This window comes from Bacteroides sp. L008 (assembly GCF_040812255.1).
Taxonomy (GTDB): Bacteria; Bacteroidota; Bacteroidia; order Bacteroidales; family Bacteroidaceae; genus Bacteroides; species Bacteroides vicugnae.
This window is the reverse complement of record NZ_JBFNXO010000002.1, coordinates 115343-173013: the sequence shown is the minus strand read 5'-3', so window position 1 is coordinate 173013 and position 57671 is coordinate 115343. Positions and strand designations below refer to the sequence as shown.

At 40.7% G+C, this 57671-nt stretch carries 27 protein-coding genes (2 of these 27 running past the window's edge); 11 read left to right on the top strand and 16 right to left on the bottom strand.

The features are described 5' to 3' along the window. Nucleotides 1-1734, top strand: partial view of a hypothetical protein gene (locus AB3G73_RS20040; RefSeq protein ID WP_298045404.1) — the 3' portion only. Its footprint begins 1377 nt before the window's first position; 1734 of the gene's 3111 nt are visible here — the last part of the coding sequence; its start codon lies off the left edge, out of view; it ends in the stop codon at nucleotides 1732-1734. 21 nt (nucleotides 1735-1755) lie between these two features. Here AB3G73_RS20040 and AB3G73_RS20035 read toward each other — a convergent pair whose 3' ends face one another. Beyond that, entirely contained in the window at nucleotides 1756-5826 is a 4071-nt protein-coding gene (locus AB3G73_RS20035) for a hybrid sensor histidine kinase/response regulator transcription factor (protein ID WP_298045402.1), read from the bottom strand. Nucleotides 5827-6168: 342 nt separating this feature from the next. On the opposite strand from AB3G73_RS20035, the gene AB3G73_RS20030 reads away from it, so the two are divergent. The 5 genes from AB3G73_RS20030 (at nucleotide 6169) to AB3G73_RS20010 (ending at nucleotide 16754) form a co-directional block, all read left to right on the top strand. After that, a complete protein-coding gene (locus tag AB3G73_RS20030) occupies nucleotides 6169-9201 on the top strand; it encodes a TonB-dependent receptor (protein ID WP_320980709.1) in 3033 nt (1010 codons plus the stop codon). Between the two features lie 12 nt (nucleotides 9202-9213). Further along, complete coding sequence (locus AB3G73_RS20025; RefSeq protein WP_298045400.1) at nucleotides 9214-10635, top strand: RagB/SusD family nutrient uptake outer membrane protein; 1422 nt, start codon at nucleotides 9214-9216, stop codon at nucleotides 10633-10635. 12 nt (nucleotides 10636-10647) lie between these two features. Next, nucleotides 10648-12345 carry a DUF5017 domain-containing protein gene (locus tag AB3G73_RS20020; protein WP_367745498.1) on the top strand — a complete coding sequence of 566 codons (1698 nt, stop codon included), beginning with the start codon at nucleotides 10648-10650 and terminating at the stop codon, nucleotides 12343-12345. Between the two features lie 103 nt (nucleotides 12346-12448). Beyond that, complete coding sequence (locus tag AB3G73_RS20015; protein ID WP_320980711.1) at nucleotides 12449-14191, top strand: hypothetical protein; 1743 nt, start codon at nucleotides 12449-12451, stop codon at nucleotides 14189-14191. A 10-nt stretch (nucleotides 14192-14201) separates the two neighbouring features. Next, nucleotides 14202-16754 carry a heparinase II/III-family protein gene (locus AB3G73_RS20010; RefSeq protein ID WP_234132504.1) on the top strand — a complete coding sequence of 851 codons (2553 nt, stop codon included), beginning with the start codon at nucleotides 14202-14204 and terminating at the stop codon, nucleotides 16752-16754. Between the two features lie 163 nt (nucleotides 16755-16917). On the opposite strand, the gene AB3G73_RS20005 is transcribed toward AB3G73_RS20010, so the two are convergent. Beyond that, nucleotides 16918-18918 (bottom strand): right-handed parallel beta-helix repeat-containing protein, encoded by a 2001-nt coding sequence (locus AB3G73_RS20005; RefSeq protein WP_367745496.1) that lies wholly within the window; start codon nucleotides 18916-18918, stop codon nucleotides 16918-16920. 25 nt (nucleotides 18919-18943) lie between these two features. Further along, nucleotides 18944-19327, bottom strand: coding sequence for a hypothetical protein (locus tag AB3G73_RS20000; protein WP_234132506.1), 384 nt, complete (start codon nucleotides 19325-19327; stop codon nucleotides 18944-18946). A 297-nt stretch (nucleotides 19328-19624) separates the two neighbouring features. Here AB3G73_RS20000 and AB3G73_RS19995 point away from each other — a divergent pair, with 297 nt between their 5' ends. From AB3G73_RS19995 to AB3G73_RS19980, 4 genes are all read left to right on the top strand, one after another. Continuing rightward, nucleotides 19625-22918, top strand: coding sequence for a SusC/RagA family TonB-linked outer membrane protein (locus AB3G73_RS19995; protein ID WP_367745495.1), 3294 nt, complete (start codon nucleotides 19625-19627; stop codon nucleotides 22916-22918). Between the two features lie 19 nt (nucleotides 22919-22937). Then, a complete protein-coding gene (locus AB3G73_RS19990; protein ID WP_367745494.1) occupies nucleotides 22938-25052 on the top strand; it encodes a RagB/SusD family nutrient uptake outer membrane protein in 2115 nt (704 codons plus the stop codon). A 29-nt stretch (nucleotides 25053-25081) separates the two neighbouring features. After that, nucleotides 25082-26347: a DUF5017 domain-containing protein gene (locus AB3G73_RS19985; RefSeq protein WP_234132512.1), complete on the top strand. Its 1266-nt coding sequence runs from the start codon at nucleotides 25082-25084 to the stop codon at nucleotides 26345-26347. A gap of 181 nt (nucleotides 26348-26528) precedes the next feature. Continuing rightward, the gene (locus AB3G73_RS19980; protein ID WP_298045393.1) at nucleotides 26529-29120 is read left to right on the top strand and encodes a hypothetical protein; all 2592 of its coding nucleotides are present in this window, start codon (nucleotides 26529-26531) and stop codon (nucleotides 29118-29120) included. A 508-nt stretch (nucleotides 29121-29628) separates the two neighbouring features. Here AB3G73_RS19980 and AB3G73_RS19975 read toward each other — a convergent pair. The 13 genes from AB3G73_RS19975 to AB3G73_RS19915 all read right to left on the bottom strand — a co-directional run bounded on the left by AB3G73_RS19975 (nucleotide 29629) and on the right by AB3G73_RS19915 (nucleotide 54621). After that, nucleotides 29629-33999 (bottom strand): LamG-like jellyroll fold domain-containing protein, encoded by a 4371-nt coding sequence (locus tag AB3G73_RS19975; RefSeq protein ID WP_320980714.1) that lies wholly within the window; start codon nucleotides 33997-33999, stop codon nucleotides 29629-29631. Further along, a complete protein-coding gene (locus tag AB3G73_RS19970) occupies nucleotides 33992-35536 on the bottom strand; it encodes an alpha-L-fucosidase (RefSeq protein ID WP_234132518.1) in 1545 nt (514 codons plus the stop codon). The genes AB3G73_RS19975 and AB3G73_RS19970 overlap by 8 nt, the downstream gene beginning before the upstream one ends. Before the next feature lie 53 nt (nucleotides 35537-35589). After that, on the bottom strand, nucleotides 35590-36585 hold the full coding sequence (locus AB3G73_RS19965; RefSeq protein WP_234132520.1) for an alpha/beta hydrolase: 996 nt from the start codon (nucleotides 36583-36585) through the stop codon (nucleotides 35590-35592). Continuing rightward, entirely contained in the window at nucleotides 36582-38300 is a 1719-nt protein-coding gene (locus AB3G73_RS19960) for a discoidin domain-containing protein (protein ID WP_234132521.1), read from the bottom strand. Before AB3G73_RS19960 ends, AB3G73_RS19965 begins: the two co-directional genes overlap by 4 nt. A 20-nt stretch (nucleotides 38301-38320) precedes the next feature. After that, nucleotides 38321-39427, bottom strand: a complete 1107-nt coding sequence (locus tag AB3G73_RS19955) for a PKD domain-containing protein (protein WP_234132523.1) — start codon at nucleotides 39425-39427, stop codon at nucleotides 38321-38323. A 50-nt stretch (nucleotides 39428-39477) separates the two neighbouring features. Further along, nucleotides 39478-41610 (bottom strand): right-handed parallel beta-helix repeat-containing protein, encoded by a 2133-nt coding sequence (locus AB3G73_RS19950; protein ID WP_234132526.1) that lies wholly within the window; start codon nucleotides 41608-41610, stop codon nucleotides 39478-39480. Nucleotides 41611-41624: 14 nt separating this feature from the next. After that, nucleotides 41625-42014, bottom strand: a complete 390-nt coding sequence (locus AB3G73_RS19945; protein WP_234132528.1) for an L-rhamnose mutarotase — start codon at nucleotides 42012-42014, stop codon at nucleotides 41625-41627. A 13-nt stretch (nucleotides 42015-42027) separates the two neighbouring features. After that, nucleotides 42028-44121 (bottom strand): beta-galactosidase, encoded by a 2094-nt coding sequence (locus AB3G73_RS19940; protein ID WP_367745493.1) that lies wholly within the window; start codon nucleotides 44119-44121, stop codon nucleotides 42028-42030. 36 nt (nucleotides 44122-44157) lie between these two features. Continuing rightward, entirely contained in the window at nucleotides 44158-46455 is a 2298-nt protein-coding gene (locus AB3G73_RS19935; RefSeq protein ID WP_367745492.1) for a hypothetical protein, read from the bottom strand. Nucleotides 46456-46465: 10 nt separating this feature from the next. Next, nucleotides 46466-48265 (bottom strand): glycoside hydrolase family 105 protein, encoded by a 1800-nt coding sequence (locus AB3G73_RS19930; RefSeq protein ID WP_234132533.1) that lies wholly within the window; start codon nucleotides 48263-48265, stop codon nucleotides 46466-46468. Between the two features lie 34 nt (nucleotides 48266-48299). Continuing rightward, on the bottom strand, nucleotides 48300-50012 hold the full coding sequence (locus AB3G73_RS19925; RefSeq protein ID WP_234132535.1) for a RagB/SusD family nutrient uptake outer membrane protein: 1713 nt from the start codon (nucleotides 50010-50012) through the stop codon (nucleotides 48300-48302). Nucleotides 50013-50035: 23 nt separating this feature from the next. Beyond that, nucleotides 50036-53215: a TonB-dependent receptor gene (locus AB3G73_RS19920; protein ID WP_234132536.1), complete on the bottom strand. Its 3180-nt coding sequence runs from the start codon at nucleotides 53213-53215 to the stop codon at nucleotides 50036-50038. Nucleotides 53216-53343: 128 nt separating this feature from the next. After that, entirely contained in the window at nucleotides 53344-54621 is a 1278-nt protein-coding gene (locus AB3G73_RS19915) for a DUF4861 domain-containing protein (RefSeq protein ID WP_234132537.1), read from the bottom strand. Between the two features lie 239 nt (nucleotides 54622-54860). On the opposite strand from AB3G73_RS19915, the gene AB3G73_RS19910 reads away from it, so the two are divergent. Further along, nucleotides 54861-57671: the 5' portion of a two-component regulator propeller domain-containing protein gene (locus tag AB3G73_RS19910; protein ID WP_367745490.1), read on the top strand. The gene runs 1287 nt beyond the window's last position; the window shows 2811 of its 4098 coding nt (coding positions 1-2811); its start codon is at nucleotides 54861-54863; the stop codon falls past the right edge of the window.

Sequence of the window (57671 nt, the reverse complement as noted above, 5' to 3'; positions counted from 1 at the left end):
AAAACTACTTATGGAAGAAGAACCGGTGCCGGAGATGGTCCTAAACGTGCATGGCGTGACATAAACCATATGACATGGCATCTGACACATCTGCTGGCCATTACAGCTATCGAAGGTTGCCATGGTTTTGATCCTGAAGCCTATCAATCCGGCAAGGAACTCGTTCGTGATTTTCTCGAATTCGGAATAGACAAAAACGGGCAAATCTTCGAAAGCAACGGAAAGAGCGGCGGCGGTATCCAATTCCAAGTACTCTCCATGATTTCAGAAGCCCGTAGAGGTAATAACCTATGGGGACATCCCCATTGGCGCAAACTTACCACCGGATTGGTATACACCACATCTCCTGACGGTAAAGAAACAGTGAGTAGCGGAACATGGGGTGGTTCCCCATTTTCATTCCAGACAACACTCGAATTAAAAGCCTTCTTCCCCGACGATAAGAATGCAGATTTTCTACTTTCTTCTATCGAGCCTGACTATGACTTGAAGAACTTTGATTTGGAAGCCTATCGTCAAAAATTAGAAAAGAATATTCATGGTGTCCGTTTGCCGGGGCCTACCTACCCTAGTTTGACATGGGCATTCCCATACGCTGGCGACTGGAATCACGTAACCCAACGAGACGCTTCCCTGCCGCTGGATTGGAACACCGACATTCACGGAGTATTCTCGACTTCCAATAAAAATGGCAAGGATGCAACATGGCTATGCCTTCATGTCAGAGATAATCATTATATAGGTTCCGGACATCACCATGCCGATGCAGGTATGTTCTATTTCTCCGGACTTGGAGTGAACTGGATTACAGAATCACCTTTTCCAAAGACATATTCATCACGTTTCCATAACCAGCTGTTAATTGACGGATTCGCACAATCTGAGCAATGTCCGGCCAAAGCCGATTATTTGGGAGCAACACTAGGAGACAAATTCTCTGTTGCATCAGCAAATCTCTCTTATGCTTACAACTGGACTTGGTGTACGCAAGTAAGAGATTGGGGAACCGGCTTTGCGGTCTACAATGCTCCTGTATATACTGACAAAGTATGGGAACTGGAAACTCGCCCTGAAATACTAAAGTTCTTCCGGGGTACGTCCCATTATAAAATGCGTATCTGGTGGGCAACCTCCAACCAAGCAAACTTTATTCCGACTCTTCGAGCTCCCTGGAATCCGGTTAAATATGTATATCGTTCAGCCGGGCTTGTTAAAGGTGATGATGCATTTGGAATCATCTGCGACGATGCATGTAAAGATGACAACAATCACTTATACCAGTGGACAGCAATGCTTGGCAAAAATATCTGGAAAGCTGAAGTCAACGGAGTTCCTGCAAATTGCACAGTAGTAGCACATAGCCCGGCTTTCAATGCCTTGAAAGCCCCAAGCAACGCTCCTGCAATCAAGCCGAAAAAGGGTGACCCGCTATTGATGGTCTGTGCACTTGGAATGGAACCGTCAGACGTAGTAGACCTACCTCTGATTTACACCGAATTAGCACAAAATGGTCCTGACGAAGGCAAAGGAAGCCAGACCTATGCCCGATTGGTTATTAACCAAGTTGATAAGAAAGTAAATTACCGGGTACTACTGATACCATTCCGTTACGGAGAAAAGTTACCAGTTATCCAATACAGCAACAATACAGCAAGCATAACTCGAAATGGAAAAACCGATAAGGTCTCATTCTCCCAACGTAGTGATAACAGAACTGAAATCAAAGTATTGTAAAAAAAGATGTCCTTCGGATTGTCAATCATCTATTTTAACATTCTTCCCATATTGTTGGATATATGCTTTAGGAGCAACACCGTACATGCTCTTAAAGCATTTTCCAAAATGGGAAAGGTCATTAAAACCAACTTTATAACAGACTTCCGATACATTAGTACTTCCATTTCTCAAATACTCTGCTGCTATCTTCAACCGCAAATCATTCAATAATTTCATTGGTGACATATCAGTCATCGCCTTCACCTTTCTATATAACTGCACTCTACTTATATTCATTTTCTTACTCAATTCTTCCACACTCAAATCCGGATTACTGATATTCTCACGCACATAAGCCATCAGATTCTCAATAAATTGGTCATTATCTCCTTTTGTATCCAATTCACCTGTTGAAAGAATAAACTGTTTACTAAACCGCTGACGCAACGTATCCGTGTATGCCAATATATTACGCACACGAGTCAACAGCAATTCCGCATCAAAAGGCTTCAAAATATAGTCATTAGCTCCTATTTCAAACCCTTCTTTTACTTGACAAATGGCAGCCTTCGCCGTAATTAAAATCACAGGAATATGCGATGTCGCCATCGTCTGTTTTATATGCCGACAAAGTTCCAGACCATTTATACCAGGCATCATAATATCACTGAGAATCAAATCCGGAATATCCTCTACCGCCTTTTGAAGCCCATCCGTTCCATTGCTTTCTTCAATCACGTTATAGTTCTGTTTCAACAAAGAACTTATATAATGCCTTAAATCCGTATTATCCTCAATAACCAGTATGGTAGGCTTTTGCTTATCGTTTACAGAAACCGAAGTCTCCGATTCCTGAAATTCTGCTTCATCAACCTTCAACTCTTTCATCCATATATGTTCAGTACCCAAACATTCCGTACCCATATCAGCAGGCGAAAAGTGTGCATTACCACATCGCAACAACACGTAGAAGGTTGAACCCTTGATTCCATCACTTCCTGCCCAAATTACTCCTTTATGTAATTCCACAATACTCTTACACAGATTTAACCCGATTCCGGAACCATAAACTGGTGTTTCATGATTATTAGACTGATAAAACGGATCGAATATATTCTTCAAATCTTCCGGCGCAATGGCCACCCCATTATCATAAACAGTAATCAGAACAAAGTCATCATCCCCTTCTATCTGATACCTTTCGGCAACTGTTAAAGCAGTCAATTGCTCCACATTTACTAATATGGAATCTCCTTTCTGAGTAAATTTCAGTGCATTGGACAATAAATTAAAAAACACTTTCTCCAAAAGAACAGGATCATACCAAATCCTGTCCGCATCTGCATTATATTTAAAAGTCAATCCTATTTCCTTCCGCCTTGAAAGTTCTTGAAAAGCGACTACTATCTCTTGAATAAAAGATTTCAAATCATCGTTGTAAACTTTTAAAGTCATCTTACCCGATTCTATTTTTCTAAAATCCAGCAGTTGATTTACCAGCCATAATAACCGGTCACAATTTCTTTTGATAAGATTGAACGTCGTCACATATTCTTCACTCAAGTCGCTACGCCTCAACATATCTTCCACCGGACTTATAATAAGCGTCAACGGAGTGCGCAATTCATGCGAGAAGTTTGTAAACAAGCGCATACGAAGCTGGTGATTCTCTTCTATACTCTGTTGTTCAATCTGCTTTATCCTTATCGTGTTCTTAAGCCTTTCTTCTATCTTTATATGACGTACGAAAATATACAGCAAGCTAAGAAATATAAGCAGATAAAGAACATAAGCCCACCAAGTTTTCCATAACGGGGGATGTATAATGATTGAAATTTCATCGGGAGTTTCATTCCACACTCCGTCATTATTGGCTCCTTTCACTATAAAAGTATATTTACCCGGCGGTATATTAGTATAAGTTGCACTATTTTGGTGCCCAGGATAGCAAAAGTCTTCATCAAACCCCTTCAACTGATACACATACTCATTCTGATTGGAATAAACATAGTTCAAGGCTGCAAACTTAATTTGAAAAGATGCTTTATTGTAGGGCAGTTCAATTACAGAATTAGAAGTTACAGATATTATATTGGGAAATTTACGTTCTTTCAAAGGCAATATTGATATTTCCTCAATATGGACTTCCGGTTCTAATGGATTAGAAAGCACGGAAGAAGTGGTGAAAGACAAAAAACGATTGCTTCCACCAACAAAAAAAGCGGAGTCGGTGGTTTTGATAAACGCCTGTCTGTTAGCTTCCCCCAACAAATAACCATTTCGATTATTATAGTTGCGAAATTTCTTTGATTGAAGATTTAGAACTGATATTCCTTTCAATGTAGATACCCATATCTGACCGTTCTCATCTTCCGCAATTCCACAGACAACTTCATTTTCAAGTCCGTTCTCTTTATTGTACCTTTCAAAAGAGTCTGATTCAGGAAGATACCGGCATAACCCTCCCCCGAAAGTTCCAAACCAGAAGCGTCCCTGCGTGTCCTTAAAAGATGTGCTAACATTATTATTACTTATGGAAGATACATCCTTTGCAGAGAATTTATACTGGTCCAGCATTCCGGTGATATAATTATAACGGTACAAACCGTCCGAACGAGTGGCAGCCCATATATAATCACCATCAGCCAATACTTGCTGGACATTTATCAATGAAAAAAGATTGGAATCACCCTTCTGCACAAATCTGTCTTCTACTTTCCCAGATGCAGGTTTATATCTCAAAAGCCGCCCATTTGTAAAACTGCCCATCCAGTAGTTTCCCTCTTCATCACGACTAATAGAATGGATATGCACATTGCTCTTCACAGGCATCTTGCCGGTATATCTCCTTAGACGGGTATCAAAAAGATAGATACCTTTCTTATAAGTACTGACCCATATTGTATGCTCATTCTCTGCATATAAATAACGAACCTCCTCTTGCTCAACAGGATACAATGAATATTTGTTTTCCTTTCGATTGTATGCGATCAATCCCACATCCGTTCCAATCCATAAGTTACCGTCAAGTTCCAAAAAAGAATGTACACTCCCTATTTTACCTCTAAGTAATCCGCCGAAATCTTCATGAACCTTAAACTGGTTATGATAAGGACTATATAAATCCACTCCATCTGTCCAATGCCCCACCCAGATATTTTGATCTTTATCTTTAAAAAGAGAGATAACGGTATTGTTTATCAGATTTTGTTGCTTCTGATTCCAATGTGTGATGCACTGTTGCTTTTCCGGATCAAAAACGATCAATCCACCTCTTGAAGCCAATAACAAATTACCAGTCCCCAGCTCTATGATATAACCGATTTGCTCATGATTGAATGAGTCATCATGAACATATCGAAGATCTACACTATCAAAATGACCGGTTTTTCTATTGAATAGTTTAAGCCCTGATGACCACATGCCTGCCCACAATCTCTTATTTGAGTCTTCAAACAGGGTATAAATCTTATCATTCGAATTCAAAGGATAATTGGTTATCAAACCTGATACTATATTATAAGTAAAGAATCCATCTTTATCATTCGCGAAACACAAATTACCGAAACTATCTTCTACAATCCATGTTACTGCGCCATGAGTATAAATACGTGAAAAATCATTTGTATCCGGATTATACATTTCCAGTCCCTTAGTAGTGCCTATCCAAATATTATCATGCGAATCCTTATATAAATGCTTGATGCAGTTATCAGAAATTGTTGTATCATCTAAGGAGCTATAAAAATGTTCACATTTTCCCGTATAAGGATTCATACGGTTCAATCCATTGTATGTACCGATCCATAAATCCCCTGTCGAATCTTCCACAATAGAAGTAATATCACTGTTGCTCAAACTCAAAGAATCTCCGGGTACAGAGCGATATATCATAAACTCTATTCCATTATATTTATTAAGTCCATCTCTGGTGCATAACCATATATATCCTTTGCTATCCTGATAAATACGAATAATAGAATTTTGAGAAAGTCCGTCATTGGTAGAGATATTCAGAAAAACAGGCATATCGAAATCTTGTCCTTTAATCAATGAAAAGCTGCTCAAAAGAAGAATAGTCCAAAAACAGAAAAGACATCGTTTATACATAGCATATTGTTTTAGATTACAAGACAAAGATAAAATAACACTCAATATGAACCAACCAAATATAAGCTAAATTTCATTTCCATGTATCAAAACTACTAACTTTAGAAACAATTCCACTAACCATAACAAATCAAAAGCCTCAAATTATACTTCAATCCACCGTATGTTAAAAACAGGGTCAAACAAGAATATAACACATTGATAATCAACACAATTATCATCACACTTAGTTTTTGAAACAAAAACACTAATACAAACAGAAACAATTCGGCTACATTTGTAGCAGTTCATTGAGCGCATATTAATCATATTGAATAATTCATTTAATAATTTTAGTTATACATGAAAAATACACTTTTCAACAAGTCGTTTCTGTTGTTAGTTTGCTTTCTTGTGCATATCAATATGTATGCCCAAACTAACACACAACAAGCTAGCAGTACTTTTACACTTCAAGGAACTGTGCTTGATGCATTGAATGATCCCCTACCAGGTTGTTCCGTTCAAAAGAAAGGGAATAAAAGTGGTACAATCACCTCTATTGACGGGAAGTTCTCCATTTCGGTAAAGATAGGAGACATACTTGTTTTCTCCTTCGTTGGTCTGAAAACACAAGAAATTAAAGTGAAAGACCAAAAGCCTCTAAAAATCACTCTTGAAGAGAACTCCAAAGTACTTGATGAAGTTCAGATTATTGGTTATGGTACGATTAAAAAAGGTAATCTGACAACTTCTGTCAGTAAAGTAAAAGCGGATGACATTGCCGATTTTGCTATCTCACGCCTTGAGTCTTCACTGGATGGACAGTTGGCAGGCGTACAAGTACAGCAATCTACCGGACAGCCGGGAGAAGCACCTTATATCCGTGTGCGTGGAGTCGGTTCTATCAATGCAGATACCAGCCCGTTATATGTAATTGACGGAATGGCTATTGACGATCCGGACATTATCGGTAATCTCAATATCAATGATGTAGAGTCAATGGAGGTATTAAAAGATGCTTCCGCCGCCGCAATCTATGGTTCACGCGGTTCAAACGGAGTTATTATCATCAGTACTAAAAAGGGAAAAGAAGGTGATGCCAAAATTGACCTAAAAATGTCATGGGGGGTTCAGAAACTAACACGCAGTATCGATATGCTGAGTGGTCCGGAATATCTGGAAGCGCGCATGGAAGCCCGTCCTGCCGAAAAAGACAAGTTAATGGAATTGCTGCCCAATGCTCAAACTTATGATCACATTGACTATATTATGAGAACGGCACTGAGACAAAATTATCAGTTGTCAGTCAGAGGCGGTACAAAAAAAGTAAGATACATGGCATCCATGAACTACATGGACCAGGAAGGTATAGTAAAAAACACAAGCTATAAGTTACTGTCCGGTCGCGCTACACTTCAGGCAGATGCAAAGGAATGGCTGAAAATCGGTGTAAACCTTTCCCCTTCTTATTCTAAAAAAGTAGATAAGCGGGTAGACCGTAAAGAAGGTAATATACATCGGTTATTACTAGCTCCAACCATTCAGCCGACAAATTCCGGAGTAGATGGAAATCCGGAATATCCGTTGGAGAATTTGCAACGTACACGCAGTGCTATCTCTCAAATCAACGACTACGAATACGGTGATTCAAGATACCAGTTATTAGGAGATATTTCGGCAGATATACGCCTAATGAAAGGATTGGACTACCGCTTAAAAGCCGGATTCTCTTATTACAATCGTACACGTGAAGATTTCTGGCCTGTAAGTGTCACATTATCCACTCCTGCACGTGGCGGTTATTGGGGAAATGAATATTTAAAATGGATGGTAGACAACATACTTACATACAATGTCAGCATCAAGAACAGGCACAATCTAAGCGCGACATTCGTATATTCCGCAGAAAAGACTTCAACAAACAGCCAATATATTGACGGTAGAGATTTTCCTTCCGACCAAATACATACCCTTAATGTAGCAGGTGTCATCGGATCCAACAGTAATACAGCTAAAAGCGAAAATTCGCTGCTATCGTATGTGGGACGTTTAAATTACGACTACCAGAATAAATATCTAGCATCAGTTTCATTCCGTAGAGACGGCTCTTCCCGTTTTCCTAATGACCCGTGGGGAAACTTTTTCGCAGCGTCGGCAGGATGGAAAATTAGTGAAGAAGCCTTTTTCAAAAAAATAAAGCCTGTAATGAATAATTTAAAGTTACGTTTCAGCTTTGGTGAAACAGGTAACAACCGCGTAGGAGATTATGCCTCATACAGTTTGCTCACACAAGGCGGTTATATCACCGGAACAAACAAAGATAAAGGTATCGGATTTTATCCTTCCAATATTTCCAATCCGGACTTGAGCTGGGAAAAGAAACGCTCTTTTAATTATGGATTAGACTTCGGCTTCCTGGAGAACCGCATTTCCGGTAGTATAGATTATTACAATCAAGATACTAAAGACCTCCTGTTGCAGGTACCTGTTCTGGCCAATACCGGATTTACCACCAAATATGACAACATAGGAAGTATAAATAACAAAGGTATAGAATTTGAATTGACAACACGCAATTTAGTAGGTCGTTTTAAATGGGAAACGACTTTCAATATTGCCTACAATAAAAATAAAGTCACCAATCTTGGCGCAGACAATTCGCCAATTATCGGAGGAGACTTCTACGCTTATGTGTCTTTAACCAAAGTCGGTTATCCGGTGGGTATGTTCTATATGCACGTAGCCGATGGAGTATTCAGAGACAATCAAGAAGTAATCACCACTCCCCACTGGACAGGTTCCCAAGCCGGCGACCCCAAATTAAAAGATATTAATGGAGACAATAAGGTAGACAATGACGACCGCACATTTGTCGGAAACGGTATACCGACCTACAATTGGGGATTGACTAATAAATTCTCTTACCGTAACTTCCAATTATCGGTATTGATTACGGGATCGGGAGGAAATAAGATCTATAATGCTATTGGACGCCAATTGGACTTAGGTACTGACCCTTCTTATAACTCATACAAACATTGGGTGAACCGTTGGAAAAGTCCGGAAGAACCGGGAGACGGAATTACTCCGCGCATCAACGCGACCGGAGCTATCACAACTCCTTCTACACGTTGGCTATATGATGGCACATTCGTACGGATTTCCAATGCGACATTAAGCTATAACTTCACCAAAAAGCAATTAAGAAAAATCGGTTTGGAAGCACTTCGTATGTACGTCTCAGCAGACAATATATATACATTCGATCATTATCCGGTCGGCTGGAATCCGCAAGTCAGCGAGAAACAGTCCAACCCATTAGCCCCGGGATATGACTATGGTTCTTACCCATTACCCATGACTGTTTCTTTGGGCTTAAACGTAACATTCTAATATTCAAACTGTATGAAAAAGAATACCCTATATTTATCTCTGGTCATCACATTCATAATGTTGTGTACCTCTTGTTCAGACTTTCTGAATCTGGAACCCAAATCTAATTTTACTGGTGAAACATTTTATCGCACAGAGGATGATTTCAAGATGGCATTAAATGGCACATATCATCGTCTTCAAATCATTTATAACCGATATTATTATCAATATTCTGAAATCCGGTCAGACAACTGTTGGCACAGCAGCCATAAATGGTGCGACGAAAATGTAATGTCAGCCAATGACACCAAAGACCTATGGGAACTCTGCTGGGCAGCTGTACATACCGCCAATGAATTAATAGTCCATCTGGAACCCTTCGAAATGGATGCAACTAAAAAACAGGATATACTCACTCAAGCCCGTTTTATCCGGGCACTGACTTATTTCAATCTTGTCCGTTTCTACGGAGGGGTGCCCATCCAAAAGAAACCTGTCAACGAGGTGGAAGCTATGACAATACCGCGACAGACAGCTGAGAAAACTTACGATTTCATTATTTCTGAACTGGAAGAACTAAAAGACCAACTCAGCCCAGAATATATTGACAATTCAAAACCATCGTCCGTGGTTGCAAAAGCACTACTGGCACAAGTATATTTAATGCGTTGCGGTTACCCTTATTACACCGGTGAATGGGACAAAGTTCGTGATTATTGTCAAGAAGTAATAGCAACAGCTCCCTTCAATGAAGCTATGACATGGGATTGGAAAAAGATTTTTAGTGCAGATGGAGAGAATTCCCCGGAATTTATTTTTTCCATTAAGTACAAAGCTGGAGGAATCGGTGAAAATTGTGAATACAATAAATGGTTTTCCAAACTCGAAGAAGGTAGTGGCATACTGATGAACGAAGACGGATTTAGAAATACTTTTGAGGAAGGAGATATACGGCGTGACCACAGTATTGCAACCACTTACTACGAAGCATCCACAGGAGAAACAAAGAAGCGGGAGCACGTCATCAAATTTGGATGGAGTTTTGATAGTGGCAATAATGAATGGGGAAATGACTTGCCGATTATCAGATATACGGATATCAAATTGATGTATGCGGAAGCCCTTTGTGAAATTTCCGGAGAAGTGGAAGATGACGCAGTTGAGATTTTAACGGAAGTGCGTACCCGAGCGGGGCTTTCTACAACAGTGCCACAAGATATAGACAGTTGGAGAACAGCCTTACTTGATGAACGTCGCCATGAATTTGCCTATGAAGGTGTCAGATGGTTTGATTTGGTTCGCTCTAACACTTTCTTGCAAGCATTGAGTGATGTTGGAAAAGCTACTCTGTTTAATGAAAATCACTACATATTCCCGATTCCTCAAAAGGAAGTCGACCTTGTGAACAACAAAGACATTATGTGGCAAAATCCCGGTTATTTTGGAAACTAAAAAAGACAGAAGATGAAAACAACAATCAAATATATGATATTACTCTGTTGCGCTTGTTTAATGAGCAACTGCAACAATGATTTGTATGACTCTCCTCGAGGAGCACTGACTATCTCATCTACAACGGTGACGGCAGGGGAGCCTGTTACTTTCACCTGGAATGGCGACGGAGACCATATCGTTTTCTACAGTGGTGAACTGAAACATGAATACAAATACAAAGACCGGAAAAGACTCATAGGAATACCCGAGGTCAGTTTCGAATACCGTAATTACAAAGGCGACCTCCCGTGGGAGAGAGGTGATTTCAAATTCTACTATTCGACCAACTATACCGGAGAGAACTTTGAATCGGCTACATGGAATGACATAACCGATAGATTCAATATCGGCGAAGGCAAGAACTCATATCAAAAGACTGGTTATGTACGAATGGAAGAGTTACAAGGACATCACGCCACTTTCGCTTTCGAAGGTATTTATAATGGTGGCAATCCGGTAGATATCGGTTGGGGGAACTTTAAGATTCGTTCCTATTCACCAGAACTGGAATCATACGTAGACCTTCTTTCCGTAGCCAAAGACACTCCGGGAATAGTTACAAAAAACAATGGAGAAGATCCCTCGGCTCATATATGGGAACTTAATACCAATTGGAGATTCAAGCTGCCCCAGGGAGTATCACAAGCATCTAAAACTCCGGAAACAGGTTGGTGTATTCTGCCGACACAATCATTCGAAGATGCCCAATACCCCGGTGACGAAGGAGAAGTGAAAAAAAACCTGAGTGCCGAAGCACTTCCCTGGACTCATGTTTACACCCAACCTGGCGTATACACCGCTACGGTAGTCGTTTCTTGTTATGACAGCGGCAGTGACCAACGTAATGAAACCATTGCAGAATATCAAATCACTGTGTTGGAGAAACCTAAAGAAGGATTGGAAATCTCATCTACCAATATAGAAGCAGGCGATATAGTCACATTCTCCTGGTATGGTAATGAAAATTCAGTTGATTTCTTCAGTGGTCTGCCGGGGCATGAGTATAAAAACAAAGACGGAAAAGAACTTAACAGGATTCCACAAATCAAATTCAAATATCGTAATTATAAAGAAACCGGCTGGGACAGAGGACATTTTGAAGTTCTTTATGCAACCGATTATAATGGAACGAACGCTGAAACCGCCAATTGGGTAAATATTACCGAACGATTGAATATTCCGGAGGATGGTAATAATGTAGAGAAAGAAACAAGCTATGTAAAATTGGATGAAATCAGTGAAACAAATACAACCTTTGCTTTCAAAGGGATATGTAATAAAGGTAAAGTCGTAGACATCGGCTGGCGTGATTTCATAATTGGGTATAACTATTCTGAAACCGGACAAGATGAAGAAATACAAAAAATAGGTTCTACCAGTGATGTAAAAACAATCGACAAAGAAGGTGCATTCTGCAGTTGGCGAGTTGAAGGTAATATGTGGAGATATAAATCCAGTTTGTCAGGAACTTCCCCGGAGGCCATAGAAGGTTGGTGTATATTACCAATATATACTTTCACTAACAAACTTCCTGCCGATACTCCAGAACAAAAGACAGGAACAGATGGCGTCATTACTTGGGAGACAACCTATACACAACCCGGAAGATACACTATCACCATTGTTGTAGGTAACCAAGTCATTGAGAAAACAATCACTGTAGAGTAAAATCTAAAAATAACATGATTATCCGCAATAACACCACGAGTACATAGGATTGTTTCGTGGTAGTATTGTGGACAATCCACAATTAATAATTCAACTGTAATATATGAAACAAATTCTATTATTAGTATTATCCATCATTATCAGCACAGCATGTACACCAAACAAAGAACAGAAACTACTCATTCTTGACATGGTTCATCACAATCCCGGAGAAGAATTCACCATTTCAAAATTCAATCAGCCGGACACATTGGATCTTTACGGGTTTAACGGTCAAGTAATAAATGAGTTTCAATCAGTGCACTGTGCCATCACTTATGATTCATTATCTTCTGATATATTTCCTAAAGGTTCGGAAGAAAGAGCATGGGTAGAAAACCTGGCAGACAGAATTGACCATAAAATAAATGAGATTCATGCCGCCGGACTAAAAGCCTATTATTTTATGGATATTATCGTACTCCCTAAAAAGGTAAAGGAACTATACCACGATGAGATTTGCGATTCCGACGGATGGATTAATCTCAATCGCCCTAAAACACAAGAAATTCACCGCAAAATGTTGCAGGAAGTCTTTGCACGCTTTCCGTCATTGGATGGCCTGGTAATCCGTGTAGGTGAAACCTACTTACACAATGTCCCCTATCACTGCGGCAATGGGCCTATCCGTAAAAAGAACGGGGAATGGAAACATGACAACAGCAAAAAAAGTGACGGCGGAGAGAATACCCATAGTTTACTAATCAACTTGTTGAGAGATGAAGTATGTGAAAAACTACAGAAAGATATAATCTATCGTACGTGGGACTTCGGATTCTTCCACACCAATCCGGATTATTACCTTCAGGCAACCAATCAAGTATTGCCTCACGAACATCTTTATTTTGCAATCAAACACGTTGAAGGTGACTATCATCGTACAATTCCATTTAATTCAGTTTTAGGTATAGGGAAACACAAGCAGATTGTTGAGGTGCAATGCCAACGCGAATATGAGGGAAAAGGAGCATATCCCAACTACATTGCCAACGGCGTAATCGAAGGCTTTGAAGAGTATAAGAAAACAACAGGAATACACTCTTTAAAGGAATTGTCATCTTCCCCCTTATTCGCCGGAGTCTGGACTTGGTCACGCGGTGGCGGATGGGTAGGACCTTATATAAAAAACGAACTTTGGTGCGATTTAAACACTTATGTCCTATCCAATTGGACGAAGGACTGTACACAGACAGAAGAACAAATATTTAATAATTTTGCAGTTAAAATAGGTATTAGAAAAGAGGATATCGGAAAGTTCCGCCGTCTGGCACTTTTGTCAGCAGACGCAGTTGTCAGAGGCAGAGCTTCTCTGATATATCCGGCAAACGTATGGTGGACCAGAGATGAATTTATCGGCGGTCTGAATGAACTTCAAGATGACTTTAAATATCTTCAGGAACATAATATGGCAAGCGCCGCACTGAATGAAAAAAAACAGAGCGTGGCTATCTGGAAAGAAATGCTTGAACTGGCCCACTCCATCCAATGCAACGATAAGCAAATAAAAAATTATATAGAAGTTTCTACGGAATACGGATACTGCCTATATTCTATTTATGCGCTTGGTTGGGAAATCTTATGGTACGGTTTCACTGGTGACCAACAAGGAACCTACGATACAGACCAAATGAAAAAAGCCATAAAATCTTATGACGCTATGTGGGAACGTTATCAAAGCCTGCACGAATACAATCCACAATGCGGCACACTCTACCGTCCCTACTCATTTGTCAATGAAGGTCCCGACTATCATGGTGAAGACGGTATGGCTAAATGGATAAATCATTATCGCCAAAAGGTTTTATAATACATCAAAAATGAAGAAACATATTATACTTGCATCTTCCTTCTTATTTCTGTTTTCGCAGGGATATGCACAAACTATAAATAAAGAATTAAAGAAAAATTCGCCTCTGCTACAGGAACAACCGTCAGGCCACCTGAAAGCAGAGGATGTACTGAATGGTAATCTTCATTGGAAAAACCCCTGCCCGGTGAAGCTGATTTATAATGATGAAGGTTTCGACCACTCGAAATTGGGACATGTACCTGCCAAAGGAATACATCCACGTATGTTTACCTCTCCGGGCGAACTTGAAAATATAAAAGTCCGCTTGAAGAACACCCGTATCGGACAAATGATGCTTGCACAAGCCAATAAACATACTAATGAAATGCGAATTGGAAAAGGTAAGTGGGGAAAAGACTATCAACAGTTACTCTCGAAAGAAATCGAACCGGAGCGCGCCTCTGAACTAGGGTGGAAATTTGTCAACCAATTGACTGTACAGGGGCTGCTTGCACAGATGAACCATAACAAAGCACTGATGCAGGAAACCGCCACCATTGCAGCAAATTATCTACGAAGCATGGCAAAATACATCGAGCGAATGCCTATTGTAGAAGGTCTGGAAGACTGCGCCAAAGAGCCGGTATATATCGGAGCTTTTTTAGCCAAACTTTATGACTTCACAGCCGCTGGAATGAAAAAAGAAGACCGAAACTTCTTTGCCCGGTTTATGGATAAGCAGACAAGAGGCAAATACTCTGTCGGAATGGAATTACCTCCTCACTGGAGAAGATGGAACCATATAGCAGGTTCTCTTTCTTACCCTTTCTCACTATTGTCACTCGAAAAAGAGTATAACTTAGATTCACGTATCTACGAACGGGGAAAAGAACTGGCAGAAGATTACTACACCTATCAGTTTTCTCCCGAAGGAATGAGTACGGAAGGCATGAATTATACATTGGGACAATCTGAATATGATTTTGCGTTCCTCATAGCCATGGCACGTCGGGGAGACAAAAATCTGTTCACACACCCTCATGTAAAAGCTATGCCCGATTGGTTTATGCATACATTATCTCCTAATCCGAAAGCACTTTGGTACACTGGCGGAGATACCGGCTCTATCAGCCTTTTACCGTGGACATTGGTGATGGTAATGAAATATTTCTATCCAACAGACCAACGTCTGGACTATTTATTAGCCAATAGCCTGCCCGATACCCTGAAAGAGACACCGGATATAGTAGCTTTTGTTTGTTGCAACGATCCTGACAAAACTGCCGAACAATACAATGGAACTCCTTCCATAAATATGCCGTTAACTTATTATTCTCCTTTAAGAGGCGCCTTCATCACACGCAATCGTTGGAACCGGGAAGCCGTCAAGTTCTCATTGGAAGGACGCACGGATACCTATTTTATCTCACACGACCACTCCGACAGAGGACATTTCTCTCTATCGGCACACGGACGGGAATGGGTAGTAGACGGATTCAGAAGTACCGAAAGCAAATATCATTCAGTAATATGCATAGACGGTCGTGGACAAGGATATTTTGCTACTCCTGCATCCTGGTTGGGATTTGTCAACAAGCCGGAAGCCACCTTCGGTATATTAGACACCAAATATTGCTATGACTGGTTATGGCTTAAATCACCGGTAGCAGATTTAATGTCCGGTCACAAAGTTGCCACAAAATGGGAAAATGGTGTTTACAGGGATGTAGCAGACAAGCTGTTTCAATATTACCCCAATGAAAAACCGGAACGGGACCCGTTGGAAAATGTCGCCCTATATTATTCAGAGAATTTGAAAGGCAACCCTTTGATATGGCACGAAGATAGCTGGCCGATGCGTTTAAAACATTATCCAGTACAGTATGCCTATCGAACTGCCGGACTAATAAAAGGTAAACACACCTACGCACTTGTCATAGACGACATAAAAAAAGACGATGACGAACATTTGTACGAATGGATTATGCCAATGCCAATGGATGTAGAACTTGTATCCATCAAGCAGATAGCAACCGTTCAGATGCAAAGAAGTCCTTTAGATTTAGGTTTCAACAAAATCAGTAACCATCGGAAAGGGGGAGAATACGACATTATCTTAGGAGACAAACGGATGAAACGTGATATGCGACCTGTAGACAATGAACCCGGCGGTTTTTATAAAGCCGGTACTTTCAAGCCCTCCAATGGCGATCCTCAATTGTTGGTACGTGTACTGGACAAAACACCTGCCCCTCGTCCGAATCTGGAAATAAATCCCTGTCTGGAGACTATGGAACATCTGAAAACTGAAGATATGCACCAGTTCTATCTTCGTACAATGGGACTCGGCAAACGTCTGGTTATCCCGGCAAGATGTAAAGGCGCTCCCGAATACAAAGTTTTGTTATTTCCACACCTTCATGGAGAAGCACTTCCACAAACCGAATGGAACGATGACCGTACCAAACTAACTGTAAAATGGAACGACCAAACCGATTTCCTGACCTTTAATAAAGGAAAAGACGGAAGAACACAAGTTACATTGGAAAGAGATGGTAAAATAAGATATATTATTCAATAATTATCAGTCTCCAATTATCTATACATTCTTCAAAACCACACATACTTAAAATCATAGGCTCTACGATACTGTTTGCAGAGCACTGTTTCAAAAAATTAAGTCCGGACTCATTCAAGTCCGGACTTAACTGTAAAAAGAGCTTCTAAAACTACCCGTCAGTTTTTTAATTATCCTTTTTGATATCGCTTATCTTCATTTCTCCAACTTCAATCAAGACATTGTCATTAAAAGAACAATTTCTCGGGTTCTCCGGTCCATATTCTTCTGTTAAGATTTCAGTCCACAAATTAGTCTGATACTTATATTCTCTCATTAAGTCTTCCCCCCATTTTAACCAGGGAGCAACATTCACATTAAATCTTGTCAGGTCTTTCTCATAGTTGGTTCCCAATTTGTAGTTTCTGTCAATCCCCCTATTGTCTATATTGATTTTCTGGCAATTCACTACCATATTGTTGTACATAAGATTGTCGTGTCCTCCACCAACATGGAATCCGTTAACACCTCCATGAATGATATTATTGTACATCACGTCTCCGCTGTCACCATCATCCGGATATAAACCGTTGCCTCTGCAAATATGGTGGATAAAATTATACCGCAAGACGTTACCGTATGTATACCACCCGCCATAACTGTACACCGCACCTGTATCACCGGACTTTAACGCAATGTTATGCATCTCATTATATTCTATCAGTATTTTTATTCCGTTTCTGTTTTCAATACAGCTTTTAGGCGTGTCATGAATCAGATTATGGCTGATAGTAAACCCTGCACATTCGAGCAATCCAATGCCGCCATTGAATGCAAGCAAGCCCATATTGTAGATATGATTGTTATCTATAATGATATTGGCATCAGTAAGGGTGTACAGATTTCCACACTGTTTCGCATAGATGGCAAACGAACCGATGTTGAAAATATCGTTTGATTGAATATGTATCTCCGAACTTTTCTCGATATGAATACCCGTCGAAGAGATATTATGTATCTTACAGCCTTCCAAGGTGATGTTCTTGCTGCCATTGACAATCTCGATTCCATAGCCGAGATTTCCATTGAACTCAATGCCGCTAAAAGTAATGTTACTCACACCATCGAGTTTCACCAATGAAGTTTTATTATCGGACAGAATAACATTAGAAAGATCTTTTTCTGCCTTCGGATAAAAATAGATCTTCTTATCCTTGAAGTCTATTGCCCACTCTCCGGGTTCGTCTATCTCATCCAAATAGTTTATCGCGAAATAAGTTTCCTCGCCCGAACCATACCTATATACTGGATTGGAACCCGGCACCTCGCCTGTGTATTTAGAACCCATCCCAAGTGGCGGCATCTTGACAAAACGGATGTATTTTTCAGTGGTATTTATTTCTTTCACCTTGATTGTGATTGGATCCCAAGGTACTCTCCAGTTACCCTTCAACCATAGTTCGTGCCCATTTTCCATTGATTTCTTCCATCTTCCGGCTCTCGTTTTATCATTATACTCAAGCTCATTGGTAAAATCCTTATCCGCTGGAGCCCCTCCCTCAGCATAATAAAAGGTTGAGGCATCTTTAGAGCCATTACAGGTTATCCATCCAAGCTGGCTTTTCTCCGTCACCTTTTGCGAGACATTGGGATATTGGGATAATTGCATTCTGTCATTTCCGACAAACAAGTCTACACTATTCCATACGGTAGTAAACATATCGGGCAGTGAAGCAATGTTATTCATTCCAATTGTTGTCAAATCCAATTCATATAGCTTGCCGGAATCAACATCAGGATGACATCTCTCCTTTGCCGCGCTACTTAATGTTTTCCATTTGTCGCGAGGAATTGCCCTGTTGCCCATTAATATCGGTTTCTCTTCGTTGTAAGCTGCGATCATCAGTTCCGACTGGCCATTTCCGAGATCGTTTGCATTAAAAATGTAGTTACTGCTACTATAGTAAGTACCTTCCCTCAAATATATATTTACTTTAGCCGACGGATTGCTCTTAAATATACTTTTAGCTTTATTTTTGGCAGTTGCCAAGGTTTGAAAGGCATTGGTAATGGTATTTCCGCTATTACTATCGTTCCCATCTATGGCTGAGACATAAATATTGTGTTCTTGTGTAAAAGCCACTACCGATGCAAATAATGCGAATATAAACAATTTAATTCTTTTCATACTGTTCCATGTTTTTCATTCTTTGTCATTTGGTAAATATTTCCTTATCTTCGGTATCAAGCCCAGTCCCTATCCGATCCGTAAGTCCGCCGGCTTCCTCTCTGGTAACAACTTTTTTCCTAAATTTATCTCTATACAACCCAATTTTAGGAAAGAACTCATTCAGTTCCGGTATCTTCTTCAAAATTTCAGGATTATTTGTTCTGAGATCCATTTTTTCATAATTATAGAAACCCGCCTCGTTTATTGACTTGATAATCATATTACCTTTCACTTCGACGGAACCAGCAACTCTCCCGGATTTGATACTGTCAGTCGGGAGTTCTTTTCCGGGCAGTTCTACAGCCCTGCTGTCGTTACACGCAATCGTCCCTAAAGACAATATAACGACCCAAACTATTTTCTTCATAATATTATATTTTTAAATTGTGATTAATTCCAAATCAAATACTTTACCCTGTATGATTGTCGCAAATGTAACGGATTTGTTTTGCAAGTATTAGTCTGTCTGTTTCAAAATATCCGTTCAATGTTAAATCTACATTCTCCAAATCTAAAAATACCTTGCCCACCTATTAATACTGCAAAATTCTTCTGCATGTATCATTATTCCATATTCCTGCAACATGATTACCTGACCATTCTTCTTCGTTTTCATACATTTGCTGCAAACCTTTTTTAGTTTTAAATTTAAATCATATTACTTATGAAACATCGTTTCTTTGAATGGCTACTTATTAGCCTATTCTTATGTATCAGTCCAACAATCTATGCACAACAAATTAAAGTTTCAGGTCTTGTCACCGATAAAGACAAAGAACCTCTAATCGGAGTTGCAGTTTTTACAGAAAGTAAAAATGCAGCAGGTGCCATCACAGACAGTAAAGGCAGATATACAATCAGCGTGCCGGCCAACGCTACCCTGCATTTTTCGTACATTGGCATGGAAACAGTCACTGTGAAAATGAAAGGCCAAAGGATAATCAACGTCATGATGGAAGAATCACTAAGCACCACCCTGCAAGAAGTGGTTGTATCCGTAGGTTACGGGCATGTAAAAAAGCGTGATTTAACCGGTTCGGTAGGTCAAGCCAACATGGAAGAACTTAACCAAGCTCCCGTAACATCTATTGAGCAAGCATTAGCCGGACGAATCGCCGGTTTGAATATCATCCTTGCCGACGGGTCGCCCGGGGCTGAAGCAACGGTAAATATCCGAGGAGGAGGGGTTTCTCAAGATACAGCGCCCCTTTACGTGATTGACGGATTCCCGATGGAGAATTTTAGCCTAAACACATTGGATCCTAGATCAATTGCAAGCATTGAAGTACTTAAAGACGCTTCTTCTATTGCCATTTACGGTTCTCGGGGAGCTAACGGTGTAATCATTATCAACACCAAAGAAGGTGAAGCAGGTAAACCACGTGTAACTTATGACTACAACATATCCTTCAATACACGTCCCAAGTTCATAAAAATGATGAATGCTTATGAATATGTCAAACTACAGTTAGAACTGGATGCAATAGACAACCGAAGTTATTCAATAGACCGCTATTTAGGAGCAATAGACGAAACAACCGGTCAACGCCCCCGTACATTGGACTATTACAAGGAGAATCCGGGAACTGACTGGCAAAAGGAAGTTACCCAAATGGGGATAACCCATAATCATTCCATTTCTTTATCCGGAGGATCCAAAGACACCAAATACATGATAAAAGGTGGATATATGGATCAAGATGCCATTGTAAAAAACACCGGGCAAACAAGATACAGTGTCATGGGAAAGGTAGAACAAAAAATCAACAAGAAGCTGACTGCCATCATGAACGCGAATTATACAAACACCAAAACTCTTAATAACCAAGCTTTCAGCAAAGCGCGAAATTTCTTCCCAACCACAGGTCTGCAAAGTACGGAAGAGTTTATTGCAGAGATGGAATACATGCTGGAGCAAGGTACTTTAAGCGACTCCGGTATAGACTACGGCTCGCTGATAACTCCTCTACAACAAGCAAACAACGAATTGAACAAACGCATCCAACAGAACACGCAAGCTGGATTGACTTTGAAATGGCAACCTTTCAAATATATCACCGTCACACCACGCATGCAAGTCAGTACGGTAAGAACTGATATTGACAGGTTCTATAACAGATATACTTATCAGGGGCACTTATTCAAAAAATCAAACGGCACATATGCCAATAACAATGGAGTAAATGCACACGTTGAAAACAATGAGGCCAAAAGCTACCTTGGTGAATTAGTATTGAACTATAAACGCAAATTCAAAAAGATTCATAGTTTGGACGCCATGTACGGGTTCACCTACCAACATAGTGAATTCACGAAAGAATCATACGATGTTGTCAATATTTTACCGGAATTTGAATATTTAGGATTTTACGGATTATCTGCCGGTTCTGTCAAAGGAGGAGATGTGAACTACGAAGGAAACAAAAACCGACTGGTATCTTCCTTCGGACGGATCAACTATAATCTTATGGATAAGTATCTGTTTACCGTAACAAGCCGATATGACGGTTCGTCAAAATTCGCAAAAGGAAACCAATGGGGATTTTTTCCTTCCGCTGCTTTTGCATGGCGCATCTCCAGCGAACCCTTTTTGAAAAAGAGCAAAGCTATTGATGACGCAAAAATACGTCTTAGCTACGGTAAAGTCGGTAACAACCGGGGAGTGAACGATTTCTCCTACTTAATCGAATTTGGTGGTCTGCAAAACGCACGGCAATATATGCTGGACGGAAAGACTTTACAGGGTGGTTTATTCCAATATTTTTTGGCCAATCCTCAACTGACCTGGGAAGAAACAACCGAGTTTAACATAGGTACAGATGTTACTCTTTTCAAAAACAGACTCGCTTTCTCGATCGATTACTACAGAAAAGTGGTTGACGGATTATTGATGCCACGCCCGGCTCCCTTCTATTTGGGATATGGTAATAATGCCCATACCAGATATGAAAATTCCGGATGCACACAAAGCCAAGGACTTGAACTGACAATTCTTAGTACTAACATCAAATCCGGAGATTTCACTTGGAACACAAACTTCAACTTCTCTTATAACCAGAACAAAGTACGGAGCTTTGCCAATGGCTATGAAGTAATGACCGTAGGCAACAACGATTTTAATCCGAACACAGAGACATGGCTTGCCATTGCCAACAGTGCCACCTCCCAATTCTACGGCTATAAGTACGTGCGTTTGTATCAAGAAAGCGATTTCTACAAAAATCCTAATGGTACTTATGTGCTAAAGGAAGGAATACCAACATATAAAAGCACGGTAGGCGGTTATCGGGTACAACCAGGAGACCCTATGTATGCCGATTTGAATGGCGACGGTTACATTACCAGCAATGACCGCACCACGTTAGGTTCTCCAAATCCCAAAATCACCGGAGGTATTTCAAACACGTTTACTTATCGCAATCTGTCTCTGAATGTTTTCTTCCAATACTCTTTAGGAAGCAAAATTGTTGACTACAACCGATTAATGTTTGAAACCACGGGAAGTTTCACCCGTTACTCCAACCAATATGCAAGTTATGCCAATCGTTGGACACCGGAAAACACGAATACAGACATTCCACGTTTGCAAAAACCTACATCCAAGGGCGATGCGGAAAATATCTCGCAACCTAAGTTATCTGACCGGTCTATAGAGAAAGGCGATTACCTGCGTCTATCGACATTATCACTTAGCTATCGGTTGCCGAAATCACTACTCAAGAAAATTGCAATACAGAATGTAGTATTAAGCGTTGCAGCACAAAACTTATTTGTAATCACCGGATACAATGGGCAAGACCCGGAGGTTAATTCGTACAACACGAACGCAGCTCCAAAAGGTTTGGGTTACAATGTATTAACCAACAGTAATACTTATACCAGTATCACAAGCGGATTGGATAAAACGCCCTATCCAAGAGCACGTGTCTTCAATTTGGGTATTTCAGTAACTTTCTAACCATAACAATATAATAAATATGAAAACAATATCCTATTTAATAATAGTAGTGGCGATAACTGCGTTTAGCAGTTGTGACGGCTGGAATTTGAATCTGGACTCCACCAAACCCAATTATAGCGGTGTTGGAAACGCAGCTATAATAAGATCTCAATTGGCAACAGCGTATAACATGATGATAGCCTCCAACGGACTGTTCGGAGAAGCATATTGGGGAACATTGGGTTGTGTAGACACCGACGAGGGATTCAGAAACGGCGTATCAACCAATACCAGCATTTTAAACGCACATAACATATCTCTTAGCACAAATCAATTAATCCGGTTATGGCAAAGAACCTGGCAAGGTAATGAGACAGCAACGAATATACTTAGCATGCTTAAGACCGTACCGGACATGGAAGAGTGGGAAAAAAACGAAATAAAAGGACAAGCATTAGTCTTACAAGCTTTTTATCATTACTTTGCCGCCATCAACTGGGGACCTGTTCCCATTAAAAACGTAGCAACCTTTGATATGACCGGTTCCATTGAACTAGAGCGAAAACCGGTGAAAGAGGTATTGCAGTTCGCATTAGACAATTGTCGGCAAGCCATTAGTCTATTGCCTGAAATCAGTACATACGGCACAACTGCCCGCATCAGCAAATCCGCAGCAGAAGCATTGTCTTACCGAATTGCCCTCTACATGGCCTCACACCCCGACATACAAGATATAGCCAAGTATGGACAAATAGTAGAATGGGCCGATGATTTTATTGCCAACGGCCCGAACAAGCTAAACACGAAACCTCTGACTGTCAACGGAGAGACATTACCTGCATACGCTCGTCTTTTTGTCAACAATATGGCGGATAACCAAAGCTGGAATTCCAACGATAATCCGGAAGGGATATGGGATGTTATCTTTAACTGTAAATCAACGACATCAGGTACTTATGCCAATTTGGGATATGAGGCAGTGATGCGTTTAGGACGTGATATGGGAGTTCCCTGTCCAGATGACCAAGCCGGCTCTCCTATAGGATACGCTGATAACAGTTATCGTGCCAGCAACCTCCTATTCAATAATTACACGGATTTTAATCACGGTCAGGATTATCCGATTGGAGATTTACGGCGTAACTGGAACTTCCCCTCTTTCTGTTATAAATACAAAAGTAATGAAAAAATGGCAGAAGGATACTCTGCAAAAACCCGCTTCGAATATTTCAATGTATTACTCCCCCAAAAAATCACCTGCGAAGAAGAAGCCACTGTATTGCCCATCTTCGACAAGGCAAACTGGAATGGAAGTGACAATAATGCCCCGGTCATTGGCTTATATGTAGAACAAGGCGGAAGCGGTTACACCAACGAAAAAGGAGAAACCACTTTTGATATAACAATACCGGCAACAACTTCTGCACTCACCTCTATGAAGTTTTATGATGCCACCAAAGGAGCGATAATCGGATATTCAGTCGGTACCAAACAAGATGGTAAGGCTGCCGGATACCAGCAGATCAACAGTAAATGCAATAAAGATGTACTCGTCAAGTTCGTAAACGGACAAATGACAGAAATGAAAATCACAAAATCCGGTAATATCGGCTCATTTATGTGTCCTCATGGAGTGGGCATAGGCAAATGGCGCAGAGAATATGAAGTGAACGTGCCACCGATACGGCACAAAGACTTCACCTCGTGTAATTTTCCGATCTTACGTTTTGCAGACGTACTTCTCATGGCGGCTGAAGCTCATCTAATGGCCTCAAACGGCAATCAAGAAAAAGGATTGGAATATCTGAACATGGTTCGTCGGCGCGCATACGGAAAAGAGGATGTCACTCAGCCGGATTCAAAGATTGATTTCACTACATTAACCATTAAAACGATTCAGGATGAACGTATGCGAGAACTTTGTTTTGAAGGTGTTCGCAGAGCCGACTTGATGCGGTGGGGATTATATACAATAGATGATCCGACAAAGAATGTGGTTGACTTATTTGTTGAAGCACACCCCAAACATATCAACATCAACTATCCTATACAAACGCTAAGAAATCAATTCACGAAATATCAAACATTGCCAATACCCTTACAGGATATTGCCGGTGCACCTACTACCATGTGGCAAAACCCGGGTTGGTAATATAATAACAATCATAAAATTCAAAGAGTATGAAAATTTGCAATACAAAAAAATCAGTATTAAGATATGGTATTTTCTTCTTTCTATCCGTTCTTATCAATAGTTGTGAGAATTTTGATGACCCAAAGGATATTCATTTCGATATCAGCATTAATAATATTCTAGAGACAGATTTCGAAACAGGTGCTTATGTAGTTAACTCAAGCGATGATATCGAATTCCTGTTTCATGGAGACATAGTAGACAATATCACCTTCTATTCAGGAGCTATCGGAGAAGAAGCTCGTTACAAGAACCGTTGGATAGCCGACAAAGAAGCTAATATAAAACCGTTAGTACGATTGAAAACGTCTGCATTTAATTTAAAGGACCTTGCTACAACCAGTAAATTCGAACTTCTAATTGCCTATGATGAGGATATTCCCGATGAGTATACAGATAAAGCCATAGCGGAAACTCCTTGGGAACATTTTCCTTTGCGCACCAGTAATTTGACTTCCGGTAGTGGTATCACGGAATATTTCAATTTCAACGATAAATTAGTAACTTCCAATGGCACGCATGATTACACGAATTGGTTCTCACACAAGGAAGTAGTGTATGGGATCAGGGCTAAAAGTAACGTGGCTTCAACCAATAGGTTACAACTAAATGAGTTTTATGTTTCCAATACGGAAACACGTGATTACAGTTACACTTATCAAGGCAAAAATGTAAAAAATACGAAGACAAAAGAATATGTTATCTTCAAGGATTTCTCTATCATAGACCAAAATTTAAGAATCTCCAATAGTTTAACAGGAGCCAATTGGGGGATGTACACTCCTTTAGAAACCATTAAAGAAGGAGAAGAAAGCACTCAGCCTAATTCCCAGCACTATGCTTGGAATTGTGCAGAATTCGGCTTAAAATATGGAGAACTGACAGGTAGCTATCCCTGGACGACAACCAATAAATTCGGGCAAGACATCCGCTCCGCATATAGCGTGGAAATTTTTGTGCCAACCAAAAACATTCAAGACCCAAATGGTAATCCTCTGTCCGAACCTACGGAAGAAATGATGAATGAACCTTACGAATCATGGATTGTAAGTAGCAAACATAATATTCACAAAGTTATGCCTGATGTTCCTTCCAGTTATATTAAAGTTAAGTCGCAAGGTTCGACAAATAGCTTTATTTACTCGTATTCCAAGATAGGTAAAGGTTTGTATACCGCCACTTTTATCATCAATAACCAAACTCATGCAGGAACCAAAGAGATAGTTAAAGAATTCAAGTTCCTAGTCAAATAAAAATAAGCGCAGTTTTTTAAATAGGACCTGCCAAAATAAAAAGATTCAGGTAAAAACAGTAGGGTGGTAGCACATAATACTTAAGAAAAATAAAGAAGTTGTGACTACCACCCGACTTATCTCTAAATAAAGAATCTGACGACAATTAAGAAAAACGAATCATTAATAAACATATTACCATATGAAGCAAATAATCAGAGGAATGGCTGTAGCCTTACTGTTAACAAACAGTCTTTACGCCCAACAATGGGAGGGAGATTTATCTCAAGTCGGGAAGTCGCATCCCGGTGGATTCGATTATCACCTCAAAAAATATACAATAGAACAAGTAGGTACCCGCAAGCAAATGACGTTCAATTATGACGGAGTAAGGACTTTCACACACGCACCTGCCCCAGGAATACACCCACGTATTTACTTCAATCCGGAAGAACGGGAAAACATTATTGACCGTCTCAAAAATACGGAAGTGGGCAAAGAAACAGCACGACTGTTACGTGCACACGCTGCACTTGTCAATCTGCCTTACGGAAGTGGCGGTTATCAGAAAGGCAAACCTTATTCACAAAACAAACAAGGCATGGAATATATATCCAATCCCGGCATGTTTAACAAGTATGAGTTATATGAACAAATATCGGCTCCTGACGCTCCCAAAGGTCTACTTGACAGATTTATCGGTGATGGTAAAAAAGAAGAATTAAGAAGAATGGCGGCAGGGTTGAGCTGTGAAGCATTTGAATGTTATCTGCACGAACCCGAGCAAAAAGATACCCAAGCCCCATATACCGTCACCAATACACTCACCTATCGTCAACGTGCGGAAAAACTAGCTCGTGCCATGACATACTGGGCAGATGCATTTATTACTTGCTACAAAGATCAGGTTCCCCAAAAGGCCATCAACAAATACGATCAGTTAGGCGGAATGCATATGCCTGTGATGTACGACATCAATTTCTGGGCAATGAATGAAAATCAGAAGCACGTTGTACGCAAAGCTATTTCCATGACTGTTCCCCAACAACCGAAATATGGAATGTATTGTGAACCGTTCACTACCACAAGCAACTGGGCAACTTTAAATTTCTTTGAAATCATTCCGAACCTCGCTATTGAAGGCGAACCGGGATATAATGCGCAAGCAACACATAACTGGGTACAAGTTTTATACAAATTCCTAAACTATGGTTTCTATTCAGACGGATCCCCTTGGGAAGGATTAGGCAAAAACTATATGATGACCGGTCAATTAAATGCTTTGGCACGCCGAGGATATAGTTTTCTTGGACATCCCCATGTACGTAAATTTACCAGTTTTTACCTGTCACAAATAGTACAACCTTTCGGCTTTGCCTTTATTGGCGACGATTTATATGGAGGCACGGATGGTGGAAATGGCGGAAATCCCCAATTCGGTGGTTATCGTTTCCATTCCATCGATGCTATCGGTCTGAATTATGCTTATCCCGACGATGCAGGATGCTCTTTTGTCTGGAGAAACTACGTCAGTAACAAAACTAAAGATGAAAAAGAGTTCATCGACCTGACCAACGGAGCATTCAGTCCTGGCACGCACAACTATTTTGACCGGATGGCTATTTTAGTATCCTATGCAGACGATTGGCACGGCAATAAAGACTGGACGGAGCACCGTAAAAAAGCGCTGGGCAACCAATTAGATTACTTTGCAGATGGACGCGGGATAGCCATCATGCGGAGTGATTTCAGTCCCAATGCCCTCTCTACCCAATTCAACGTCCGACAGAATTTTGGCGGCCATACCTCAGCAGACAGAAATGATTTCACCCTCAGTGCCCTAGGACGTATATGGGTACCACGTGAAGCTGCCGCCGATGTCACTGAAATGGATTTCTTTTCCTGCCTACTCGTCAACCACAAAGGAATGACAGTGAGCCCGGATGAAGGAGTCAAATCACGGCAACCGGTCAAAGTTATTGATTACCAATCAAATGATAAAAGTTGTATTGCGGTAGGAGATGCCACCTATGCCTATAACTGGGATTTTAGATGGAAAGCAGGACCTTTGACAGACAATCATCCACTCTTAATTAAAAATGAAGGATGGGAAAAGGCTAACGAAACACTGAACGATTTCATGCTGACCCTCGTCAAAGACGAACCATACTTCAACAAGCCTTTCTACGAATTCGGAAGCTGGAACGCGACAAAACCGGGAGATAAAGAACGTATCGTAAAGCGTAAAGTGAATAACATGGATCATGTAATCCGAACTATAGCCATATGTAAAGGAAAACATCCTTTTCTCATTATTGTAGACGATATAGCCAAAGAAAACAATGAAAAAGCCGATTATACTTCCTATATACAAATGGCTACCGACCTGAGTCTTGATAAAATTCAAGAAACTCCAAAGAAAAATGGTCTTTATGATGTGATCATAAAAGATAAAGACAACCGCAGGTTATTGATCCGCGTTATCGGACATAACAACTATAAAGATGGAAACAAAATCCAGTCAAACTTCGGGGAATTGAAAGATAAGGATGGAAACTACTTCATAAAACGTGGCAAAGAGATGAAACGCCAAAGAATCGCTTTTGAGGCATGCAATGTAGTATCACCTGATTTTAAAATGTTAATCTTCCCGTTATCTCACAGAGATGCACTACCAGAAACTATATGGAATAAAAATAAAACTGAATTATCCGTGAAATGGGAAAATGAGATGCAAACCATCCGTTTCGTCCCTGATACCAACAAAAAAAGAACTATTGTTACAGTTCTGTAAACCCAAACACTTCTTATAATGAAAAAACATCTATCTTACCTACCTATACTAGAGATTTACAAAGTGAATATTTGCTGTCACCTGTCACACATACACACCTAAGGCTTTGATTATTAACAACTAATAACGTGACTGCAGCGTGTGACAGCATGGTGACAGTACTTTTACTGTCACCATGCCCCTTCCTGTTCTTTCTTTTCTCCTTTTTCTTTCTTAAGAGTGTGGGGGCATATCCATCAGCTATAGGGCAAACATCAGTTTCACCTATTTGAAACTAGAGTTTCAATTATTTGGAAACATTAGTTTCTAAGTAGTAAAACTAAAGTTTCAAGCAAAGGAAACTAACTTGAAACTTACTTCCAAAAGAGGACGAAGAGGTGACAGTAAAATGCTATCACTGTGCTGTCACACACTGCTGTCACACCGTTACTCACTTACATTCAGAGATTTAAATGTAAATATGTGACAGGTGACAGCAAATATTCATTTTATAATTCTTATGTAGAGGCTATTCATCTAAATCTTCAACCTCTTCTTTTGAAAGAGCAACATCATAGATACGTACATCTTTCACCCAAGCATGATGACCCAGAAAAAAATCCATGGCATCCGTAGCAATTTGAGTACTTCCCGGCGCAGTGGCTACCAGTTCACCATTCACGTAAAGAGCCATTTGCTCTTCTGAGGCAGACAACACCACATGATACCACTCTCCCGGAGTCAACTTCTTACTCCTCAAGCGTCCCGGATTTACATATAGCTCTCCGTTATTTAAAGCACAGGAAACAGTTCTGTACCCTTTGCCAAAAGCATTGTACCCGGTTTTGCCAAACAGGCTTCCCGTTTTTTCATTACTCTTGAACCTTAGAGAGATTGTTAATGCATTTTCTTTTAGTTTCAAATTATAGACCTTGAATCCCGGGTTGATATACTCACGCGCCACATTCACATCCACTGTCGTAGTAAACGTTTTATCATCTAATGGAGTTTCCAATATTTTCTTGCCGGATTCTTTGGCTGTCTTTGCACCATAGCCAACCCAAACATTAAAATCCGCCTGCACCGGGAAATCTCCCTGCTTGCCATTCCAATGATTAAAATCTACAATTCCCAAGGGATTAACTTCTGAATTATCAGATACTAACTGGACGGGATGTGTGTCACAATGGATATTATTGCCATCTAATGGAAGCGAGTTGCCATCGGGATAAGTGACAGACATATTAGTACCGCTTATTCCGAAACGGAGAGAGACAGGATACCATCCTCTTTTCAAGCTCACTTTTCGAGAAGGATTACGCCCATATACCCCCCGCTGAACAAGAACCTCGCCTGCAATCTTTAACTGATTGATACAGGAAGCCTGACGGGCTCCCAACGACAATCCTTCGCCGTCTGTTTTCGGAGTATCAAAGCTATAAATGCCATCCATCGGAGCAAAGAAATAGCCGTTATAAACTCTCACCGTCTCTCTACCTCCACCACTCGTTATGTTTGTGACGTACGACTGACGAAAAGGTTTCAAGCCATCTATGTCTAGAAAATCGGGAGACATACGCTTTCCTTTCCGGTCATAATCATATTGCACGAATCCCCGACGCATCGATGGAACTTCCTTTATCGGTTCCAAAGAGGGAATAGAAACATCAGCTGTCAACTTCACAGCAGGCAGAGGAACATAACACAAATTTCCGGCTTCAATAGTTTTCATTTTTCCACCGTTTACTCCATAAGTCACATCAAAAGGCATCGGATCTAAAGAATTAATATTCCAATACAGAGGATCGCATACCACAAGCTCAAACAGATGCCACCCTTCGCCTAATGCTACTTCACCGGTTCGTACATCCTGCTGCTGATGAAATACGCCGATCTGTTCTATCACTGCACGACCTGCTATATCCAAAGTGACCGGACCGCAGGAATTGACATCGAAACGATAAATCCCTTCCTTATCAGCATACAGCCAACCGTTAAAACGATAAAATCCCTTACATTGCTGTTCCAAATCTCCTTGAGGCACAGAATATGGCAATCTCATGCTCTCTACATAGGTATTTTCTTGAGATTTATACGCGTCGAGTTTCGGCATCATTATTTTCGATGCCCTGAAAAACCCTTTATCATCATAAATCTTTGTATTAATCTCATAGACGCGCGCCATCAATCCTTGTTGTGCATTGGCAGGTTTCTCATGTTTACCCTGTGCATAGGGTGTTTTTACGAAACGGGCAATCGTAGTGGCGCTTTGCCGAGGTCCGTGCTGCCAGCTTGTATGGAACACTTTGGCTTTTATAGTAAGCGAGCGGTCTACCTTTACAGGTTTTTCATATAACAGAGAATTAGCCGTAGGTTCGCTTCCATCCAACGTATAACGGATTTCCGCAGGTGCCTGGGGACGGACAAACAGCACCTCTTCTTTATCTGCAACCGGATAAACAGGAATTTCCCCTTCCCGGCGTGTGTCCCGCAAAGCATAACTGTCATATTCCCGCCCGCGTACTGTCATCACAGGACGAGCAGGAGAAGCATTGCTCGAAAGAGTTTGCTTTCCGTTCCGGCTCATAGTAAATACAGTACGACCTCCGTCCGTCTGATCCAACTCATACACATCCTTCACCTCACCAATGGCAACGGTCAACTCTGCACGTCCTTTATCCCATGCAGTGACAGGCATAGGATCACCATGCCGATAGGGGTAGACCAATATCTTGAACTCCGGAGATTCGCTGATTGCAGGAACAACCACCTGATTGTATCCCTTATAACGTTCGAAACGGGGAACAGGAAAGCCATACGGACTATTTCTCCACAATACACGTATCAGACATAAAGGTTCTCCTTTTTTAAGAACTACTTTACCGGTTTTCGGGTCCCGTGGCAATCCCGCTTTTCCCAGAATCAAATCATCTGCCCTGGAAAAATCAGGATCAGTGTTCTGAAAACGGATTTCAGGTGTCGACGCTTCTATCAAGTCTACATCCAAAGGAACAGATATATTCCAATCGTACAAATGTACTTTACCGTCTTTGAGGGCATCATCCATCACTATCAGATATGGATATTTCCCCTTGCCGATCTGGACGGTACGGAAATAGTTCTCCATCTTATTCCACTCCTTATATCCCTCCACCAAACGGGTTTCACTGCTCCACGGACCATAATCGGTGTGCGCATATCCATCATTAAACGCAACAGTGTTGGGATGGAAGGCTATCTGAATATCTCTGGTCAAATCACGATTGGGTTCTGCAAACGGAGCGTAATATGGTATTTTGGAAGAAGGGAAATAATAGGGATGTATCTGCATACTTTTGGAGTAGGAAAAGCCATTTCGCGCATCTCCGCAAGCAGTAATCCCATCCGGCGAATCCTGCACGCCCAGCCATGTGCAAGGTGCAGGCGGCCATTTGCACCCTTTTCCATCTACGGTCATCATATTCTGCAAGAAAGTAGCTTTCGTTGCCAGCATATCATTATCTTTAATCCAATTCATTCCGTCTTTCCACAAGATGATGCGGTTGGCTTCCGTACCCTCGTGTCCACCATAAAAGAAATCCTGTTTGCAATACATGGCAACCTGCATATCTCCTTTTTTCCATGAATTACGAGTATAAAGATACCCTCGTTGATTGTCTGTCCAAACTAACGGCAAGTTCAATTCATCGACCCTCTTTTGTTCCGTCCAGTCAAGTATCTTCCCTTTTTCATCTTTCATCCCGTCACTTGCATACAAAAGCATCAGTTCCTCACAGATTCCGACAGGATTGGGCCAGCGTACTGTAGAATCAACAAGCACTTTATTGGTAGTCAGAGTCGCTTTATACAAGAAATCGAGTGCTTTATCTTGCGGATGGAAATAACGCATCATCCAAATCGGATGAAACGCAGAGGCCCGCATCTCATCACGCATTTTCCACACGCCATCCTGCCACCACATGGCGGCATGAAAAAAACGCATTTTTGCACGCAGATGAGGATGTTGGAACAATTCCGGACGACGTAACCCAACGGCAACAAAGGCAGAGGTATTCAGCCATCCTTTGATTGTTTCATAACACATCCCGTCTTCATCCAGAAAGTAATCCAACATGGCAAAGGCTTTTTGAGAAGCACGGTTAAACAAATCGTTGTTGAATCCTTTTTCGCCTTCAATGAGCAACATCAACCGGATATATTCCATGCCGAATCCCTGATGATTGTTTATCATGAAATGGTCTGGAACCACCATGAAATTTGTATAACGGTGCTCTGTGATCCGGGCAATTATCTTTCTCACTTCTTCGCGCTCTTTGGCTGTCATCCATGGAGCGATATAATCATACTCCAGCAAATGCCAGATTTCAATAGGTGGATCGGGTTCTCCCATTGCTACAGTAGACCGCTCTGCCGACCAAAGGTTATCCGTATCAGCCAATTTGTCCAATTTATCAAGTTTGGGTTGAAGCCGGTGAATCTTTTCCATTAATTGTTCAGCATATATCCTGCCCAACTTCCGGTCGTTCATCACTAAAGCATAAAACGGCGTTTTCTTTGTCTTCACCCGTTGCCACATGGTTCTGAAGGGTAAAGGAGCTTTTTCTCCCAAAGTAACTTTAGCCCGTATACTGTCTACCTCGTCAGGAGTAATCAGTACACGCGGATGGACACCGGGAGCCGGTATTTTTCCTACACGGGAAGCATCGAACGTCAAATCGGGAGTTCCCTTCGCTACTTCCGGCGACTTTGGCCAGAAGCTTCCATCTATCACTTCCTCATAAGTCAATGAAACGCGAGGTTTCCACTTCGGTTCCTGATAATATTCACGTTGCTGGGCAAAGCCTCCTATAAAAAGCATCAACAAGCCCCCGCTCACTATTCCTTTCTTATAATCAATCATGTTTCATTTCAACTTTAAATACCACCGTAGAATAGTCCGGCATCTTCTTCGGAAGTTGTATACTCAATTTCTCTGAAAATCTAGTCCATTTTATTTTCTCTTTACTACCCAGCATCTTGATGGAAGCAATCTTACAATCAACAGGCAGCGAGGATATTTCCAAATTACCGTCAGGATGTTCCATCGCAAAGACATAAAGGTTTTTGCCTTTACGTGTAAAACGCACATCTCCCGGAAGATAGCTACGCACATCTTTAAGACCGCCGAATCCTCCTTTTTCCTGCTTTATGCTTAGCGAAGGCCCCTCACCATAAACATGCCAAGGACGTGAACCATATATTGCTTCTCCATTATCTTTCATCCATATAGCTATACCTTCCAATTCAGCAAGTACATCCTCTTCCAAATCTCCTTCGGGCGTTTGGACGACATTAAGCAACAAGTTACCATTTTTACTCACTACATCCACCAACATCTGGATGATTTGGGTAGATGTCTTATACTTTTGTCCGGTTCTATAATACCAGTCGCCCAGCGATGTATCAGTTTGCCAAGGATAAGGACTGATATCTTCACGAACCCCACGTTCCACATCCTGCACAAACCGTCCGTCAGACTCCTGCTTGCAAGTGTATACCGCCTCCGGTTTTCCATGCTTATCCAAACTTTGATTATAATAATGCGCAATCAAAGAACGCCCGACTTCATTACCAAAAGGAACCGCACTGTCCGAATAAAGTAATTCCGGTTGGTACATATCTATCAATTCCTTGATCCTGAAATACCATTCTTTCTGAAATTTGACATTCTTAGTCATCCATCCGGTATCTTCAGGGTCGGCCTTCTCATGATACAAGTCCCAAAACTCGGAATTGTTTCCATCGTAGGGTATTCCTGCCTTATCACCCTTTTCGTCCGCCCCATGAGAGGGTTGAAACCATGTATAACTAGCTGCCAGATGTTCCGATACGCCAAAATGCAAACCATATTTCTTAGCCGCTTTCTGCCAATCGCCTACTACATCACGTTTCGGCCCCATACTCACAGAATTCCAACGATTCAACTTTGTATCCCATAAACTGAAATTATCGTGATGTATTGCCATTGATACAAAATAACGGGCACCCACCCTTTTGAACAGTTGCATTAACTCATCCGGCTTCCATCTCTCAGCTTTCCATAAAGGGATGATATCTTTATAGCCAAAAACGGAAGGATGACCGTAATTTTTGATATGATAATGGTAAGCAGGCTCGGCTTCTCCAGTATATTTTTTTTCTTTCCAATTATATTTATTGCTGACATACATTCTCTTTGCATACCAATCACCTTGTCGTGGGACAGCTTGGGGCCCCCAATGAGACCAAATTCCAAATTTGGCATCTCTGAACCATTCCGGATATCCATATTCTTTTAAAGATGAATCATCCGGTTCGAATATCCCTTCTTTCATCGGTAGTTTTTCTATCTGCGCATTTACATGCAAAGACACAGATACTGCCAAACTAAACGCAGATAATAATGTTTTTATTTTCATACAACCACTATTTTTGATTATAATATCTGTTTAAAGAATCACTTTTTCCCTGCTCATTTAGGTAACCATGCCTCCGGTTTCGAAACGACCAGATTTGACTTTCCTTGTAAAAAACCATGACGGCACATGTAATCGTCAATCTGTCGCATGGCATCAACCACTACTGCTTCCGGAGCCCTCCAATATGTACAAACAAATGCATGGTTAGCTCCCGGCAATACTATCAACTCACAACTGCTACCCACTTGTTTCATTGCCCGGTAAAGTTCTTCCGATTGGGAAAGAGCGATAACTTTGTCGGCTGTTCCATGCATTAATAATGTACGAATGGAATTCTTACGAACATTATATAAAGGAGAGAAGCGTTTCGCCAGTGAAATTATTTCAGGGGAAAGAGACTCTATATCCGGCTTTTTGTTCTTTTTAAGAGCCTCTCCTCCTATCACAACCTTTATAAAAGAAGACTGCGTGAAATCGGTGAGCGGATTGCATAAGATTGCCATGTCGGGTGCGTCACTCACCTGCAAATCATCATTCGGGTCATCAAACCCCGTCACCGTTCCCATGCAGGCAGATAAATGAGCTCCTGCAGAGTCTCCCATAACTATGATACGTAAAGGGTCAATCCCCCAATCGGCTGCATGGCTCCGGATATAGCGCATAGCAGACTTGCAATCTGCCACCGCATTCTCCAACGTTGTTTCACCTGCTTTCACCAAACGGTATTCAACACAAAAGACTGTCGCACCACGTGAAGCAAAATAACGGGCATGAGGGAAAAAGGCCTCCACATCTCCCCCTGTCCATCCTCCTCCGTGAATTATCACCAAGGCCGTACGTTTTTCCTTTTGTGGAACATCCTTCGAATGAAATACATACAAATGCAATGGAACATCAGAAACTGATTTATAAACAATCTTATCCATCGGGCCGTCCGTCAACTGGCTGAACGATATTTGTGCTTTGCCGGTAAAATTCTCCTGCGCATGGGTGGCAGGCGACAACAAGCACATAATCAGGGTGAAGAGGGGAAATAAACACTTCATCATTTTACAGTATAAGTTCGGGAATAGGAAGAAACTCCATTATCATTAAAAGCAGCTATCGAGAATGAATACGGGCATTGGGTATTCAGCAGGAAGGTATGTAATTCATGTTCTCCATATACAATAAAGTTATGATACAGTTTATCTGGCTCGGCTCCATATTTAATGACATAACCCGTTGCATTATCCTGTGCAGTCCATCGTAATGTCACATTTCTGCGATCGTCCGCATCCCGCTTTACTGAAAATTCGCGGACAGGAGAAGGTACTTTTCCTTTTCCCAAACCAAATATGCGGAATCCACATACAGCAAACTTTCCATAAGGGACTTGAATGTTTTCCAGTCTCACAAATCGTGCATTGACAGGCTGCGCCAATTCAATATAATCGTGGGGCGTGTCATGCTTTGAAGCAGATTTATCGACAACGCTTCTCCAAGTCTTACCATCTTCAGAAATTGCCACCCGATATTGATGCCCTTTTCCTTTCACTACCCCTTGATAACTCGCATCTTGATCTGCAAAATTTATCTGAATAGCATAGATCTCTTTGGAAGCGCCCAAATCCGTCTGTAGCCACTCATTCTCATTACCTTCAGCACTCCAATAAGTTCTCATGTTTTCATCAAAAGCATGACTGATTGAATGCCCCCGTAAAGTGGAAGAAGCCGTAGCCGGCTTTTTGTAGGATAGCAACATCCATCCGGTAAAGAGCTCCTCGGGGCTATCAAATGTACCTTGAGGCATACGCTGCGGATAATCCCCCCAAAGTGTACAGCAATAAGGAACACCGTCTTTATCGAACAGGGTCGGGAAAAGACTTAATCGTCTTTCATAACTATGCTTTACCGACAGACAATTCGTTACGATGTGCCAATAATTATTTTTTTTATCAGTAAAAGTTGAACTGTGTCCAGCCCCACGAACAAATCCGGTAGGCTTCATTGAAAAAGGATTATGAATATCAAACCGGAATCCGTTCATCGGCTCGTTACTTACGTAATAACCGTCAGAGTACCAATCCAAATCTGTTCCTGCAGCAGCATACTGCAAATAATATTTTCCATTCACCTTATTTGTCCAACATCCTTCTATCCAGGGTCGTTTGTTATCCTGACGACGTTCCCAACCATGATTCAACGTATCACTGTCTACGGTGATAACCGGCTCATTCATGGCTTGGAATTCCTTTTCAGGGTCTAATTGCACAACCCAAGTCGGTGTTTTGTTACTGCAGCCCCAATACATATAAACATCCTCGCCATCTGCAAGTAACATCGGATCAATACATTTTGTCCCATTAGTGTAAGTGGAGTACTTGAAAGGCTTGTCGGTAACTCTCTCCCATTTGTCCGACATCGGCTCTGTTGTTTTATACAAAGGCAACGGTTGTTTGCTCTCAAAAGAAGCCAGAAAATATAACTCACCTTTATATACCATTGCAGTCGGGGCATAGTCCTCGGCAGGAAGTACTTTTGTTTCTACAAAATGCCATTTCAACAAATCCGTACTCCACCAATACCCACCGCTTTTAGAAGCAAAGAGCCAGTATTTCCCTTGATAAAACACCATGGAAGGATCGGCAGCTTCACGATATCCCATTCCATCCAAACTATAGCGGTAACTTATATTCAACGGATTACACCAAGTACGCTGGCTTTGCGCTACTCCGGCTTTTACCAAACAACTCAATAATAGGAAAAACAAAATCTTCTTCATAACAATCAATATTTTATATACTACTTCAATGCAACATCCCAAGGCTTTATCCGCCGGGATTCACCACCTTCTCCCCTAATGATTAAAGTAATGTGATATTTATCTGCCTTCCGGTATTGATGAACCGGACTTTTCTCCGTTGAAGTCATACCATCTCCGAAATCCCAATAATACTCAAGTACTTTTCCTACCGATTCGTCCGTAAAAGCGACTACCCGATTTTTCGAATCAATCACATGGGAAGTAAAATCCGCTTTTAATACCGAAGCCCATTCAGGTTCGAGCGGCATCAGTCGGAAAGGATTGGCAGCCGTAGCATCACCATACATTCTCTTATCTTTCGACAAACTCCAAAAAGCATCCATTTCTCCGGCATCTTCCACCTCTTTATCATAATCCATCACTGCCCAAGTCAGACCTATTAACTTGTTTTCTTCCAATATGGATTTCACCGAACGTTGAGACCCTTCGGCGCCTGCATAATCAAAAGCCGTCACCCAAAACTCCAGTATCAACTTCCCACTCTGTCCATGCTTGAAATCATAAGAATAAGCAGCGTTGGCATACGGCAATTCTTTGATCCACGCCTGTGGTCCCCACACCATTGCCCAATCCTTTCCAGCCGGAGCAGGTGTAAAGATATGGTAGTTTTGTGCCTGACAACCGTGATAATCCATATAGGAAACCATTTTTGACGCATCATCCCTCTCGCTCAAAAAAGGATGGAAAGAATTAATAAAAGGGCCACCGGAACGATCCCCGTCAACGATTAACTCGAAAATGTCACTATTACGGGGATGCTTATCAAATATCCAGCAATCATCCCAAAGTTCTACAAGAAAGTAGATACGACTCATTCCTTTCACCCATCCGACTTTCACTTTTGCCTTGGAAGAGTGAGGATTCGGTTTCTGATAGTGCCCTGTATTGTCGACCAATGAATCAGAGGTGATCTCATAAGATACCGGCACTATATCCCAATCCGAAGCATCTCCGTCAATTCGCGGTATCTTATCCGATGGGAATTGATACACTTTATACATAGTCTGCTGTGCCACAAGTCTTTCAACAGAGAACACGCACAAGATTATAAATAGCCAAGTCTTTATTCCAAACAGTCTTTTCATTCTGTACAAATATCACATATTCATTATGGGAAATCATATTCACACAAACATTAACGGTCTAATATGGAATATCCCATATTCAACTGTTTTGTGCCGGTTCTCCATCGTTTCATCTCCTCCTGTGAAGGTGTTTTTTTACGGTATTCATCCTTATATAGTCCTATCTTTTGAAAAGGAACCGGTTTAAATCCGGGTAAATCTTTGAATACAACCGAATTCTTCTTCAAGCGGAAATCAAAATTTTCCATATCGACAAATCCCGGATCTTTGTCATAGCTTACATTATGCCCGCTAACCAATTCTTTAGTGGCCCGCACCGGATAACGTTTCCCGGGCACCACCCGAGAATAGCTATAAGGCTTCTTGACGTTGACTGTAAAATTATTAGTGACCGTAGAACCATCACCGGTTACAATTTCGAATCCGACATTACTATTTATAGCTATATTATTGTAACAGTTAATGGTATAAGGCTGCTGATACTGGTGTCCTTTCTTATACAAGTACGCCGTTCCTCTTTCAGAAGAACTGTTCAATGCAACGATATTCCCATAAACTTGCATCTCGCGATGATCTTCATCAAAGTAAATGCCGTCAGCATTCGGACTGCTATGGATAAAGTTATAACGGAATATCAAATTGCCCATGCGTTTATTGTCGTCAAAACTATAGAATCCTCCCATATCATTGGAAACCCGACAGACATCAAAAATCTCATTATACTCAAAAACATTATCGAAGCTACCGAACAAGACACCGACATGAGGAGTGCCGTGAATGAGATTATTGGCAATATACATTCCTACAGCCGTATGATGACCTCCTCCGCCACCGCCGGTAAAGCCACAATTGATAGCGGCACAGTAAATCTTCTCTATCTGAGAAAACTCGAAGATATGGTTATTCACCACACGATGTCCGGCTGCCACTCGAGGGGTACTATTCTCATCACCACCTTTAAGCCATACTCCACCGCCACCCAACTCGTACAAATCACAACTTTGAACCGCATGATTCTTACCTCCATTAATGACAATAGCTGTCTTGGTGGTATTGCGCACACGGCAACCGGCTATTAAAATATTTTCCCCTTCATTGATTTCGACCGCATTTCGCTGGGTCTCTTCAAAACAAAGATTAAGAAATCGGATATGAGATGCATGTTTTGCCTTAATAATCGGACTACTGTTATCGGCAATACTTAACACCAACTGCCCGTTATTCGATGGCGGATAAAGATAAATTTTCTTTGCTGCAAAATCCAGACACCATTCTCCGGGGACATCGACCTCTTCCAAAAGATTCAACAACCAATATTTCTCTTTACCACTGCCTTGGGGACGCATATACTTATTCCCAATGCCTCCGGGAATAGGCTGGCTAAAAACAACCATCTGCAATGTCGTGTCAATCTTGTCAACCCGTATTGCTTCATTCTGCCAAGGTACTCTCCAATATCCTTTCAACCAGACTTCCCCCCTCCGGGCCGCATCCACCCAAAGTGAATGACGCGGATCACGATACTGAAAGATTCCCTGACGGGGAGCCCGCCGGACAGGTTCCTTATTGTCATAAAAGTCACGCCAGTTAGCTCCATCTTCTTCCCCACCGCCATTTATTAACACATGCTTTATCTCCATATAACCCTGATTAGGATACCGGGAGATTGGCAAACGTTTATTATTTGCAAAAAGAGTAATAATATTCCCATTATCATTAAAGACATCCGGGAACCGGGCTATATGTTTCAGATTCATATCCGAAAGGTCTATTTCCAACAACTTATCTACCAGTTCCGGAGCAATGCGTTTACGTACAGATTCATCTGTAATTTTGCTGATTTTAGTAGTCGGGACTGTTCTGGAGCCATATAGTACTACGTCCTGTTTACCGGTTAGTGAGCGATAAGTTATCGGATATTTGTCTGTTCCACTATCTTCTTCACTAAAAACAAGAGTACGGTCAATCCTATAATTACCGGGATACAAGTAAACATTAACAGCTTCTTTCCGCATATTCAAGTCACGTACAGCTTTCTGAGCACGTTGTAAAGTAGCAAATGGAGCTTGTCTGGTGCCGTTATTACTGTCTTTACCTTGAGGACTGACATAAAAATCTTTGGCACTTGCCATAGTTATCATTGACATGATAACCAATAACAAACCTATTCTTTGTATCTTCATAACATATCTCCCTGCTATTCATACAAATAAAATATCCTATCCATTAGCCTCCATTTTTCCGCAGAAGTAGCGCCTGGCTTGGAAATTTGGAATATTGACATATATTCCTCCCATTCCGCCTGCCGGGGCAATGTGGCAAGTTCTTTCATTGCCCGCTCCCAATCAAAATCCAATGGAGTTTCTACAATCATAAACAAACGTGTATCTATAATATAAATCTCCATTTCGAGAATACCCACTTTACGTATTCCTTCGCGGATGACCGCCCAATGCTCGGATTCACTATGGCGTTTTTTATATTCTGCAATCAACGCAGGATCATCCTTCAAGTCTAATGTCTGACAATAACGTTTTACGGGACAGTTATATTCCCGTACTTTATAACCTTTTTCTTTCGCTTCCATATACTTACATTTTTTATCTGTTTATTTCAACCACTTTTATATCCATTGGCGCCATGATTATTTCTTTGTTATACTTCTCTTTAGAAAGAATATCCGTCATTGTCCCCTCAATATATACGTTAGCAGACTGTTCCGAGAAATTAATCAAATACAGATAGCGGCTCTTACCCTTTACCTCTGTTATTTCAACCATTTTGTTTTCAGAAATGGCTAACGGGCGTATTCCCTGCTGTGCCAATACTGTTTGTATTATTTTAGCCGTCAACTTCCTTTCTGCAATTGTTCCTACATAATAAACAGAAGCTCCCGATTTATCAACCCGGGAAGAAACTGCAACGTTACCTTTAAAAAAGTTTTCGTCATAAGATGCCAATGGAGATGCGGAAGTTAAGCTAAACACATCAAACCAATAACCGCTCGAGTATTTTTCCGGAGAATTATCCCATTTAATTCCTATACTTTTCTCTCCAAGTAAAGCATGCTGTTCGCCTATTTCAATTCCAGCCAAACGTTCAAGCCGTTTGTTTACCAACGTGCCATAACTCTGTACTTGCATATCACGCAATCCGCTCATACCTGTAATCACTAAAGAGACTCCTTTCTTAACCGCCTCTTCCAGTCGTAATGCCAACTTTTCGTCCATTAAAACCAAAGAGGGTACTACAATAAGTTTATATTTCAGAAAGTTATCTTCCGGAGATATAATATCCACAGTCATCCCTTCTTCACGCAATGCATTATAATATGAGTGTACTTGCCTCATATAACGAAAATCAGAAGAGAATAATTTATTTTCAAATGCCCAATCAGCATGAAAATCACGTATAACAGCAACAGATGCTGTCGGAGTGAGTTCTCCGGTCAGATTTAAAATCTTACGAATTTCATTTCCGGTTTCAGATACCTCCGAATAACGCCGTCGAGGTTTGTCATCCACATCTATGACTCCTGACATCACATGTTCATGACCGGCTTTGAAAGCTTTATAGGGGAAAAAAACTATTCCATTTGCACCATGTGCCACCTCCTGATGTGACCACAGACGAACCATTCCCGGTGATACCAAATGGCGCTGACGCCCTGCGGTACGTGCAATCTGCGCTTCAGTCACCATAAACGGCAACTGGTTATTTGTCCCTCTTATTTGAGAAAGAGCCAACGAAGCCATTGTCGGAGTATAAACGAAACTACCGGTATTTCCATACTCATTCTCCAATGTCCATGCTATCGGATAATTATCAATAGACATAAAATCTGCCTTATCCGCCAACTTATATAAATTCAAACGATAAAGAAAACCACTGGAACAAATGTTATGTGTCACTTTAAAACGCTGGGATACTTTTTTAATGGCATCCCGCTGCAAACAGAAAAAATCAATAGCACAATCAGAATAAAATTCCAAATAGTCTTGAAAACAAGATGGATTATCACCACTTCGGGGTAGATAAACCTCCTCAAACGTTTTTATATTCTGGCTCCAAAAACTTAAATTCCATGCTTCATTGAGCCGTTCCACATGCTGATATTTCCGTTTCAGCCAATGAGCGAACTTCTTCCGGCAAGTGCTGCAATAACAATATGGTTCTTCAGCCATCAATTCGTTATCTATCTGGAACCCGATGACTGATTTGCTATTGACGAAACGAAGTGCCAATTGTGTTGCTATACGTTCTGCAAACTTGCGATAATGCTCGTTATTCAAACACGCATGTCGCCTGCGTCCATATTCTTTGCGTATCCCGTTTGCCTGAACTTGCATGACGTCCGGATATCTGTCATACATCCATTTGGGAATTGCCGCCGTAGGTGTGCAAAGTAAAGAAGAGATACCCTGTTTATCCAATGTCTCCACTGCATGTTGCAACCAATCCAACGTAAACTGCCCTTCGGAAGGCTCCATGCTACTCCAGGCAAAGTCCCCCATACGCATTAAATTGAAACCTGCCTGTTTCATTAATAACGCGTCTTTTTCAACTTGACGGTCTGTTATTTGCTCCGGGTAATATGCCGCGCCGTAGTAAAAATTATCCTGCCCGGCTACTCCATGACAAATGAAAACACATATCACAAAGAATGACCATTTCAAAATATGATTTCGTCCCATTATTCTTATCTTCTACATATATATTACACTATCCGATTAAAAAGACATTTTTTTTGTCTCATTAGGAGCCAACTGAATCGTCTTAACCTTATAAAGCACATTCTCTCCCAATGGTTTCATACGTTCTGAAGCATTTTCTACCAAAATTTTTGTTTTAACAGGAACCGATGAGGGATTTCTTAATTCACAAACAAATTTTCCATTCTTCCGCACGGAAGTTTTCAACAATATATTATCGAATACAGTTGCCATATTCTTATCCGGCTGTATGTATACACCGGGGATTTCCACAGTGGTCAACATTAGTCCTGTTTCAGCCCAGGTTGACAAACCAAGAATTTCACCAATACGTTCTTTCCCCTCCCAATCTGTCATATTTACACGTTCACACACCCATCCTTCTTTCGCCTCACCGATAGGATTGGCTTTACACGGAAGATACTGTGTAATGTTGTGAGCTATATCTTGCAAAAGATTCAGATAAAACAGGTCTCCTGTTGCCCGGTACAAGCGCAATAAAGCTATGCCGGAGGCAGTACAAATGGCAGGTGCTCCATGTTTATTCTGCGTATTTGCATAAACAGCTCCCATGGAATGGATGCCGGTCTTTCCAAAAAGCGATTGTTCAGGAAAAGAATAATCACCGGTAACCACCCAAGTAGAAAACTGGCGCGCCGCATCACTTGCATATTTGAGCCATTTCTTTTCACCTGTCAGTTCATAAAGCAAGGCAAATGATTCAACCAACGAATAAGAAGATTCCGAATCCGGATTCTGCAATGCATCTCCGGGGCCTCCGCAAGTAACTCCCTGACAAGTAAATTGACGATAATAATATTCTGCCGACTCCAAAGCTACCCGAATATATTCTTTGTTATCGAAATATTGTCCCGCCAGCACCATTGCTGCTGGCACAATAGCCCCGGATGTGGAACCTCCCACGCATATCTTTCCGGTAAAAGCATCTACGAACTGACCGAACTGCCGGTTCTCATTCCATAACTTAACAAAAGAGTCACATACCTTACGTGTACCTTCTTTCCATATCGGTTTTATATCAAAACCTTTAGATTCCATCAACATCAGTTGCTTGATGATATAGTAAACCGCATCACCACTTTTACGAATCAGATGCCAGTTGGCGGTATGTGGTTTACGAATATCTCCTCCTAACCATACATTTCCTTTTTCCCCGGCATCCCAGAAGAAGCCGGACGGACTGATTCCGTCGGGAAACAACCAATCAAAGTTTCTAATTACATTTTGACAAGTCTGCTCATCACCCATAAACAATAAGGGATAAGTGGATATCATTCCTCCAGTCCATCCGATTTGCCAATCCTGAAGGAAGTTTTCTCTCATACCTACAGAATAATACCCGTATTCGGGAACAAAATTCTGTGTGTTGAATTTATTCTCTTGAATAGACTGACATTCAGAATAAGACAAAGTGCTGCGCAACTCCCCACACATTATATCTTTTCGTACTTCAGAATATCTTTGGAATAAATCTGTTATCTGATTGGCTTGAAAACCGTATATGCGTAACCTAACAGTAACAGAATCCCCCGCTTTGAAAGTGTGTCCCTTGTCCCAGGATGGAACACGGCTGTCGCAATTCATATACACATACTGCTCTCTCATACAGGGGGACGTTATTGCAATCGTAGCATTTTCACGATTTCTATCCTCCTCGACCGACAGACTATAGTCTCCCAAATCATTGCCATACTCTGTCAACAAAATAAAACCTTTCCTAGTGGATGGAGACTGATAACAGACAGCAGGAGTTGCAAAAGCTCCGCTACGGTCTTGAATACGAGAAAAACCATTTCCTTTATCCAAGCGCAATATATCTGTTACGATAATAGGTTTATCCGGCCCTATATCCTGTATTTCATAAAGTTTGGGAGAATATCGCAGTCTTCTGGATTCAAACTTATTGCCATTATAAGCAACCGAAGGCATCAAAACATAATTATCTGCACTCCATTGGTTGCAATCAATATTCACAGATACGGCAGCCTGTTCAATCTGTCCGGATGTACATTGAAAAGTAACATTCAGCTCCAATGCATCCAACCTGTCCGGCACCTCTCTTATATCCGTTCGAACAGCCCATGTACTTCCAACCAACTGATGTCCTTCCCCCAAAATGGCTTCCGAACGAGCTTGCACCATATTGTAACGTGCATAATCATATTGCGTGACTGAGGTATAAATCTTACAATGATTCGCATCCTGCCATTTTTCAACTTTATTCTCCGACGTAGCAGCAAAGACATTAAAAGAAAAACAGCCAATAACCCATAAAAACAAACCTATATTCTTCATGTTCAACCTATTATTTTATATCATTAAGCATTTTATAAACGTCAATTCCTGCGAACATAACCGCAAATGATCCATGAGTATCGTCATCAAAGAAGGGACGATTAATATAGTAATTGACATCTTCGGAACACATTGTCCCCATACAGATATTATGTACTGTACCATCCGCTTCTACTTGAGAAGCCAACGCCTTCCAAGCTTTCTCTAAAATTGGCCTATATTTTTTTCCGTCCAACCAGCCATAATTGATTCCGCGGGCTATTGACATCACAAATATAGCTGTACCGGAAACTTCAGGCTTCGATTCGGGATATTCAAGTACATTAAACCAGAATCCGCTCTTATCCTGCCACTTGATTACCTCTTCAAGATGCCTGCGATACTGTTTTAAAATAGATTTATACTTAGGATGAGAAGTCGGAAGAACTTTAAGAACATCACTCATAGCCCAAGTTGCCCATCCATTTGCACGCGACCAATGAGGCATCTTCACTTCCGGACGTTTTGAATAATGTGCATGCATATATAAGTTTGACTTCTGATCAAACACTTGCGGAATAAAATCTATTACTTGCGAAGCCGCATCATCCAAAAAGACTTTCCGGGTAGCATCATCCTTGGCGTAAAGCGAAGCCTGCACAAGGAACGGAATCCCCATAAACATATCATCCACCCATGTGGTGTATTCTTCCGGTGTGACACGAGTATAAATGGAAGAACCCGGAAGACGAATTTGCTCATCGCGAGCATACTTCATCATACCATTCACAAAAGTTTCATAATTCGTACGATTTTTGAAGTTGCCTTCTGTGCGAAGTTTGTAGATAAACGGCAATGCCGGAGCCAATGTAAAATCGAGTAAGGGAGTCTTTATGATAAAATGATTAGCCGAATTCATATAATTCAGTGTACGTACCTGATGTTTGACAAAAGGCATCCCCGATAATTGAAAATCACAAAAATTATCAGCCCATTGTCTGTATCTTGTATCATTGGTAACTTCCGACAACTGTTGCATAGCCCATGCCACCCCTCCATTATGATAATTCCATTGATAGGTGGTTCCCCATTCTTTCGGGTCTATCATATTTCCCAATATTTCTATTTTAGGTATTGTCCAGGTTATAGCTTCATCTCTCAAACCGGAATACATGGTTCCAAACCGAAATTCCATTTCGGGGGCATAAAGAGTATCGATTCCGGGAGCAAAAGGACCTATTACCAGCCAATTTGTTAAATCAGCAATGCGGGCATCCACATCAGCAACACGATGCAAACCGATTGAAGCATAATCAGCCTCAACAGTCACAGAACCTTTGAGGCTGGGAGGCTGCATATAAAACGTCCATTGTCCACCTGCCGTTTCAGATTTCACCAATAACGTGTTTTCCCCTTTTTTCAATGGAAGTTCGCATTGGAAAGACATCTCGACACTACGTTCCTCGTATATTAAATTCAATGCCCTATTACCTTTCTTTTCATAAACCATCTCTCCGTTTAGCCATATTTTACATGCATCATTGTGTTCCAACTGAATATTCATTCTCTTATCATTGTCTGAATAAATACGGGTGTATGCATAGGCAACAGCAGGACGCCCCAATCCGAATGTACGTCCGAAATTAACAAACTCAACATCATCAAACACTGAATCTGCCGGTGCTACTTCCAAACGATATTTGAAGGGAGTTTCGCGGATTAGTTTTTCACCAATCCGCTGAACAACCCTTAACGGTTCGTCTACAACTTGCCCATACATTGCACCGCTTACTAAAACTGCTGACAAGAGAATCTTAAATTTACCTTTCATAAAACTATACCTATTTTATACTATATCACTTATTTCATTGTATTGTAGGAGATGAGCCTGAATATAAATACTCAATAGACGGCAGAGGCACATACATCTCTGAGTACGGAGGATTCAATGCTCGAATCGGCGTGCCTGTCATCGGATTATTTGTATCAGAACTCAAATCTATTGCATCCAAACTCATTTTAGTACCGTCAATTGATTTCTTCATTGCCACCAGATAAGTCAACCTGTCATTTGCCTCAAAACCAAGTTCTTTAATTCGTTCCTTTTCTATATCTTCCTCCGTCACAGATAGCAAATCCGGCAATCCGGCTCTCTTGCGTATGACATTTACATCTTTACGTGCTTGTTCTGCGTTTGAAGCCAACAATAAAGAAGCACGAGTCAGATAGATTTCCGATAAACGGACGATAGGAACATTCGTATAACGGGCGTATGGTGCGCGGAAATTTTTGTCAGACCAAAAAGTATTCCACTTCATGTGAGGAAATGTCTGCTCATATTCTTCTTTGGAAGCACCCGAATCTCCATTATTCCCTTTCAGGAAAGCATGTAACTGAACAAAACGTTTATCTTTCAACGCCTCATCACTAGGTACATAGTTTTGCAAGTCAAGAGGATTATCAGTTGTTGACCAGCCGATATATTTTATGATACGAGGATTCCAATAAGCACATGCCCATGAACCATGCTGGAAATTTTGTCCTCTCAAACCACCAGTCCAGTTCAAATCATCCGGTGAATAACTACCCGCAGCCGAGTTGAAATTATATCCTCCGGCTTTACTCATACGTGCCAACGCAATAGGTTGATTAGCCCCTTCTGCTGTAATAGCGGCTTCCCAGAGCACTTCCTTCGCCAAGGGATTCGTTGTGTAGAGAGGTTCGGCATTTCTATTGAATGCACGAATAGGTTCTTCCGTCAAATCGAAATAAGGATTATCCTCCACTCCATTTTTTATGATAAAATTACATTCATTCAAAGCTTCTGTCGTATTTCCCATCAACCAATAAATCCGCATTAAAAAAGCCGACGCAGCATACTTATTTGCTCTTCCTCTTTTATTTGTATCCGGCAAAAAGTTCTTGGCTTTCTTTAAATCGCTGATCATAAAATCATAAACTTCAGCAACCGTACCCATATACGGATTACGCAATGCTTCTTGAGTAGGATCAAGTTTCGTAATTAGAGGAATAAAACGTTTTGAATTATTGACCTCATTATAGGGAGGCATAAAAATCCGTGAAATCATCCAATATGAATATGCACGCATGAAATACAGTTCCCCTTTTTGACGTTCCAATACTTTCTTATCATCCTCGGTCATATAATCAAAAACTGGTAAACCTGCATCCTCACGTTCCTCAATAAAAGTCAATGGTACATTACAAGTTCCAACCGCACCATATAAAATTTTAAAGGAGGATTCCAGTTGCTCTCCAGTCACGTCAAATGTGGACATTTGGCGAGGATACCAATAGAGAGCTTCCTGTTCGATAGACCATGGATTCGCCAATGCGATATCTGCCGCCAATTCGCCATAATAAGATATAAGTGCTAAAGGAGATTGCCACCCCGGAATCTGGAAATGCGCCGTATACGGACTGACCACCATATACTCCAAGTCATTTACATTCTGCCACGGAGTTACCTCGGGACGATCCAATTCAAAAAATTTATCCATGTTACACGAAGTCAGACTAAGTCCGAGCATCAGTGTCATTACTATATATTTTTTCATATAATACATTGATTAATTGATACTTAAAAATTAAGGCTTGCACCAATAGAGAAATTGCGTATTTGAGGCATTTCATTTCCCTGAAATAATATACCTTGAGAATTCGCCCCATTTTTATTGTTAGACAACCTCACTTCAGGATCCCATCCGGAAAAATCAGTGATCGTAAACAAATTAGTAGCAGTTACATATATCCTCAACTTAGAAATCAAAAGCTTCCGACAAATATTTTCCGGTAAAGTATAACCCAGTGTCAGATTCCGCAGACGGAGAAAAGAAGCACTTTCCAGAAATTGGGTCGTTCCAACATCATTAGACCCATAGTTACCCGTTCCTTGAGTTCCGTCATCTTTTATATTATATTGGTTTCCCCATCTTATCTCCGGATATTCACAAATATCTCCCGGCTGTTTCCATGAGTTAGCAACCAAACCTGCAATAACATTATTACGTCCGTCACTTGCCTTAGAATACAAGTCCATCCAACGGTTATAAATATGATTACCCGTAGAGAAATAGAACATAAATGAAAGATCGAAATTTTTGTATGCGAAATTATTGGTCCATCCGCCATATATTTTAGGCATTCCGGATTTTCCTTCCTGAATAATACGATTTTTATTGATATTATTGCCCGTAGCAGGAATCAGTTTTCCGGTTTTCACTGTACGCCCGGTTTCCGCATAAACATTCTGATCAATCTCGTAAATCAATCCTATACCTTTCTCCGGATCTACTCCGGCCCACTCTGCCAGAAAATAGGTACCTATCGGCAAACCTTTTTTGGTAATAACTCCCGGACGTGTATTTATGATTCCAGTTCCTTTTGTATCAACATCCGGACTTAAAGCTGTTACTTTATTACGATTGTAAGTCAAATTAAAACCAGTCGTCCAACTAAAGTCTTTAGTAGTAATTGCATTATAATTAATATCAAACTCAAAGCCTTCATTATACATACTGCCGATATTGGCCCACATACTATTATTGAAGTTTATATTGAAGTCTTTATTAGGAATACCGGCAGAAGCGGGCAATTGCACTTTCAATAACATATCGTCTACATTTTGACGATAGTATGCAATAGAACCATTAATCCGATTATTAAAAAATGCATAATCAAGACCTACATCTATGCTTCTTGTTTTCTCCCATTTAGCTCCTTTATTAGGGACACTCCACATATACATATTAGGATCACCGTTGTAAAAAGCCTTGGCTTTGGTAGCATAAGAAGTAATAGTGGCTTCAGATGGAATATTTTGGTTTCCTGTTTCACCATAACTTCCACGCAGTTTCAACATAGAAATCCAATCCAAAGACTCCATAAACGCTTCATCGGAAATAATCCATCCGGCAGATGCCGAGAAGAAATTCGCCCAACGGTTCTCTTTTATAAATTTGGAAGAACCTTCGCGAATGAAAGATGCCCCCAAAAGATATCGTTCCATGAACTTATAATCCAAACGACTGAAAAAACTCATTCCATAATTTTCTCCACCAATATAACCTCTTGAATCAGCATTGTATGTGCCCACCCCCGAAAGTTCTTGAAAAACCCCGGTGAGTTGTTTACCCGATAATGTCAGATAATCTGTATATCCACGGCTGGATTCAATACCTAGCACTGCATCTACACCATGATTACCGAAAGCTGCTTTATATTTACCAAACAAATGATATTGTTGGGAGTAACTAGTATTTTTATAACGTGAGCCCGAGTCCCCGTCTAATTTGTTGTCGCGAGTGATAATATTAGAAGTCCAGCTATTATTTTGAGAATTGCCATAAGCCAAACTTGCATCAGCACGAATTGCCAAACCTTCCACTCTGGGAATAGCTAATTCTACATATGCATTAAGTCTCAAGTTCAGATTACGAGATTCATTGGTGCGATAACGTTCATCAATCACCGCCACAGGATTCATACCAGTAGTACCATTCCCCATACGCGGATTCCAATAACCGGAAGGTGATGTCTCATCATATACTTTATACCAAGGAACTAAAGGAGGATAATTCCAGTTAGTCGCATTATCCATAATACGAAAGCGTCCGAACGCCTGAACTCCTAACGAAATAAGTCCTTTTTTATAATCCGTATTCAGTCGGGCGGCATAAGACTCCAGTCCACGCCCCTTCAAGTTAGTTTCATCCTTTCTGTAATTAAAAGAGGCATAGTTACTAATAGATTCCCCTCCTTGAGTGACGGAAACATTCAAGTCATGGTAAAAGCCTGTACGAGTAGTCATCCCGACATAATCATGATGTTGCTTTAATGCTTCCTCACGGGTGATTTCCGATTCACAATTGTTCCAAAAAGGTTTTATTACATCGCGTTGCGGATCAAAAGGTTCTTTTCCTGTATTTTTACGCGCCAAATCCATAACTTCGAAATATTCTTCAGTAGAAGCAATCCCCAAATCATCCTTAGTCAAAGAGGTCACACCATATTCGTAACTGATGTTAAACTGTGGCGTCCCTTTTTTCCCCCGTTTGGTTGTTACTATAATTACACCATTCGAACCACGCGAACCATATATAGCAGTAGCTGCAGCATCTTTCAGAATCTCGATAGATTCAATATCATAAAAGTTCAGATTGGAAGCATCTCCCCCAACCATCCCATCAACTACCCACAGAGGATCAGTACCCGATGAAATAGAACGAATACCCCGTATCTTTATCTGGGGGGAATTTCCGGCAATACCATCATTGACTATTTGAACACCGGCTGCCTTACCTTGCAGTGCATTTTCAAAACGCCCCCCGGTAGATAATACCAAATCCTCACTCTTTACTTTTGTAACAGATCCGATGACATCTCTTTTCTTTTTTGTACCATACGCTATAACCATAACTTCGTCAAGTTCGCTCACATCTTCCTGCAATACAACTTCAAGCAGTTTATCCCGCTGTACCGGTAACTCCTTCTTTTTATATCCCATATAAGTTATAGCCAGTACAGACGAACTTGAACTTACACGAATTACAAATTTACCGTCAAGGTCTGTCACCACACCATTAGCAGTACCTTTTTCAAGTACACTCACCCCTATCAACGGTTCCCCCCGTTGATCTTTTACAAATCCAGAAACCTGAAATGATTGAGCTGATACATTTGGACATCCAACAAACAAGGCTATGACAACCCCAGTCAGAAAATAAATCATCCATTTGTTTTTTTGCAGTAGGTTTTTCATAATACAATTATTTATTAATAACTAATTAATAGATTCTCTTTGCCAAAAGTAGAAGAAAAACAGAAATCAGATATGTATTTATCGTTCATTCACAGGTAACATTGATACATATCACCCATATTTTCATCTTATGGGGTTATCTCCATAAGAACCGGATTACATAACCGCTCAATATAGTCATTGATCATTCCTAAATAAAAATCACGATTAATAAAACGCTTGTCGCTCATTTCCCAAGCAGCATAGACTCTGTAACGATATTCCCCATTTAAATCCGGCTTTAAACCTGCACACCAAGTATTTCGTATATTTGAATTCAGACTGGAAGCTTCAAATAGTGTATCGACATTTGAAACAGGTAGAACAAGCCCCAGCCCTAAATACCATTCTTTTTTATTTGCCTGAAGATCATGTGTATTCATCGACAGATACTTGTCAGAATGTAACCTGGAGACTTGCGGTTTTTCATTCTCTAAAGTAACCAATCCCGTTACGAGACGTGCATTTTGCGGCAAAGCATTAGTGGTCACCAAACTTTCATATCCATATTTGCCAGCCCAAATAGTAATTATCTCCTGCAAATCAATTTTACATTCTCCTACCTTCCAACCATAATAATTAAGCTTAAACATAGAGCGTACAGTTCCTTTGGTTATCAAAGTGTAGCGGGTAGAATCGACATTATCTACGGTTTGTTCCGGTAACACCCCCAATCTTATCAATGTATCCGGCAGTTGCATAGCAATTCCTCCCACTCCAAGAGATCTGCCAACCATCAGAATATCTCTTCCCCAATTTCTCATCACATTGTAAGTATCCCCCGGCATCCCGTCAACAGTTATCCCTACAGTGTCAAGTACCATAGCAGGAAGCAATTTACCGAAAACATCCCGATTATTGCGCCCGTCAAAATAATGCCTGAATCCGACTTTATCATTCTCCCAGGCCGGACCGTCCATTTGATAAGGATACCCCTCACCTCTTGGCAAACCTTCACTACCATGCACGTCGGTCTTCAATTCCTTGATGTTGCCCGGAGTTATCATTTTTCCATAACGAATGTTCGTGCGATAAGGAAAAACAGGATATTTCTTTGGATTAACCCAATCTATCTTAAGATTTAACCGTACCATAGAAGGTAAATCACAGACAAAAGCCAATTCGTCCCAACGACCGTCTCCATCCACATCATCATATTGGCACGGAATAAAATTGTTGGATTCATCCATTAATACCGGCACTAATTCACTACTTTCATCAATGTTCAATTGTTCCCGGCGTATAACAAAGGACTCATCCACCCGAACAGTATCCGAAGGATTAGTCAAAGTAATATGTAAAGCCTTCTCGTTCTTCCCGCAAGCGAGAACTAAAAGAGCCCAAATTGCCAAATACAGTTGTTTCATATCTTTTGCAGTCTTTATTGAACGGTTGAAAAACAAAGTCATTTCGAGTGCAACAAACATAAGCATTAACAGACACATTTACTCGTACTATTATTCCAAAGACAAGAATCCATGTTTCAAAATCCACCAAATGAAACATATCTACCAAAAGATGTAACATTCCCCCGTAAGAAAGAATAAGAAAAATGATACTTTTGTTTTAAAGAAATAAATCTCTTAACTTTCAAAATCGTCATACAATGAAAAAAACATTAACCGCCATACTATTGGTTGTGCTATACACCTGTTTCAGTACTGCACAAAAACCTAATATATCTTTTCTCAATCTTTCCGTAAAAGATGGATTATCGCAAAATACGATCATCAGAATCTATCAAGACAGCAAAGATTATATGTGGTTCTGTACCAGAGACGGACTAAACAAGTATGACGGAACCGGCTTTGAAATATTCCGTAACATTCCCAAAGACTCAACCAGCATCAGTAGCAGCGATATTACCACTATTACAGAAACGGGAGATGGATACCTGTGGATAGGAACTCACTACGGATTAAACCGGATGAATCCCATCACCAAAAAAGTCACACGCTACTATCCTGACAGTAGTTCAAAGAATAGTATATCTGATTATATTATAAAGCATCTATATGTCGATTCCAAAGACCGGTTATGGATAGCCACTACATCCGGTCTTGACATATACGATAAAGAACATGACTGTTTTCACCATATTTTTCAAGGAAACCCCATCATATGGTTAACAGAAGATTCTTATAGCAATCTCTGCTTCACAGATGGCAATATGCTCTATTTTTATAATCTTGTCAATAAAGAAATAACTTCCTATCCTTATACAGAAAAAGACAATATCTACCATATCTACGAGGACAGCAAAAAGAACTTATGGATAGGAACCACATACAGCGGTTTAAAACGTTTCGATCGCCCGACGCAACGTTTCATAACCATTGATTTAGGGATTCATAATAAAACTAATTTCAACAATGAACAGATAGGATACATCATTGAGGATGAATCATGCAATTTAGTATTAGCTTCAAGAAGTGGAATACTTATATACAACAGTACCTTAAATCAATGTATGGCGCATATTGTTCAAACCGGAGAAACAGGAAGTTTAAGTGACAATACAGTGATAGCGTTATACAAAGACCGCAACGAGAATATTTGGGCAGGAACATGGATAGGAGGAGTTGATTATTACAGTCATTTCAGTAATTATTTTCAGTTTCATGTAGCAAGAAAGGATATCAGGCGACCTGTACACAGTTATAATTCATTCATCGAATGGAATAACAGACTCTGGATAGGCACCAACGACGGACTTATTGAATATGACAAGGATCAGGAGAGCTATATCTTTCATTCAAATAAGCTCATAAATCCGGCACTAAATGAGGAAGTTAAATATATCCAACTAGTAGAGAATAGAGACTTATATATCAGCATCTTCGGTGGTAATCTTTATACGCTTCAGACAAAAGGAAGGTTGAAGAAAACCCTTCAACAATACAATGGAGCATATCTGCGCGATTTAGAACAGGACAGCACCGGTACTATCTGGCTGGCTTCGCATACCAATGAGTATCTGACCTGTTTTAATCCCCAAACAAACCTTTATATTAACAAGTTTCCAGTAAAAGGAGAAAAACAGCCCCGACAGTTTGTCAATGTTCAGGATCTATTAATTGATTCTGATTCTATCATTTGGATAGGAACACGTAACAACGGGCTATACAAATATAATTATATAAACCATGATATTAAACAATATCAAGCCGGACTGCAAAACGGAAGTTTGACTAGCAACAACATATCCGTTCTTTTCAAAGATTCCAATAATGAGCTATGGGTAGGCACTTATGGAGAGGGAGTCTGTCGCTACAACCGTACCACAGAACTTTTTGAAGTTTTCGACGAGCGAAATGGATTAAGCAATAAAGCTGTATGCGGCATCCTTGAAGATAATGCCGGAAATATTTGGCTTACAACGCAAGGTGGCATTTCTTGCCTTAATATAGAAGACTATTCTTTTATTAACTACACACACGCCAATGGCCTTCCTCTTCAGGAAATTAACATGCATGCCTGTCTAAAAACAACTGACGGAACCTTTGTGGTAGGAGGAAGTAACGGATTTATTAGTTTCCGTCCCCAACATCTCAAAAAGAACCCACATATTCCGAAGATTGTTATTACTGACTTCAAAATATGGAATAACAGTTTTCCACAATACGACACTCCCATACATCAGATTGAAACAGACAACAAAATCTATTTAAAATACGATCAGTCCCAGTTTTCAGTCAGTTATGCGGCTCTTAACTACATTTTCCCCCATACCAACCAATATGCTTATCAATTGGAAGGATTTGACAAAGGCTGGAACTACGTCAACAACATCACTACTGCAAATTACACAAACATCCCTCCCGGAAAATATAAGTTCCGGGTGAAAGGAAGCAATAATGACGGAATATGGAACGAGGCAGGAACCAGCTTCACAATAATTATCACTCCCCCATTTTGGGCAACTTGGTGGGCATACACGATTTATACCATTCTTGGCTTATCATTACTGTGGTTTATCTTCAACTACTTCATCACTAAAGAAAGGCTGGAGAATAACCTAAGGATAAAGCAAATAGAACAGCAGAATTTAGAGGAAAATCATCAATTACGAATTCGCCTGTTCACCAATTTCTCGCATGAACTACGCACGCCGTTAACACTTATCATCGGGCCTCTTAACAGCTTATTATCAGATAGTAGCATACCTTCACGCATTGTCGACTCCCTAAATATAGTACAAAAAAATGCTAATAGATTATTACTGCTAGTCAATCAGTTGATGGACTTTAGAAAACTAGAATCCGGAAATCTGAAGTTAAAGGTCGAAACTGGCAATTTCAAACAGTTCATTGATGAAATCTTCATTGCTTTCCATGAATTGGCCAAACAAAGGAATATCAAACTGCATCTCAATTATGCAGTGGACAATCCACCATTATGGTACAATAGCGACCAA

What these genes read in the sequence shown, in the direction of transcription:
- AB3G73_RS20035 (WP_298045402.1), bottom strand. Translation starts at nt 5,826, where the DNA reads ATGTATAAACGATGTCTTTTCTGTTTTTGGACTATTCTTCTTTTGAGC.
- AB3G73_RS20030 (WP_320980709.1), top strand. Translation starts at nt 6,169, where the DNA reads ATGAAAAATACACTTTTCAACAAGTCGTTTCTGTTGTTAGTTTGCTTT.
- AB3G73_RS20025 (WP_298045400.1), top strand. Translation starts at nt 9,214, where the DNA reads ATGAAAAAGAATACCCTATATTTATCTCTGGTCATCACATTCATAATG.
- AB3G73_RS20020 (WP_367745498.1), top strand. Translation starts at nt 10,648, where the DNA reads ATGAAAACAACAATCAAATATATGATATTACTCTGTTGCGCTTGTTTA.
- AB3G73_RS20015 (WP_320980711.1), top strand. Translation starts at nt 12,449, where the DNA reads ATGAAACAAATTCTATTATTAGTATTATCCATCATTATCAGCACAGCA.
- AB3G73_RS20010 (WP_234132504.1), top strand. Translation starts at nt 14,202, where the DNA reads ATGAAGAAACATATTATACTTGCATCTTCCTTCTTATTTCTGTTTTCG.
- AB3G73_RS20005 (WP_367745496.1), bottom strand. Translation starts at nt 18,918, where the DNA reads ATGAAAAGAATTAAATTGTTTATATTCGCATTATTTGCATCGGTAGTG.
- AB3G73_RS20000 (WP_234132506.1), bottom strand. Translation starts at nt 19,327, where the DNA reads ATGAAGAAAATAGTTTGGGTCGTTATATTGTCTTTAGGGACGATTGCG.
- AB3G73_RS19995 (WP_367745495.1), top strand. Translation starts at nt 19,625, where the DNA reads ATGAAACATCGTTTCTTTGAATGGCTACTTATTAGCCTATTCTTATGT.
- AB3G73_RS19990 (WP_367745494.1), top strand. Translation starts at nt 22,938, where the DNA reads ATGAAAACAATATCCTATTTAATAATAGTAGTGGCGATAACTGCGTTT.
- AB3G73_RS19985 (WP_234132512.1), top strand. Translation starts at nt 25,082, where the DNA reads ATGAAAATTTGCAATACAAAAAAATCAGTATTAAGATATGGTATTTTC.
- AB3G73_RS19980 (WP_298045393.1), top strand. Translation starts at nt 26,529, where the DNA reads ATGAAGCAAATAATCAGAGGAATGGCTGTAGCCTTACTGTTAACAAAC.
- AB3G73_RS19975 (WP_320980714.1), bottom strand. Translation starts at nt 33,999, where the DNA reads ATGATTGATTATAAGAAAGGAATAGTGAGCGGGGGCTTGTTGATGCTT.
- AB3G73_RS19970 (WP_234132518.1), bottom strand. Translation starts at nt 35,536, where the DNA reads ATGAAAATAAAAACATTATTATCTGCGTTTAGTTTGGCAGTATCTGTG.
- AB3G73_RS19965 (WP_234132520.1), bottom strand. Translation starts at nt 36,585, where the DNA reads ATGATGAAGTGTTTATTTCCCCTCTTCACCCTGATTATGTGCTTGTTG.
- AB3G73_RS19960 (WP_234132521.1), bottom strand. Translation starts at nt 38,300, where the DNA reads ATGAAGAAGATTTTGTTTTTCCTATTATTGAGTTGTTTGGTAAAAGCC.
- AB3G73_RS19955 (WP_234132523.1), bottom strand. Translation starts at nt 39,427, where the DNA reads ATGAAAAGACTGTTTGGAATAAAGACTTGGCTATTTATAATCTTGTGC.
- AB3G73_RS19950 (WP_234132526.1), bottom strand. Translation starts at nt 41,610, where the DNA reads ATGAAGATACAAAGAATAGGTTTGTTATTGGTTATCATGTCAATGATA.
- AB3G73_RS19945 (WP_234132528.1), bottom strand. Translation starts at nt 42,014, where the DNA reads ATGGAAGCGAAAGAAAAAGGTTATAAAGTACGGGAATATAACTGTCCC.
- AB3G73_RS19940 (WP_367745493.1), bottom strand. Translation starts at nt 44,121, where the DNA reads ATGGGACGAAATCATATTTTGAAATGGTCATTCTTTGTGATATGTGTT.
- AB3G73_RS19935 (WP_367745492.1), bottom strand. Translation starts at nt 46,455, where the DNA reads ATGAAGAATATAGGTTTGTTTTTATGGGTTATTGGCTGTTTTTCTTTT.
- AB3G73_RS19930 (WP_234132533.1), bottom strand. Translation starts at nt 48,265, where the DNA reads ATGAAAGGTAAATTTAAGATTCTCTTGTCAGCAGTTTTAGTAAGCGGT.
- AB3G73_RS19925 (WP_234132535.1), bottom strand. Translation starts at nt 50,012, where the DNA reads ATGAAAAAATATATAGTAATGACACTGATGCTCGGACTTAGTCTGACT.
- AB3G73_RS19920 (WP_234132536.1), bottom strand. Translation starts at nt 53,215, where the DNA reads ATGAAAAACCTACTGCAAAAAAACAAATGGATGATTTATTTTCTGACT.
- AB3G73_RS19915 (WP_234132537.1), bottom strand. Translation starts at nt 54,621, where the DNA reads ATGAAACAACTGTATTTGGCAATTTGGGCTCTTTTAGTTCTCGCTTGC.